Annotated in this window: 58 protein-coding genes (2 of these 58 only partly in view); 14 read left to right on the forward strand and 44 right to left on the reverse strand. The window is 63.7% G+C overall.

Annotated elements, in window-relative coordinates:
- The 5 genes from FRC96_RS11775 to speD form a co-directional block, all read right to left on the reverse strand.
- Positions 1-80 carry the 5' portion of a tetratricopeptide repeat protein gene (locus FRC96_RS11775; protein ID WP_146974693.1) on the reverse strand. 3,667 nt of this gene lie to the left of the window's left edge, so 80 of the gene's 3,747 nt are visible here — the first part of the coding sequence; it begins with the start codon at positions 78-80; the stop codon falls past the left edge of the window.
- 29 nt (positions 81-109) lie between these two features.
- The gene (locus FRC96_RS11780; RefSeq protein ID WP_230470177.1) at positions 110-2,419 is read right to left on the reverse strand and encodes a tetratricopeptide repeat protein; all 2,310 of its coding nucleotides are present in this window, start codon (positions 2,417-2,419) and stop codon (positions 110-112) included.
- A gap of 92 nt (positions 2,420-2,511) precedes the next feature.
- Entirely contained in the window at positions 2,512-3,471 is a 960-nt protein-coding gene (locus FRC96_RS11785) for a hypothetical protein (RefSeq protein ID WP_146974695.1), read from the reverse strand.
- A 295-nt stretch (positions 3,472-3,766) separates the two neighbouring features.
- Positions 3,767-4,612: a polyamine aminopropyltransferase gene (gene speE, locus FRC96_RS11790; protein WP_230470178.1), complete on the reverse strand. Its 846-nt coding sequence runs from the start codon at positions 4,610-4,612 to the stop codon at positions 3,767-3,769.
- Positions 4,613-4,770: 158 nt separating this feature from the next.
- Positions 4,771-5,178 (reverse strand): adenosylmethionine decarboxylase, encoded by a 408-nt coding sequence (gene speD / locus FRC96_RS11795; protein ID WP_146974697.1) that lies wholly within the window; start codon positions 5,176-5,178, stop codon positions 4,771-4,773.
- Between the two features lie 487 nt (positions 5,179-5,665).
- Here speD and polX point away from each other — a divergent pair, with 487 nt between their 5' ends.
- The 13 genes from polX (at position 5,666) to FRC96_RS11860 (ending at position 23,972) form a co-directional block, all read left to right on the forward strand.
- The gene (polX, locus tag FRC96_RS11800) at positions 5,666-7,390 is read left to right on the forward strand and encodes a DNA polymerase/3'-5' exonuclease PolX (RefSeq protein WP_146974698.1); all 1,725 of its coding nucleotides are present in this window, start codon (positions 5,666-5,668) and stop codon (positions 7,388-7,390) included.
- 116 nt (positions 7,391-7,506) lie between these two features.
- Positions 7,507-8,013: a thiol peroxidase gene (tpx, locus tag FRC96_RS11805; protein WP_230470179.1), complete on the forward strand. Its 507-nt coding sequence runs from the start codon at positions 7,507-7,509 to the stop codon at positions 8,011-8,013.
- A 95-nt stretch (positions 8,014-8,108) separates the two neighbouring features.
- Positions 8,109-8,951, forward strand: a complete 843-nt coding sequence (locus FRC96_RS11810; RefSeq protein WP_146974700.1) for a hypothetical protein — start codon at positions 8,109-8,111, stop codon at positions 8,949-8,951.
- Positions 8,952-8,959: 8 nt separating this feature from the next.
- A complete protein-coding gene (locus FRC96_RS11815) occupies positions 8,960-9,751 on the forward strand; it encodes a hypothetical protein (protein WP_146974701.1) in 792 nt (263 codons plus the stop codon).
- 128 nt (positions 9,752-9,879) lie between these two features.
- Positions 9,880-10,983: a hypothetical protein gene (locus tag FRC96_RS11820; RefSeq protein ID WP_146974702.1), complete on the forward strand. Its 1,104-nt coding sequence runs from the start codon at positions 9,880-9,882 to the stop codon at positions 10,981-10,983.
- 257 nt (positions 10,984-11,240) lie between these two features.
- Positions 11,241-12,281, forward strand: coding sequence for a TadE/TadG family type IV pilus assembly protein (locus FRC96_RS11825; protein WP_146974703.1), 1,041 nt, complete (start codon positions 11,241-11,243; stop codon positions 12,279-12,281).
- A 42-nt stretch (positions 12,282-12,323) separates the two neighbouring features.
- Positions 12,324-14,228 carry a Tad domain-containing protein gene (locus FRC96_RS11830; protein ID WP_146974704.1) on the forward strand — a complete coding sequence of 635 codons (1,905 nt, stop codon included), beginning with the start codon at positions 12,324-12,326 and terminating at the stop codon, positions 14,226-14,228.
- Positions 14,225-15,199, forward strand: coding sequence for a TadE/TadG family type IV pilus assembly protein (locus FRC96_RS11835; RefSeq protein WP_146974705.1), 975 nt, complete (start codon positions 14,225-14,227; stop codon positions 15,197-15,199). The genes FRC96_RS11830 and FRC96_RS11835 overlap by 4 nt, the downstream gene beginning before the upstream one ends.
- A 30-nt stretch (positions 15,200-15,229) precedes the next feature.
- Complete coding sequence (locus FRC96_RS11840; protein WP_146974706.1) at positions 15,230-16,237, forward strand: hypothetical protein; 1,008 nt, start codon at positions 15,230-15,232, stop codon at positions 16,235-16,237.
- 154 nt (positions 16,238-16,391) lie between these two features.
- On the forward strand, positions 16,392-19,181 hold the full coding sequence (locus FRC96_RS11845) for a hypothetical protein (protein ID WP_146974707.1): 2,790 nt from the start codon (positions 16,392-16,394) through the stop codon (positions 19,179-19,181).
- 104 nt (positions 19,182-19,285) lie between these two features.
- On the forward strand, positions 19,286-22,705 hold the full coding sequence (locus FRC96_RS11850; RefSeq protein ID WP_146974708.1) for a hypothetical protein: 3,420 nt from the start codon (positions 19,286-19,288) through the stop codon (positions 22,703-22,705).
- Positions 22,706-22,796: 91 nt separating this feature from the next.
- A complete protein-coding gene (locus FRC96_RS11855) occupies positions 22,797-23,576 on the forward strand; it encodes a hypothetical protein (protein WP_146974709.1) in 780 nt (259 codons plus the stop codon).
- 213 nt (positions 23,577-23,789) lie between these two features.
- On the forward strand, positions 23,790-23,972 hold the full coding sequence (locus tag FRC96_RS11860; RefSeq protein ID WP_146974710.1) for a DUF1328 domain-containing protein: 183 nt from the start codon (positions 23,790-23,792) through the stop codon (positions 23,970-23,972).
- Between the two features lie 127 nt (positions 23,973-24,099).
- Here FRC96_RS11860 and FRC96_RS11865 read toward each other — a convergent pair whose 3' ends face one another.
- The 39 genes from FRC96_RS11865 to FRC96_RS12055 all read right to left on the reverse strand — a co-directional run bounded on the left by FRC96_RS11865 (position 24,100) and on the right by FRC96_RS12055 (position 53,058).
- Complete coding sequence (locus FRC96_RS11865) at positions 24,100-26,766, reverse strand: alkaline phosphatase (protein ID WP_230470180.1); 2,667 nt, start codon at positions 26,764-26,766, stop codon at positions 24,100-24,102.
- Positions 26,767-26,898: 132 nt separating this feature from the next.
- Positions 26,899-28,503: a hypothetical protein gene (locus FRC96_RS11870; RefSeq protein WP_146974712.1), complete on the reverse strand. Its 1,605-nt coding sequence runs from the start codon at positions 28,501-28,503 to the stop codon at positions 26,899-26,901.
- Between the two features lie 212 nt (positions 28,504-28,715).
- On the reverse strand, positions 28,716-29,162 hold the full coding sequence (rplQ, locus tag FRC96_RS11875; RefSeq protein ID WP_230470181.1) for a 50S ribosomal protein L17: 447 nt from the start codon (positions 29,160-29,162) through the stop codon (positions 28,716-28,718).
- A gap of 52 nt (positions 29,163-29,214) precedes the next feature.
- Positions 29,215-30,219, reverse strand: coding sequence for a DNA-directed RNA polymerase subunit alpha (locus tag FRC96_RS11880; RefSeq protein WP_146974744.1), 1,005 nt, complete (start codon positions 30,217-30,219; stop codon positions 29,215-29,217).
- Positions 30,220-30,313: 94 nt separating this feature from the next.
- Entirely contained in the window at positions 30,314-30,703 is a 390-nt protein-coding gene (gene rpsK, locus FRC96_RS11885) for a 30S ribosomal protein S11 (RefSeq protein ID WP_115604691.1), read from the reverse strand.
- A 123-nt stretch (positions 30,704-30,826) separates the two neighbouring features.
- Positions 30,827-31,195 (reverse strand): 30S ribosomal protein S13, encoded by a 369-nt coding sequence (rpsM, locus tag FRC96_RS11890; protein WP_146974713.1) that lies wholly within the window; start codon positions 31,193-31,195, stop codon positions 30,827-30,829.
- 84 nt (positions 31,196-31,279) lie between these two features.
- Positions 31,280-31,393: a 50S ribosomal protein L36 gene (rpmJ, locus tag FRC96_RS11895; RefSeq protein ID WP_111728196.1), complete on the reverse strand. Its 114-nt coding sequence runs from the start codon at positions 31,391-31,393 to the stop codon at positions 31,280-31,282.
- Between the two features lie 83 nt (positions 31,394-31,476).
- Positions 31,477-31,695, reverse strand: coding sequence for a translation initiation factor IF-1 (infA, locus tag FRC96_RS11900; protein ID WP_111728197.1), 219 nt, complete (start codon positions 31,693-31,695; stop codon positions 31,477-31,479).
- Positions 31,696-31,910: 215 nt separating this feature from the next.
- On the reverse strand, positions 31,911-32,552 hold the full coding sequence (locus FRC96_RS11905; protein ID WP_146974714.1) for an adenylate kinase: 642 nt from the start codon (positions 32,550-32,552) through the stop codon (positions 31,911-31,913).
- A gap of 105 nt (positions 32,553-32,657) precedes the next feature.
- Positions 32,658-34,013, reverse strand: a complete 1,356-nt coding sequence (gene secY, locus FRC96_RS11910) for a preprotein translocase subunit SecY (RefSeq protein ID WP_146974715.1) — start codon at positions 34,011-34,013, stop codon at positions 32,658-32,660.
- Position 34,014: 1 nt separating this feature from the next.
- On the reverse strand, positions 34,015-34,461 hold the full coding sequence (rplO, locus tag FRC96_RS11915) for a 50S ribosomal protein L15 (protein WP_146974716.1): 447 nt from the start codon (positions 34,459-34,461) through the stop codon (positions 34,015-34,017).
- Between the two features lie 2 nt (positions 34,462-34,463).
- Positions 34,464-34,649 carry a 50S ribosomal protein L30 gene (gene rpmD / locus FRC96_RS11920; protein ID WP_115604701.1) on the reverse strand — a complete coding sequence of 62 codons (186 nt, stop codon included), beginning with the start codon at positions 34,647-34,649 and terminating at the stop codon, positions 34,464-34,466.
- A gap of 125 nt (positions 34,650-34,774) precedes the next feature.
- Positions 34,775-35,287, reverse strand: coding sequence for a 30S ribosomal protein S5 (rpsE, locus tag FRC96_RS11925; protein ID WP_146974717.1), 513 nt, complete (start codon positions 35,285-35,287; stop codon positions 34,775-34,777).
- Positions 35,288-35,299: 12 nt separating this feature from the next.
- Positions 35,300-35,668, reverse strand: a complete 369-nt coding sequence (rplR, locus tag FRC96_RS11930) for a 50S ribosomal protein L18 (protein ID WP_146974718.1) — start codon at positions 35,666-35,668, stop codon at positions 35,300-35,302.
- A gap of 48 nt (positions 35,669-35,716) precedes the next feature.
- Positions 35,717-36,253 carry a 50S ribosomal protein L6 gene (gene rplF, locus FRC96_RS11935; protein ID WP_146974719.1) on the reverse strand — a complete coding sequence of 179 codons (537 nt, stop codon included), beginning with the start codon at positions 36,251-36,253 and terminating at the stop codon, positions 35,717-35,719.
- Positions 36,254-36,276: 23 nt separating this feature from the next.
- Positions 36,277-36,678, reverse strand: a complete 402-nt coding sequence (gene rpsH / locus FRC96_RS11940; RefSeq protein WP_230467698.1) for a 30S ribosomal protein S8 — start codon at positions 36,676-36,678, stop codon at positions 36,277-36,279.
- 157 nt (positions 36,679-36,835) lie between these two features.
- Positions 36,836-37,021: a type Z 30S ribosomal protein S14 gene (locus FRC96_RS11945; protein ID WP_111728205.1), complete on the reverse strand. Its 186-nt coding sequence runs from the start codon at positions 37,019-37,021 to the stop codon at positions 36,836-36,838.
- A 75-nt stretch (positions 37,022-37,096) separates the two neighbouring features.
- On the reverse strand, positions 37,097-37,636 hold the full coding sequence (gene rplE / locus FRC96_RS11950) for a 50S ribosomal protein L5 (protein ID WP_146974720.1): 540 nt from the start codon (positions 37,634-37,636) through the stop codon (positions 37,097-37,099).
- A 236-nt stretch (positions 37,637-37,872) separates the two neighbouring features.
- Entirely contained in the window at positions 37,873-38,253 is a 381-nt protein-coding gene (rplX, locus tag FRC96_RS11955; RefSeq protein WP_146974721.1) for a 50S ribosomal protein L24, read from the reverse strand.
- Positions 38,254-38,297: 44 nt separating this feature from the next.
- Complete coding sequence (gene rplN / locus FRC96_RS11960) at positions 38,298-38,666, reverse strand: 50S ribosomal protein L14 (RefSeq protein WP_115604713.1); 369 nt, start codon at positions 38,664-38,666, stop codon at positions 38,298-38,300.
- Between the two features lie 90 nt (positions 38,667-38,756).
- Positions 38,757-39,038: a 30S ribosomal protein S17 gene (gene rpsQ / locus FRC96_RS11965; protein WP_146974722.1), complete on the reverse strand. Its 282-nt coding sequence runs from the start codon at positions 39,036-39,038 to the stop codon at positions 38,757-38,759.
- 37 nt (positions 39,039-39,075) lie between these two features.
- Positions 39,076-39,264, reverse strand: a complete 189-nt coding sequence (gene rpmC, locus FRC96_RS11970) for a 50S ribosomal protein L29 (protein ID WP_115604717.1) — start codon at positions 39,262-39,264, stop codon at positions 39,076-39,078.
- Positions 39,261-39,677, reverse strand: a complete 417-nt coding sequence (gene rplP / locus FRC96_RS11975) for a 50S ribosomal protein L16 (protein ID WP_146974723.1) — start codon at positions 39,675-39,677, stop codon at positions 39,261-39,263. Before rplP ends, rpmC begins: the two co-directional genes overlap by 4 nt.
- A 69-nt stretch (positions 39,678-39,746) precedes the next feature.
- Complete coding sequence (gene rpsC, locus FRC96_RS11980) at positions 39,747-40,376, reverse strand: 30S ribosomal protein S3 (RefSeq protein ID WP_146974724.1); 630 nt, start codon at positions 40,374-40,376, stop codon at positions 39,747-39,749.
- Between the two features lie 40 nt (positions 40,377-40,416).
- Complete coding sequence (gene rplV / locus FRC96_RS11985) at positions 40,417-40,785, reverse strand: 50S ribosomal protein L22 (protein WP_146974725.1); 369 nt, start codon at positions 40,783-40,785, stop codon at positions 40,417-40,419.
- A gap of 138 nt (positions 40,786-40,923) precedes the next feature.
- Positions 40,924-41,205 (reverse strand): 30S ribosomal protein S19, encoded by a 282-nt coding sequence (gene rpsS / locus FRC96_RS11990; RefSeq protein ID WP_115604725.1) that lies wholly within the window; start codon positions 41,203-41,205, stop codon positions 40,924-40,926.
- Between the two features lie 69 nt (positions 41,206-41,274).
- Positions 41,275-42,108 carry a 50S ribosomal protein L2 gene (rplB, locus tag FRC96_RS11995; protein ID WP_146974726.1) on the reverse strand — a complete coding sequence of 278 codons (834 nt, stop codon included), beginning with the start codon at positions 42,106-42,108 and terminating at the stop codon, positions 41,275-41,277.
- A gap of 73 nt (positions 42,109-42,181) precedes the next feature.
- Entirely contained in the window at positions 42,182-42,493 is a 312-nt protein-coding gene (gene rplW, locus FRC96_RS12000; RefSeq protein WP_127781020.1) for a 50S ribosomal protein L23, read from the reverse strand.
- Positions 42,490-43,140 (reverse strand): 50S ribosomal protein L4, encoded by a 651-nt coding sequence (gene rplD / locus FRC96_RS12005; protein WP_146974727.1) that lies wholly within the window; start codon positions 43,138-43,140, stop codon positions 42,490-42,492. The genes rplW and rplD overlap by 4 nt, the downstream gene beginning before the upstream one ends.
- 164 nt (positions 43,141-43,304) lie before the next feature.
- On the reverse strand, positions 43,305-43,613 hold the full coding sequence (rpsJ, locus tag FRC96_RS12010) for a 30S ribosomal protein S10 (RefSeq protein ID WP_115604733.1): 309 nt from the start codon (positions 43,611-43,613) through the stop codon (positions 43,305-43,307).
- Positions 43,614-43,906: 293 nt separating this feature from the next.
- Positions 43,907-46,048: an elongation factor G gene (gene fusA / locus FRC96_RS12015; protein ID WP_146974728.1), complete on the reverse strand. Its 2,142-nt coding sequence runs from the start codon at positions 46,046-46,048 to the stop codon at positions 43,907-43,909.
- A gap of 244 nt (positions 46,049-46,292) precedes the next feature.
- Positions 46,293-46,766 carry a 30S ribosomal protein S7 gene (gene rpsG, locus FRC96_RS12020; RefSeq protein WP_115604735.1) on the reverse strand — a complete coding sequence of 158 codons (474 nt, stop codon included), beginning with the start codon at positions 46,764-46,766 and terminating at the stop codon, positions 46,293-46,295.
- A 91-nt stretch (positions 46,767-46,857) separates the two neighbouring features.
- Positions 46,858-47,229: a 30S ribosomal protein S12 gene (gene rpsL, locus FRC96_RS12025; protein ID WP_115604737.1), complete on the reverse strand. Its 372-nt coding sequence runs from the start codon at positions 47,227-47,229 to the stop codon at positions 46,858-46,860.
- 265 nt (positions 47,230-47,494) lie between these two features.
- Positions 47,495-47,974 carry a lasso peptide biosynthesis B2 protein gene (locus FRC96_RS12030; protein ID WP_146974729.1) on the reverse strand — a complete coding sequence of 160 codons (480 nt, stop codon included), beginning with the start codon at positions 47,972-47,974 and terminating at the stop codon, positions 47,495-47,497.
- Positions 47,971-48,921 carry a hypothetical protein gene (locus tag FRC96_RS12035; protein WP_146974730.1) on the reverse strand — a complete coding sequence of 317 codons (951 nt, stop codon included), beginning with the start codon at positions 48,919-48,921 and terminating at the stop codon, positions 47,971-47,973. The genes FRC96_RS12030 and FRC96_RS12035 overlap by 4 nt, the downstream gene beginning before the upstream one ends.
- Complete coding sequence (locus FRC96_RS12040) at positions 48,918-49,211, reverse strand: PqqD family protein (protein ID WP_146974731.1); 294 nt, start codon at positions 49,209-49,211, stop codon at positions 48,918-48,920. The genes FRC96_RS12035 and FRC96_RS12040 overlap by 4 nt, the downstream gene beginning before the upstream one ends.
- A gap of 29 nt (positions 49,212-49,240) precedes the next feature.
- The gene (locus FRC96_RS12045; RefSeq protein WP_146974732.1) at positions 49,241-50,932 is read right to left on the reverse strand and encodes an ABC transporter ATP-binding protein; all 1,692 of its coding nucleotides are present in this window, start codon (positions 50,930-50,932) and stop codon (positions 49,241-49,243) included.
- 55 nt (positions 50,933-50,987) lie between these two features.
- A complete protein-coding gene (locus tag FRC96_RS12050) occupies positions 50,988-51,176 on the reverse strand; it encodes a hypothetical protein (RefSeq protein WP_146974733.1) in 189 nt (62 codons plus the stop codon).
- Positions 51,177-51,324: 148 nt separating this feature from the next.
- Positions 51,325-53,058 (reverse strand): asparagine synthetase B family protein, encoded by a 1,734-nt coding sequence (locus tag FRC96_RS12055; RefSeq protein WP_146974734.1) that lies wholly within the window; start codon positions 53,056-53,058, stop codon positions 51,325-51,327.
- A gap of 257 nt (positions 53,059-53,315) precedes the next feature.
- On the opposite strand from FRC96_RS12055, the gene FRC96_RS12060 reads away from it, so the two are divergent.
- Positions 53,316-56,587, forward strand: the 5' portion of a protein-coding gene (locus FRC96_RS12060) for a PKD domain-containing protein (RefSeq protein ID WP_146974735.1). The gene runs 808 nt beyond the window's last position; 3,272 of the gene's 4,080 nt are visible here — the first part of the coding sequence; it begins with the start codon at positions 53,316-53,318; its stop codon lies beyond the right edge, outside the window.

Below are 56,587 nucleotides of genomic sequence, written 5' to 3' on the forward strand. Positions count from 1 at the left end.
GTAGAGATCAGCGCAACGCAAAGCAGCGCCAACACGCTTGAGGTGCGCCCCCGACGTCGCTGGTGTGACGATTCAGCCATCTTTTGCCTCACTGCTCTCAGGCCCATGGTCACCGGACCTCGCGAAATGCTTCGCGCAACACATTGATCTCGGTGGAGCGATCTTCGAAGAGCTGGTTGATGTCACGCGTGGCATCTTCCTTCCGCTGCCAGCCCACATCGAGCAGTCCCACGTGACCTCGCCGAATCAGCGCGTCAAACTCATCATCGACTTGGGTGAAGTTCCACAGCGCGATCGAAGAGACGGCGCGCTCGGTCTCCGAGCGCCAGGCGTCAAGCTCCTGCTGATAGGAGGCCAGCTCCTGACGCTCCACTTCGACGGTGGCGCGAATATCGACCACGCGCTCCTCAATGACCTGATCAATGCCCTGAAAGTACGTATTGAGTTGATCTTTGAGTTCGGGAAGCCGCCGACGTTGCTCGGCAAGCGCTAAAGCCTCGCCACGACTGGAGCTGCCGAGTCGGGCGCGCTGCTCATCGATAAGCTCTCCCAGCGCCATCAGACGGCGGTGGTAGGCCTCGCGCGCCTCGCGTTGTTGCACCAGCGTGGCGTCGCGTGCGCCGAACTGACGCTGGACCGCCACGATCTCCTGGCTGAGCCGGGCGTGCTCCTCTTGCAGGCGACGAACTTCGTCGCGCAGGTCCTGACGAATCTGGCGCACCTTCTGACGATCTTCGGCGCTGAATCCTTCGACCGGGTTCTGGCGAAGGTACGTATCGATCCCGTCGAGGTTGATCTCCAGGCTCTCAATATCGAAGGCTACACGCTCGAGTTCACTGTTGAGCCGACCGAAGTCTTCGCGGATCGCGCTGTTGCGGCTCTGCAACTCATCAAGTGTCTGAGGACCGTTCTGGTGCTGGGAACGCAACGTGTCGACTTCGGCTTCCAGGGTTGCCAGACGCTGGCGCTCCGAGGGGCCCAGAACCTCTCGGGTCCCCTGAAGCTCCGCGTCGATCAGACGCGCTTCCAGCGAGATCAGCTCAGCCTCCAGCGCAATCCCCCGCTTCCAGCCCTCCGAGAGCACCGGGAACGCCTCGATATTCGACCCGTACGAGAGCATCTGCTCCACCTCGGCCAGGGCCGCCTGGGCCTCGTCGATGTCGGCCTGCGTCAGCGAGCCGTCGGAGACCAGCTGGCGAGCGTCGGCCATCAGGGGCTCTCCCTCGACCCAGTCCGAGACCATCGCCGGCATATAGTCAGGGCGAAGCCCCTCAAGATCCTGACGAACCAGCTCCACAAAGAAGCTCTGAAGGTCAGGCTGCGACTCAATAAAACTCACAAGCTCGGTGCGCACCGGTGTGAACGTGGCGATGATGTCGTTAAACCACAGCCGGGCCTGATCGTACTGGCGAAGCCTCATGGAGAGATCAGCCATCAGCAGCTTCGCCTCGGGAACAAAGCGCGGATCGGGATCGGAGATCAGCAGGATGTCCAGGTTACGAAGCGCTGCCTGATAGCTCTCCTTGGAGACCAGCGACCAGGTCAGCTCGTAGAGTGAACGCTCAAAGTACGGGCTTGTTCGGGGTAGCTGCAGGTAGTGGTCAATCGCAAGATCGAACTGCCGCTCTTCATAGGCCAGACGCCCCAGCGCAAGATGTCCCAGGTCGACCACGCGGCTATCTTCCGGGGTCGAGGGGCTCTGCGCGACCAGCGTCGTGAAGACCTCTCGGGCTTCTGCGATGTCGCCGTCAGCGGCCAGGGTGACCCCCTCAAAATAGCGCGCGACCAGCGCATACTCCGCATCACGTGCCGCACGCTGGAACCAGGGCCGGGCCGCGCGGTAGCGCCCTTCCTGATAGAGCGTCTTACCACGGGTGTAGTGCAGCGCCGGGGTGACTTCCTCGAGGTTATCGAGCCGCGCGTAGAGGGCGTCGACGCCGCTGTAGTCACCGATCTCTCCGGCGATCTCCAGGAGGCGCACGATCGCCGGCTGGTAGAATCCGCCCGGCCCAAGCTCCACCACCTGGCGAAAGAAGGTCCGCGCGGCGCGAAAGCTGCGCAGCTGGTAGAGGCTATCTCCGAGCAGGTAAAGCGCCTCGCCATAGCTGTCGAACTGACGAACCTGCCGGTTATCCACCACGGCCACAAAGAGCACGCTGGCGCGGGGGTAGTCGCCCAGCAGGTAGGCGACCTTGGCGTCATTGAAGCGAGACTCCAGCCGAAAACGGCTCTCGACGACCGCCGGCACCAGGTAGCGCTCTTCGAGCTCATCGATCTGCGCGGCGATCTGGTCGACGCGCTGGCGGGCCGTCGAGGCGCCGATCTCCTCCTGAGCCGCCGCCTCCGGGACGCCCAGCAAGAGCCCGCTCAGGAGCATCAACGCTACCGCCCCCCGGGCTGTGATGAGAGGATAAACCATCGCTTGCCAACACCTTAATCGCATCGCGCGACCTCGAATCGAGCACCACTGCACTGGCGCGCGAGCTGCGCTCGCGCTCCTACGTCTCCGGCTTATTCGCCGGCTGCCTCGGCCTGATCGTCTTCCAGGTCTTCGAGGTTCAGCTCAACCATCGTGACCTGACAGACCCCGTCGGGACGATCCTCGTGAGCTGTAAAGGCGTTGCCCCCCTTATAGGCCCGCACGGTGACGACGGTGGTGCGGCCCTCCTCGGCGGTGAAGTTGCAGGAGAAGCGAAGATCAAACTCGTAGCCGCGCGCATACGAGAATACCCCGTAGCCGCTTCCCTGCAGCTCAAGATTGACCGAGACGGTGCGCGTGCCCGGGTTGACCGGCCCGCTGAAGACCTCCAACTCGTTGGCCCGGCTGAGGTTGCCGTCGCGATCCAGCTCGTTGAAGACGCGCGAGCCGTCGACGCTAAAGAGCGCGCGGCGGATGTTGTAGGCTGAGCCCAGGTCGTTCTCAAAACGAATCACCGCGCGGCTGCCGGCGAGGTTTCCGCTGAGGATGGTCTCTTTTAACAGGACGATGCGGCTCTTTGAGCGAAAGACACGCTCTTTGAGGTCGTCGATCTTCGTCTCCAGGTCACGCACGCGCAGGTCGTAGACCTCTTCGGGGCTCTCCCCGTCAGGGATCTCGATGCCTTCGATGCGGTCGGTGTCCATGCGCGCCTGCAGCGACTCTTCGGTGCCGGGATAATCGGTGCGCAGCTCGCGCCCGCCCGGTCCAATGACCGGCTCCGCCGCCTCCTCGCTCTCAGCGGCAGCCTGCTCCTCGGACGCGCCAGCTGCGGCCTGCTCCTCGGTCTGCCCTTCTGCGGGCTCCCCATCGGTCGGCGCGTCAGGCGCATCGCCTGCGGCCTCACCCTCGGCTGCCTCTTGCGGTGTCGACTCCGCTGACTGCGTCTCCTCCACCGGCGCCTGCTCACTCTCCTGCTGCGCCACCGCGTTGAGCGGTGCGATGCACCACAGCAACACTAAAAGGATCACGCCAGGCCACATTCGTCGTTGCATAAACGGCTTCCTCACGTCGAATTTATCTCGGTCACGCATGCACGTCCCCGCCACGCGTTCCACGCAAGCGTGGTTTCTCACCATCAAATCGGCTGCAGACTACTTGACCTACCGGGCGATCTCAAGAGCCCCGCCCCCGGCTTTGACGCCCCCATCGCGGGCGGCATTCACATCAATCTTCGGGCCCCAATCCATCCCGAGCCTGTGTCGAAGCTCCGCCCGCGTCAAGAAAAGGGCCGGCCCGGAGCGCTGCGCACTCCGGGCCGGACAACCTACGCCCTAATGCCCCCCGGCTTCAACCGCGAAGCTGATCGCGCAGATACTTCGGCAACGCAAACGCCGCCCGGTGCAGATCTTCGTGGTAGTACGAGAGCTGCGCATCCAGCACCGCGACCCGCTCGGAGTCCAGCCCCTCCACCGGATGCGGCCCCTTCGAGGCGAAGGCAAATGCCCACAGCGAACCGGGGTACGTCGGCACAATCGAGGTGTAGAAATCGACGCGCTCAAACTGCTCGCGCAACATCTTGCCAACGCCGGCCACCCGCGTCGGCTGATAGACGATCGAGTCGCTCTGCGGCACCAGAATACCGTCGGCGCGAAGCACGCGATGGCACGCCGCATAGAACTCCGGCGTAAACAGAACCACGCCCGCGTCGACCGGGTCGGTGGAGTCGACCAGGATCACATCGAACGAGGCGTCGGGCGCATCGTTCACGTACGCCAGGCCGTCGCCAATAATGAGCTCCGCTTTGGGATGGTCAAACGCGCTGGCCACCTTCGGCAGGTGAATTTTGCACTGCTCGACGACGACCTCATCGATCTCCACCATCACCGCTTCTTCCACCTGCGGATGTTTGACCACCTCGCGAAGCGTCCCGCCGTCACCGCCGCCGATAATAAGCACACGCCGGGGGTTGGGGTGGGCAAAGAGCGGCACGTGCGCGAGCATCTCGTGATAACCGATCTCATCGCGTTCCGAGACGTTGATCACGCCCCCGAGCGCCAGCACCGTGCCGAACTCCGGGGTGCGGAACACGTCGACCTGCTGGTAAGGCGTCTCCTGGCTGAAGAGCCACTCGCTGACCGTGTGCTCGGTGACCGTGTTGCGGTTAAGGGGATCGCGAAAGACGATCTTGGCCATGATCTTCTCCTTGTCGGACCGGAGCTGAGCACAAACTCGCCCACACCCCGGGCGTACCCGGGGCATCAGCGCTTGCACTGCCCGAACCTCAAGCGCGCGGCGAGTCGCTCCCTTTGTTCGGAATGCGACGCCGCCGATACGCGGCTAATTGTGATGACTTATCTGTCGAGATCTTCGTGAGTCACGCCGTAGGCCGAGGGCAACGTGCCCGGCGCTACATCGAAGCAACCGCGACGAAACTCCACGGTGCTCTCACGGGTCGCCCCGAAACGCTCTTTGAGAAAGGCGTGCGCTTCCCACGGATCGATCACGGTGCCGCAGGTAAACACGTCGACCGCCGCATAGCCGTACTCCGGCCAGGTGTGAATGGTCAGGTGACTTTCGCTGATCACAACCGCCCCGCTGACACCGTGGGGGTTGAACTGGTGAAAGTTCACACAGACGATATGGGCACCCATGCTTTCGGCTGCAGCCACCATGACCTCCTCCACAAAGGAGGCGTCATTGAGTCGTTCTGCAGGGCACCCGTAATACTCGAGGATCAGTTGACGTCCGAGAGCTTCCAATTCGTTTTACCTCGTGGATGGTCGCTCCGAATCCACGCTCCGCGTTGGTCCCTTCTCGGCATCTCTCGAGCCGATGAGCTAGTCATCGGACTCGCCTCGAAGCGACCTCGCCAACGGAGCCTGGTCCAGAGCGAAGTTCGCTACCATCGTGCGCATAAATCACCGTGGTGTGAGTTCACTCGCGTCTCCAACCGCAGCCTGGCGAGGGCATGCCCTGAAGACTGGCTTCGCCCCCTGTCTGGCTTGTCTTACGTCTCCCGACGTCGAGCTTCTGCCACGCCCGCTTGGGTAGGGCGTGTGGCTCCGGGACCGGCCAACAGGGTTTGGGTGTCGCTACCGAAAAATTCACCGCCCGAAAGCGGGCCGCAATTACTAACATCTTCGCTTGGAAAATCAAGCCCGAAGCATCTATCTTGCCCGAAATTTTGCTCGCACGGCGGCCGAACCTCACGCCCCGACGCGTTCTGCGACTGTATGGAGTCCCCCTATGAACAACCGTGATTACGCCCGCGTCCTTCAGGAGATCGCCCAGCTGATGGAGATCGGCGGCGAAAACCGCTTTAAAATCCGCGCCTTCGAGAACGCCACACGCACCGTCGAGACGTTGCCCGAGGAGCTCGATCAGATCATGGAGCGCGGTGAGCTCGAAGACCTCAAAGGCATCGGCTCCAGCATCGCCAACGATCTTCGTCAGATCCGCGAGCGAGGCACCTGCGACATCCATCAAGCGCTGCTGGAGCGCCTGGATCCCGGACTTCTCGACATGCTCAAAGTCCAGGGGTTGGGGCCCAAACGCATCAAGCTCGTCTACAAGGAGCTGGGCGTCTCCAACCTCGACGCGCTCAAAGAGGCCGCCGAAGCCGGCCGCCTCCGAGAGCTTAAGGGCCTGGGCGCAAAAACCGAGGAAAAAGTGCTCGCCGAGATCGAGCGCCTGGCCCAGGGAGGCGATCGCGCGCCGCTGCCTCAGGCCCGCCGCGTGGCCGAATCGCTGCGCGATCACCTCGACGCCCTGCCCCAGACCATCCGCGTGGCGATCGCCGGCTCGCTGCGTCGCGGCCGAGAGACCATCGGGGACATCGACCTGCTCGTCTCCACCGACGATCCGGCGCCGATTCACCAGGCCTTTGTCGCGTTGGCCGAAGTCAAAGAGACCCTGGCCAGTGGCGAGACCAAAACCTCGGTGCGACTTCATAACGGCATCCAGGTCGATCTTCGTACGGTCAACGACGAGGTCTTCGGAAGCGCCCTGCACTACTTCACCGGCAGCAAAGAACACCATATCGAGCTGCGTACCCGGGCCAAACGTCAGGGGCTCCGGGTCAGCGAGTACGGCGTCTTCAAGGAGGGCGAAGACACACCTATCGCCTCGCGCACCGAAGAAGACCTCTACAAAGCGCTCGGACTTCCTTATATCGACCCCGAGCTCCGAGAGGGCCGCGGCGAGATCTCTGCGGCCGAGAAGAGCGACCTGCCCATGCTGCTCAACGACGAGCAGATCCGTGGCGATGTGCACATGCACACCACCGAGACCGACGGCCGCCACTCCATCGAAGAGATGGCCGAGGCCGCGAAAGCGCTCGGCTACGACTACATCGTCATCACCGACCACTCCCAGGCGGTGCGCGTGGCCAATGGCATGACCCCGGAGCGCTTCCGCGACCATATTGCGCGTATCCGCGAGGCCGACGCGGGCATTGAAGGGATCCGCGTCCTGGCCGGCATTGAGGTCGACATCCTCAAAGACGGCAGCCTGGATATGGATCACGATCTTCTGGCGGACGCCGACTGGGTGGTAGGAAGCGTCCACAGCCACTTTAACCTCGATCCCGACACGATGACCGAGCGCCTGCTCACGGGCATGCGCACCGGCCTGCTCTCGTGTCTGGGCCACCCCACCGGACGCATTCTGGGCGGACGCGACGGTTACCGCTACGACTTCGACGCGATCGTGGAGGCCTGCGTGGAGCTCGGTGTGGCCCTGGAGCTCAATGGCAGCAGCGGGCGCCTCGACCTCAACGCCGAACTCGCCGAGAAGGCTCATCGTCAGGGGGCGATGCTCGTGCTGGGCTCGGATGCCCACTCCACCACGGGGCTTGAAGATCTTCGGTTCGCCGTTCAGCAGGCGCGCCGCGCCTGGCTGGGCCCCGACGCCGTATTGAACACGCTGCCGGTCGATGCGCTGCTCCAGGCCACTCGCCCCACGCTTCGCTGAGCTCTGCGGAGGTTGTGCTCGGGTTGCCTGAGGTTGCTTCGTGCACATGTTGGCCGCGTATGTCGCAACTCCGCCGGACGATGTCCTCATCCCTGTATGACAGAATGGAGTGTCAGATGACGAAAATCACCTTCAAAGGAAACCCGGTCACCCTCAGCGGCACCCCGCCCTCGGTGGGCGAGAGCGCTCCTGAGTTTCATGTTCATAAGAATCCCGGCGAGGCCATCGCGCTGAGCAACGCCGCGGGCAAGCGCGTGCTGCTGACCACCGCCCCCTCGGTGGACACCGGCATCTGCGCCGCCCAGCTCCGCACCTTTGAAGCGCGCCTGGCCGAGGCCGGCGACGACGCCGACTTCGAGCTGTGGTTCGTCACCCGCGATCTTCCCTTCGCGCTGGATCGCTTCGCCGAGCAGGCGGGCATCAGCCACGTCAAAACCCTCTCCGACTACAAAGATCGTACCCTCGGCGAGGCTTTCGGACTGGTCATCGACGAGCTCGGATTGCTCGCCCGAACCGTCTTTGTCATCGATAAAGATGGCACGGTGCTCTACCGCGAGCTCGTCCCCGAGATCGCCACGGAGCCCGACTACGACGACGCCTGGGCGATCGTTACCGGCGACTGAGCGTTTTCGCCACATTGACACCCCCGAAAGGCCGCGCTAGCACCAGCGCGGCCTTTCGGCGTCAACGCCCTCCCGAGTCTGTGCAGGACCTCCCTATGCCTCATCGCCACGCCGGCCCCGTGATCGCCCTCCTCGCGTTTGCCGCGCTCCTGTCGTCCACAGGTTGTGACGGCGCGCCCTCTACGGGCGCTGACGATACCATTCGCGAGCTCGAAGCCCGCGCCCGTCAACGCGCGCCGCAGGTCGAAGTCTCGATGGGCTACCTGCACCATCACGGCGACGACTGGCCCCAGGGTGACGTACGCATTGAGGGGCCCGAAGGTCAGGAGGCCACGCTCACACGCCTGCTGGTGGTGACATCTGCGGTGGAGCTGCACCTCTGCGCTCCGACCAACACGCTGGGGGCAGCCCTCTACGATCTTTTTCTACCCACCGCCCACGCCCACGTCCCCAGCTCCGCGACGCGTCAGGGCACCCCCTACGTCGAAGATCTGCTGGGCCCGGCCCGCGCCACCCGTATGGTCGGCGGCATCGCCCCGCCACCGGGTGACTACTGCGAGATGCACGTCCTGCTGACCCCGGCCGATGACGACATCATCAACCTCACCGGCGTGCCGACCTCCGAGCTCGAAGGCTACACCGCGCTGGTCGACGGCCGCTGGCGCCCGAGCGAAGACGCCCCCTGGCAAGACTTCCGCTGGACGCACCGTGATGTGCATCTGGCGCGCACACCGCTCCTCAACCCCAAAGATGGCAGCGCTCCGCTCGCGCTCAACGCGCCCGATGCATCCGCGCTTCTACTTCTCGACAAGTCCCTCTCCCTGGCCGACCTCCAGCACACCCGGTGGAGCGCCGACGGACCGGACTTCACCCCCGTACTACGTGACCTCCCCGACCGGATCGAACTCTATCGCTTCGATCGCCCCCCTTCCCCCTGAAGATACCTATGAGTTCACAAGCCCACCGCGCCGACGCCGCCGATATGCACTCCCTTGTCGCCCTTCTCCCGGTCCCCTGGGGTGAGGACGGCCTGGAGCTCTTGCGAGAAGTTCATCAGGAGACCTGGGTCGAAGACCTCGATGTAGCCTGGGAGGTTCCTGGCGAGCGTGGCACGATCACCCTGCGCAGCGGTCACAGCGTCACGCTGATGGTCGACGAACCGATCCCGGAGCTGGTCGACCTGGCGCCGACCTCCAAACACCCCTTCGCCGCCGCGGAGATCCACCAGATCGAAAACCAACAGGCCATCTGGCGGCTGGTGCTCGAAGGCGTCGACAGGGATCCGCGCCGCCTGGCCGCCTCCTTCGCTCGCCTCCTCACCACGGCAGTTGAAGCCGGCGCACCGGCGGTCTTCTTGCCGGCCTGCGTGCAGCTTCACCCCCCGGCGCTCCTTCGCCACCTCTCGATGGACTTCAACCAGCCCGATGCGGTCATCAACCTCTTTGTCAGCGCCTGGAACGACGACGAATGGATGATCACCCGCGGGCTCACCCTCTTCGGCCTCCCCGAGCTGGAGACGCGGCATAACAACGGCCTCAACGCCGCCTACTTCCGCCTGATGGACATCGCCTCCACGATGTTCCTTCAGCAGTCGCCCTTTCCCGACGGTGCCCAGCTCCAGGTCGGCCCGCAACTTTTTGAAGCGCGCACCGGCCCCTCCGGCCCCTCCGATCCTCAGGTGCCCTTCTGCGGCCACCACGGCACGCTGACCATCGGAACGGTGAGCTTCGACACCTGAGCTTCGCACTGCCGGATTGACACCGCCAGAGCCCACGGGGTACGCTCCCGGCTCATCGGGTTTGTATGCGGCAGTTAGAGCAACACGTTGCCACTCTTGGGATGACTTGCATGCTTTTGAGGGCTGTAATGACGCCAGTGTCTCGCGTAACCAGACGCCTCGCCACGTTGATGTTGACGATCTTCGCTCTGCAGTTTGGCTGCGGCGATGGCGAAGTGGGCGACGAAGTCGTCTATTTCCACATCTACAACGGCTACGCCGGAAGCGCTCAGATGAGCCTCTACGGCCCCACCGGCGCGCTGGTCAACTCGCTGCCTTTTGGTCAGTCGACCCTCGATGTCGGCAATGGCGAGCCGGTGGCCTTTGATCGCAGCATCCCGGGCAACTTCACCCTGCTGCTCGATGGCTCTCCCACCCCGATTGAGCTTCCGGCCGAGGCCTGGTCACTCTACCCCCATGAGACCGCCACGCTCTTTCTGATCCGCCGCCAGGGGCAGGGCGCGCTGTTGCAGATGTACCGCCACGTGCGCTCCATCTCCGAGGGCTGCCGCATCGTCTTCGGCAACGCCCTCTCCACCCCTTCGGCGAACCTGGGTCAATACAACTTCATGTCGGGCTTCCGCTTCGACGACGTCGCAATCGGGGGCTACCTCGCCAGCGATCCTCGCGGCGGCGCCTTCCTGACCGAAGTTCGCGACAACCCCTACTTCTTTCTTGTTCGCTCCGAAGAAGAAGAGTCCGAAGGCGTGCTCATCCCTGTCTGGGTGGGCCGTGAAGGTACGGTGGACTTCCCCCGCGTCGACTTCCAGTCGGGCACCATTACCACAGACCCGCCCACCCTCGAGGTGATCACCTGCATCGCCGACGCCGGCGGCGACCCGGAAGCCGAGGCCGAGTGCCTGCTTCCCAAGTCCTACCAGGGCATCGTTTTCACCCCGGAAGTGGAAAGCACCTTTATCCACTACTACCCCGAGAACTTTGGGAACTCCGCCGGTGACTGCGCCGCCTCGTTCCGCATCTTCTCCGACTTTGGCAACATCTTCACCGGGGAGCACGCCAACGGCAGCTTCATCGACGGTGAAGTCAACGGCAGCGCCGGCGACCACCTCTTCTGGGTCCTCTACGGCTTCCCGGCCGGCGAGCCGGGCCCGCGAATCGCGCAGTGGTCGACCAGCGACGATGTCACCGCCGGCGGCTTCCAGCCCCTGCCTGACTACCCCTCGGCCCCCTGATCGCCACAAACGTTCGACCGATGCCCCCTGACCTTGCGGTCAGGGGGCTTTTTTGATTATATCTGCCTATCACCGCTTTTCGAGCGACACACACCTCCTAGACAGGACCCGGGAGTTGAGGGGTAGACGCCTCACCTGTGTCACTCTGGCACACTCTCTCCGGTGAATACGGCGGCTCCTGACCGACCAGTCTAACTGGCATATCGATTGCAACTTGTGGTACCGTAAAGAATCTTCAACCGTTTCGGGAACAGGCCATGTCCTACACTCCAACACCTGCGGCTTCAGGCCAGGCGCGTCTGCTACTCAACGGCGCGCGTTTGTTGGTTCATCTTGGCGGTGTGGTTGGGGTGGCGCTGCTGATGGCGCTTCCCTTTGTCAGCCAACGCACCCTCTCGCTGGCTGCTCAGGCCAACGCCTCGGGTCTGCATGAGGCCATCTTCAACTTTGAGGCGCTCATCCATCTGGGCCTTGCCGCCTGTTTCTGGACGATGCTCGCGCTGACCTTTGCCTGGCTTCGCGAGACGCTGCGCCAACGCGCCGAGCAGCGGCCTGCCCTGACCCGAAACATCGTGCGCGCCCGCGGCAACGTGATCCTCGAGACCCTGGTCGTCTTCCCGGTCTTCTTGCTGCTTGTCTTTGGTCTGGCGCAGTTCGCGGTGCTCAACATCGCCAGCATGCTCACGACCGTTGCCGCATTCCAGGCCACGCGCACCGTCTGGGTGTGGGAGCGCGAGCCCATTGGTCCCGATGATGTGGAGCGCAAGGCCGTGATTCAGGCCGCCACCGTCGTCGCTCCGGTCGTCCCGGGCGAATACGCCGCGCAGCCGTCGACCTCCTCGACCGAATACAGCCAGAACAGGGGCATCTTTGTGGCCTCGCAGTTTCCCTGGCCCGTGGCCGACTCCGGCTACCAGGGGCGCGACATCGGCGATCGACTCGCCGATGAGATGGCCGGGCTCAACCCGCCGATCGACTTTGTCTCGGCCATTGATACCGCCGCCTACTCCCACCGCACGGTTCGCAAGCTGACCAGCGCCTACGGGGCGATCGACGTGAGCTTTCAGCAGGATACGTCCACTGGCAACAAGATCACGGTGACGACCACCTACCATCACCTCAACGCCTTTCCGCTGGTCGCCGGCCTCTTTGGTGAGAGCTACGAGCGCTCCGGCCGCACGGGGTACCACGTGCCCATCAAACGCGTGCTCTCGCTGGAGCGCCAGCGCCCCTCACCCAACCGCTCGCAGTTTCCCCGGGTGACCAACAGTAACCTCGCTGCGCCTTACCTCTTCTAGCCCCGGATAAGTCGCCCGCACGCATCATTCGCGAACCTCTCCGTGCTTCGTCTCTATGAGCTGACCATGATCAACCTCCCTCAAAAGCCATCCCCCCTGCTCCCGGGCGCACGCCGCCTGCACGAGCAAGAAGGGGGAGCTATCGCCATTCTCGCAATGGCAGGAGCCCTGATCCTTCTTTTGGCCAGTTGGACGGTTTACGACGCCGGCGCCTCGGCACAAAAGAAGATGGACGCCCAGATCGCCGCTGACACAGCGGCCCTGAGCCAGGCCACGATCAAAGCGCGATCCATGAACCTGATGGCCTACGCCAACGTCACCAAGCGCTCGGTCTGGGGCATTCACAGCCTCTACCCGGCTTACATGTACGCGGTGCCGCAGTGGATCCACGGCGACTACAACTTAGCCGGGCTCTCCCTGCAGGGCTTTCTGGGCATGGACAGCGTCTGCTCAACCTGCTTTCAGCTCTCGGGCGAAGACGGCAGCGACAACGCGCTGTGTAACCTGTGCAACTTCATGAACACCAACCGCTCGCTCTGGAAGAGCGTGGCCTGCCGCTACGACGACTACGAGACGGCGTGCAGCGGGACCAACCCGGACTCCTGGGGCGACTTCTACCGCTTCTCGGGTCACGACCATAACACCGGGCCCCATGAGATGATGGAGCTCGACCCGGGCTACGATTACCCCAAACTCGCCAACGACGATCTTCAGCAGAAGATGCTCGCCGGCGACAACATCTCCGACGGCCCGCCCTACACCTTCCGGGTTGGCGATGGCGATAGCTGGTCGACCTCGTTCTTTGGCAAAGACCTGATCGCCATCGACAACTACCAGCGCTACATCTTCGCCATCTCGCCATGGTGGGGCTGGACCGAGCAGTCGATGCGCGCTGTGCGCAACGGCGCCACCCTCTCCGGGAGCTTCCCGGCGCCGGCGGGCGTCCTGCCGGACAACGTCGAGAACATCACCCAGTCGATCATCTCCCACTACTCCAGCGCCACACCGATCGCCGGCGATGGCACCTTCCACAACTACAGCAACTACGTCGACTCCCTGCCGGTACGTCCCGGCAAGATGGGCACGATGAGCTCGCACCTGAGATCTTCGGTCAACGCGGGCAACATCCTCAACATCGTCAAGTCCTGCCTCGACGGCGGCAACTGCCAGACGGAGAACCCCTTCCTCTTTGAGCACCTGCTCAACATGGCGCGCTTCATCCTCTCCTCCGAAGGTACGGTGGTGGGCTTTAGCGGCCAGGGCATCCTGGAGCACGTCTCCAGCGTGGTGGTGAACCTCTTGGCCGGCACCCACGCCTTCCGCGACCGGGGCGTGGGCTTTACCTCCAACGCCATGGTTCGCGCGATGGGAGAGAACCGCATCGCCGCCGAGCCCTGGGAGCTTCGCCCCTTCCGAAACGCCGGCGAATGGCAGGTTCAGACCTCCAGCCTCGTGATGGCGATGGTCGCCGACTTCACCTCTTTTAATCTCCTGCAGGCCCGTCAGAAGTACGACATCGTCGGCGAAGACTACACCGGCATGGACGCCAAATCGGTGCGCTACCGTGAGCACTTCTATGGGGAGAGTTTCGGCGACCGCCCCGCCCCGATCGATCCGACCTCCATCCTGGAGAAGAACACCTACCGGGCCTCATCCACCTGGGCGATGTCCCGCGCCGAGATCTTTCATACCGGCGCTGCCGGCCCCGATCTCTGGACGCCCTCCTGGAGCTCACGGATGCGTCCGATCGTGCTTGGCAGCGAGTGGGCCGACGCCCAGTACAACATGAACCAGGTCTATCACGACTCGCTCCCCTACATGGTGCTCTCGCGCAGCATCGGCGCCACCGGCGCCTGGCCGCTGACGCAGGTCGGCGTCGACCTGCTGCGCATGGAAGCCATCAGCAACGCGATGGGCCCCTCAACGATTGGAGGACTCGCCAAATGAACCGACGACTCCTTCAACGTATCAAGGGTCTGGGACGCGACGAACATGGCGTCGCCATGACCGAGTTCGTGATGTTTTTGCCGGTCTTCGTCCTGATTTTCATCGGCATCTTCGAGCTGGGGCGAGTCTACGACGGCTCGCTGCGGGCACGCGGCATGGCCTTTGTGCACACCGTCGAGAAGTTCCGCAGCGTTCAGGACACCTCGTTTAAAGACGCGATCACCTCCAACGGACCGGCGCGCTGGGCGGCCACGCCGGTGGGCGCATCGATCGACAGCACCTCCCAGCTCTTTCGCACCCCGCCCAATCAGCGCGCAGGCATCCGTGAGGTGGTTGCGCGCCGCGAAGCGCAGGCCTTCTCGCAGACCGAGGGTCTGGGACAGCACGGCAGCCTCGGTGAGGCGCTCGGGCGCGTACGCCTTGTGCAGGCCGCCGGTGTGGAGCTGCTCGGCGTCGATCACATCATCAACGATGACCTGACCACCTTCTTCGGCGACTCCCCCCTGGCGCTGGAGCTCTTTGATGACCGGCCCCAGAACGCGGTCTCCTCCTCGATGGAGACCTCCGGGATCATGGGCCAGCTGGGCGCGCGCGCCAACCAGATGATCAACTCCGCCGGTGCCCGAAGCGCCATCGGCGCCAACGTGCGCTACGGAACCCTCACCGGCCGCTTCGACAGCACTGTGCCCATCAATAGCCTGGGCGATGTCGAGGTCAGCGCCTGGTACAGCGTGCTCGCGCCGACCTACACCCACGAAGACGACCGCAAAAACGGTCAGATGTCCGCGATCGCCAGCCGCATCACCTTTGAGGGCCAGAACTTCAAGCCCTACCAGGCGATCATGCGCTACAACACCACCCCTGAGCTTCCCATCCTGCCCTCGGAGTACGAGGTCCCCAACCCGGTTGAAGAGGAACCCGACGACTTCTTCAGCGAGCCTCTCAACTACGGCGACGACTTCTACCCCTGATCGGCGTTCGCGCGCCAAGGCTTTGGACTTATGAACACCGCCAACATCACAAAGGCATGTACCAACCTCGCGAAGACGGCCGTTGCCGGCGCGTTGATCGCCTCGGTGGCGTGGGCCGTAGGGGTCTTTGAGGTCGACGGCAGCGTCCAGGAGAGCCACGCCGATCTCTTCGATCTTCGCTCGCTCAACACCCAGGATCCGGTGGAGACCTTCGCCCGCGAGCTTGAAGCCCTGGGCCACCCCGAGCCGCGCACCTACGAGATCAACGGCAACATCACCTACTTCTCCGTGCGCACCACCGATGAGAGCCCCACCCGCGTACTTGAGACCTATCAAAAGCGCTTTAAGCAGGCGCGCCTCAACGATCGCGTCTACACCGAGCTTCGCGATGAGGAGAATGAGGCCCGCCTGGTCACCGCCCTGACCGGCGGCCTGGTCCCCCACGCCATCGAGCCCACTCACGTCACGATGGGCGGCATGATCACCCGCGGAAAAGCCCGAAACGCCGAGGAGGTCCGTCGCGACTTCTTCGCCGCCCAGGATCCCAACCTCTTCTTCCGCGGCCACCGTTGGATCGAGGCCTTCCGGGAGCCGGATGATGAGAAGACCACGGTCATCGCCAGCTGGAGCGACGACGCCTTCCTCTATGGCCGTATGCACCCCACCGAGCTTCGGGTCGGCTACGGTGCCGGCGCCGACGACAAAGTCCCGGCCTGCCCCGGTTGCGTTCGCATCAATCGGATGCGCGACTTAACCCATGGCGAGCGCTTTCTCTACGAGAGCAACGTCTACGTCACCAACCACAGCCCGGCGCAGATCGTCGACTTCTACAAGCGCTCGATGCGCTCGCGCGGCTGGAGTGAGCACCCCAACAACGACATCTTCTTCGAGGTCCAGTCGGTCGTGGACTTCGAGGGGCGCGACGCCGACGTGATCGCGTTTAAGCGTCAGGATCGCATCGTCAAACTTGTGATCTACCAGAAAGAAGCGAGCACCTACGTGCACGCTGCCATGACCCCGGACACCGACCCGGAGTAGCGTCACCGACCTCGCACGATGAGCCCGCTAACTACGATGGAATGTGCACCACCAGATGGATACACGGAGAGGAGACCCCATGAATCGGCTGCCTGATCAAAAGCAACGTAGCTGGAACCCAACAGCGTGGATAACGCTGGTTGGCCTCAGTCTAATGCTGAGTTTCGCAAGCGCGTGTGGCGAGGCCGCCGCCCCCCTGGAGGTCACCGACGATCCCGAAGCGATCCATCAGGGCTTTGAAGCGCTCAACCACGGCCCGCGCTACTTTGAGGCACCCGACGGCCCCTTCTTCAACGATCCGGGGCTGATCGTGGTCAACCCCGACCCGCTGGAGCGCGAGCCGCTGATCCTCTCGGCTGAAGCGTACTGGCTGGCCGACTCCGATGTGGCCGCCTCGACCGTCGATGAAGACACCATCCGCTTCCCGCGTGACGGCTACGAGCACATGCGCGGCTACCGCCCCGGTCATGTGGTGCTCTCGCGTACCGCGGTGTTCCGTCGCTTCATCGAGCACGTCGAGCTGACCGAGCGCGAGATCATCTGGCACACCCGCGACGCCGACCTCGAGGAGGTCGTGATTCACGGGGAGTTCCACATGGATCTGCTCCCGGGCACCACGCTCCCCGAAGACTTCGACATCGTCGACACCTACCTCTACCCGGATTTTGAGGCTCAGAAACACGACCTCTACGAGCGCCGCCTGGTGATGTACGACATCAACAAGCGCGTGCAGATGCAGCAATCCGGCGAGCGCGAGAACTGCGAGCTGAGCACCTGCGACATCCCCTGCAACGACTGGCAGAGCGAAGCCGCCGCCGATGAGACCTTCGACGCGGCCTCGGCCTGCATGGACTGGGTCCGCGACAACCGCTCGGTCTATGCCGACGACGAGTCCGGCCCGCTGCTCTGCCCCGAGAGCCTCTCCGATGAACAATGCGCAGGCGTGGTCTGCTCTGACATGTGCGAGCTCGACGACGGTGGCGACGAAGACGACGAAGTCTCCGCTCCCGATCCCTCCAACGATCCGGGCAACGTGGGCGAAGGCCCCGGCGGCGAGCCGGTCAAGCGTGGTGTGGGCTTTACCTTCTGCCTCAACCCCTACGAAGCCGGCGAAGTCGAAGGCGCTCCCGATATCGACCCCGACGAGCTCTGCGACCTGACCATCGAGCTCACCGATCCCTTCACCTTCGGTGGCGAGCAGAGCGGTGAGTTCGGAAACGGCAACGGCACCTGGACGGCCAGCTGGCAGTTCACCCTCATCCCGCGCCTGCAGGTCAGCGTCGGTGTGAAAGCCGGCATCAAGCTCAAGATCTGGAAGCCCGGCCTCAAAGCCTACGCAGGCATCTACGCCGGCTTTGGCTTCGGTGCCACCGTGACGCTCGAGGCGCAGCTGGCCCTTCAGTACAACTGGAGCAAGCACTTCGAGGTGCCGATCATCAAGAACTTCGTGGTCGTCTTCGTGCCGCTTAGCGTCTACGCCTACGCTCGCCTCAACGTGAACTTCCGACTGAGCCTGGAGGGGATGCTGCGCTACGACTACTACCGCACCAGCGTCAACTACCTCTGCGTCAACATCTGCGTGGGCGGCTGCCCCCTCTTCCGAATCTACGCCTCGCGCTACGCCAACGGGGAGTGGAAAGGCAGCTCCGACGGGATGAGCAAATGCAGCCTCCCCAGCCCTAATGACCTGGGGTTGAGCAACAACATCGACGGCCAGTTCACCGCCGAGATCGATGCTGAGGCCACACTAAGTGCGGGTCTGGATATCGGTATCGGTGCGCGCATCGGGCCGGATCTCAACATCGGCAACTTCAACGTCGGCCTGACCCCGCCGGGTAAATACAACATCTATGTCCAACCCCTGGAGCTCTCGCTGCAGGCCGGTATCCGCATCTCCCCGCCCCTTTGTAACTACTTTGTGGGCCTGTACCTGGGCGGCTCGGCCGGCGCAGGCATCAAGATCCCGATCGTCGGTTGGAAGGAGTTCCGCGTGCGTATCTACGGTCCGATCAAGCTCTTCGGCGTCGATGGCACGCTCGACGGTGGCGTCTTCGACATGATCGGTTGCGGCTACTTCGAGCCTTCGGAGCCCTACGAAGTCGTGCGCAGCGGCTGCTCCAACGATGAGCAGTGCATGGACGATGCCCCGGCCGGCGAGAGCTCCCGCTGCTTCCAGCGCGAGTGCGTCAAGCATGACAATGTGCGCGTGAGCCTGGGCTGGCTGGCCGAGGTCGACCTCGACCTCTACATCACCAAGCCCGATGACTCGCTGGTGCAAAACCGCATGACGCAACCCAACCTCTTTGACCGCCGCGACTGCGGGGATACCTGCACCAGCGAGGCTCAGGGCGCTCCCTACATCGAGAACTTCACCTTCCCCAACGACGTGGAAGGCGAATGGATCGCCTGGGTCGTGCTCAATGAGGCGGCTGAGAACGCCGACATCAACGACATCCTCTACACCCTGGAGGTGGAGTTCGGTGAGGGCGTGATGCGTCAGACGGTCGAGGGCAGCATCATCCGCGACCAGGCCGACCAGTCGGTCTTCCGCTTCGCGATCTGCAGCCCCAACGCCACCACCCCGCGCTGCCAGGCGCAGGGCGGCGGTATCTCGGATCTGCCCGTCGGCAGCGACGATGACGTGGTCTTCCCCATCGAAGACCCCGCTCTTCCCGGCGTCGAGCCGGGCTGCGAGCCCGACACCCAGGAGTCGTTGTGCGCCGAGTATCACACCGGTCCGGACTGCAACTTCTACCAGCTCACCGATAGCTGCGGTGGCCAGCGCAGTATCGCCTGCGGCTGTGAGCTTCGTGCACAAAACTGCCGCTCCGACAGCCAGTGCGATGAGGGCCAGGTCTGCTGCCAGAACAGCGGCATCTGCCTCACTCCGCCGGCCAACGGTGAAGGTGCCGTGCGCCTCTGCATGCAGCTCGAAGCCTACTGAGTCGGCCTCATTTCGCGCCGGAGCCCCGGCGCGGAGTCATCCACGCTCGGCCCGCCCTGTTACGCCACTCCGCCTGCTTCGGAGTTTTGACGATGGATATTCAGATGAAGATCCCGACACACCCACCGGCACCTCGCCGCAGCATGCGCCACGGCGCCACCGCGCTGCTCGCTGCGCTCGCCACCTGCGGGCTCATGGCCTGCGGCACCGATGGCGAGACCGACAGCCCCGCCGACGCCTCCGGGCGCACGGTGATGGCCGTCTCGCCCAATGGCTCCTACCTGGTCTTCCGCGACCATGTGCGTCTTATGGCAGATGACCTGGCGCGCGCGGCGACCTTTGAGGACGATCGCGTGATGATCCCCGTGAAGCATCGCGAGCACCTCAAAGGTCTGGAGACCGGAGATATTCTCCTGGCGCAGATCGACAACGGTCACTGGCGCCACATCGAGGCGATCGAGGTTCAGGGGAGCAACCTCGTGTTGCGCACCCGGGATGCCGCGCTCTTCGAGATGGTCGAAGACGGCGATATTCTTGTGGAGATCGGCGAGCAGGAGGCCATCGGCCAGCACCGCTCCGCGCTTCGCTATCAGGAAGAGCGAATCTATGAGGGCGGCAGCGGTGGCGTCGTCTTTCCCCGGCCCCGACCGGTGCGACCGATCGTCGACGATCCGATCATCATCGAGCTCGACGAGCTCTCGGCCTCGGCCGGGCCGCGCTATTCCTTTGAGATCGCGGAGACGGCGGCCGGCGAAGTCGATACGCCCGAGTACACCGTGGAGACGGTCCAGGGCCAGATCGAGGCCAACGTCACCTTCATCTCCCGCATGAAGATTCTGGCCGGACGTATCGTCGAGGAGCGTACCTCGGCGCTGGCTCATGTCGACACGGATCCTCAATGGGTCATTGAATCGACCGGCGATCGCGCCGACCGCCACACCTTCCGACTTCACGGGTCGCACGCCACCCGACCGATGTTTGAGATCTTGCAACGGCGCTTCTACTTCACCGCCGATCTCAACCTTGCTTACGACGTGCGCACCTCGGGCACAGCGACGATGACGGCGGGCTTTGTCGGCAGCGGCTACGCCTTTGCCGGCGTGCTCTGCACCAACGGGCTCGGCGGCCAGCAGGACTGCATGGCGCTCCCGCGTGAAGGTCGCTACGAGGCCTTCCACGCCGAGGAGCGAGCCACGCAGACCCAGGGTGAAAACGGCGCCATCAGCTTCAAAGCCACCATGGGCATCAACGCCGCCCTGGTCGACACGCCCAGCTCGGTCACCGCCAACCTGCTCACTCGCCTGGAGCCTTTCCGCGCAAACTTCGACGCGGAGATGACCCTTCGTCCGCCCTTCTGCCCGCGCAGCGGCACGCTCACGGTCGCCGGACACGCCCGCAAAGCGACCTTCAATGGCACCACCGGCTACACCAGCGAGTCCCGCACGGTCTTTGAGAACCTGGACATGGTGCAGGACAACCCGGCCTGTGGCATCTCGGAGCCCGACGGGCCGCTCTACTGCGAGCGCCCGGGCGACTGCGGCGACGATCCGGAGTTGACCTGCTTCCGCGGCATCTGCGATGTGCGCACGCCGATGCGCGTGGTCCTGGACTGGGCCTCCGCCGCCGACCTGGATCTCTACGTGGAGCTGCCCGATGGCGAGCTCATCTCGGTAGCCAACCGCAACGCCAACAGCGCCACGATGACGATGGTCTCCAACGGCGGTGGCGAGTGTGAGAACTGCGGGGTATGCACCGGCAGCATGATCACCGACTGCGCTGCCGCAGATCCGGTTGATGGCCAGTGTCCGGCGGGCTGCTCGGTCTCGCTCGACGGCAACCGCTGCACCGGCGGTGTCGCGCGCTGCGGGGTCTTCGACGCCCAGAGCTGCGGCAGCGTCGAAGGCTGCAGCTGGAGCACCATGGGCGGCAGCCTGCCCCCTTACCTGGAGGCCGTGGCCATCGATCGCCCCGAGGTCGACGAGCTCTACCGCATCTGGATCGTCAACAAGAGTGGCCAGTACAACGGCCGCCCCGACCCGATCCGCTACGAACTTCAGATCCACGGCCTTGAAGAGCAGTCCGCCTCCATCAGCGGCTACATCGAAGCCGACGCGGGCGCTCGCTCCATCACCTCGATTTACCGCTACGGCGTGATCGAAGACAGCGACGAGTGCATCCCGGTCTACGACAGCCAGCTCTGCGAAGACGCTGGCAACGTCTGCGGCCAGTTCTCGGCGACGGATAACTGCGGTGTGCTCCGCGAGGTCATCGACTGCGGCTCCTGCGATGCCGGTGTGCCCTGCGAGAACAACCAGTGCGTGTGCACCCAGCAGTCCGACGCCGAGATCTGCGCCTCCCGCGGATACGCCTGCGGCAGCCGCGAGATCATCGACAGCTGCGGCGAGACACGCACCATCGAGTGCGGCTCCTGCGAGGCGGGTGTGGAGTGCTCGGCCAACAACACCTGCTGCGGCGTCAACGTCGAGGAAGAGATCTGCAACGAGCCTCCCGGCTTCACCCGCACCGGCTGCACCTCCAACGAGTGCGAAGAGCCGCCGGCCGATCTTGGGTGCAACCGCATTCGCCGCACCGACAGCTGTGGCATCCAGCGCGACGTGGAATGCGGTGGGTGCAATATGTTCGACGGGTGGTACTTCGTTGGCGAATCCGAGGCTGACGTCATTCAGGTCTGTGGCAGCCGCGCGGTCTGCGACTACCACCTCTACGAATGGCGAGACTACGATTGCGCCGGTGAGAAGTGCACCTACGAGGTCACCGATCACGAAGCGCGCCAGGTCAACTGTGAGTCCTGCCCCGATCCCTTCATCGGTCCCTGGTCACCCTGCAATGAGTTCGACGGCAGCTGCGATCAGAGCGGCACGCGCGAGCGTACCCACTATGACTTCCGCTGCGATCAGGAGTCGGATCTCAACACCTACCTGACCTCGCTGACCAACCACGCCCTCGACTCCGTGGCGCATCCGAACATCGCTGCGGCCCCCTACGCGGTCTGTGTTGGGTTTGAGGATCATGTGGAAGAAGGTGCGTGCACCCGCAACACCAACGGCGCAAGCTGCGGAGCGGGCGCCAGCGGCCGCTGCGCGCTGGGTGAGTGTCTGCAGAACGACTGCACCGAGATTCAGGGCAACTGCGGCACCGTCGCCGAGCCCCAACTCTGCGCGACGGTCCTCACGCCGACCAACCCCCGTAATGTGTGTCTTCCCGAAGACGACTGCTACGTCGATGACGACTGCAACCAGTTCCTGGCGGTGGGCGATCCGGAGCGCGTCTGCGGTGTGACCGGCGGCAATAGCCCGTCCACCTCGTGCATCGAGCCCAACGCCAACGGTGACGGCGTCGGTGAGAGCTGCAACTCCAACAGTGACTGCTACCATGGTCATTGCTCGGGCGGGGTCTGCACCATTGCCTGCACCAGTCAGTTCGACTGCACCAGCTACGGCATGAACTGCGGCGTGAAGCTCTACGGTGGCAACGCGTTCAACGTGTGTGTGCCGAACAACTGAAGTCGCAACATCACCGGCGCCCCGGGCGTCGGATGACGCTTCGGGCGGCGTCTCCAGACGCCGCCCGAAGCTCCACCACGGATAAGGACGTATGAAGATTCAGCGCTCTCGCTTCGCTCGACTCAACCCCACTCTGTCCGGCCTGTGTCTCGCGTGGCTTGTCGGCCTCAGCGTCGCCTGCGGTGGCTCCACCATTGAGGTGGATAACACCCCGGATCGCGACGCCGGCGAGGAGATCACCGAGATCGATCCGCAACTTCGCCAGCTCTCCACCGAGCTGCGTAACGCGGAGTGTCAGGTGCTCTTTGGCTGCTGCAGCACGGAAGAGCGCCTCAACGGCTTCGGCATCGAATACAGTGAGGAAGACTGCCTCAACGCCAGCGAGTCCATCCCGGTCGATATTGGGCTGGGGCTGCTCAACCAGGCCATTGAAGAGGGGCGCATTGAAGTCGACTGGGACGCGGCCGATATGTGCGTCTCAAGCTACAGCAACCAGAGCTGCTCGGAGTTCACCGAGCGCGATCCGATCCGCACCACCTTCCCGGGCTGCGCCCAGATGTTGATCCCGCAGCTTCAGGAGGGCGAGGAGTGCGTGCTCGATCAGGAGTGCATCACCGGCTACTGCTTCAGCAACGTGCTCGCTGACGATGAGCCCGATCGCTGCGCGGAGCGTCCCGAAGAGGGTCAAGACTGCTCCTCGAGCATGTGCCCCACCGGCATGTTCTGTGACACGATCGACTATGTGTGTCGTCGGCCGCTGCGCGCGGGCTCGAGCTGCTTCCAGGCCGAAGAGTGCGCCTCACAGCGCTGCCTGGAGAACGAGAATGGCGAGCTTCGCTGCGCCGAACGCGTCGCCTTCTGCGAGGAGTAAGAGGCCTTCCGCGTCTCGGCGCCTTCTCTCTATGACGAACGCCCCCGGCGCGCTGCGCGCGCCGGGGGCGTTTTCGCTCTGGCGCCCCTTTGAATTGACCGCTTTCTCCGTCGCCTTACGTTCTAGGCGTAAGAAGTCAACTTCGCCGCGGGCCGGGCAGCGCAATGCGAGCTGCCGGCCCCTGTATCTGCCCCACTAAGCCCGGAGGTACGCATGTTGTGGTGGGCACTCGCGTTCTTTGTCGTCGCCATCATCGCCGCCGTTCTCGGATTCGGCGCGCTGGCATCAGCCGCCGCCACCGTCGCACAGATCGTCTTCTATGTGGCGCTGGCGATGCTGGTCATCTCCCTCTTCGTCTATCTTTTTCGCGGCGCGCAGGGAAACGCCCTCACGTAGCGTCGCGCTGCACGCTGACCCGAGACACGATTCACAAAAAAGCGACGCCCCGGGGGGCGTCGCTTTTTCATGACCTCAATAACTAACGTAAGGCCGCTGTCACGCCCCGTCCTCGCCGGCATCTCGCTCAGCCGCCGGACGCCCAGCGCGTCAGCCACTGACCGAGCTGGGGTTGATCGCGAACCCGTCCCAGCTCGGAAGCCCGGGGGCCGCTGGCAAAGAGCGGCACCATATTGGCCGAATGCGGCCCTCCCATCTGTACACGTCGAGCGACCTCCTGCACGATCCAGTCGTACTGCAGGGTCATCGTCGGCGTCCCGAAGTCCCCCTGAAGCTCACTCGCCGCAAAGCCCTGAGCGTTGACCAGGCCCTCGGTGGCCAACGGCAAGGCGATGCCCTCAAACGTGCCACCGCAGGCCTTCATCACGCTGCAATGGCCGCTGTGGAACCCATAGTGGTTATCCAACACCGAGAGGGTGTGATCGTGATCGGAGGTCGCGATCACAAGCGTGTCGCCCGATTCGCCGGCGAAGGCCAGCGCGCGAGCCACCGCCGCGTCGAAGTCAGCGATCTCAGCGAGCAGCCCCTCCCCGCGGTCGAGGCCATGCAGCGCCCAGTCGATCTGCCCCCCTTCCACCACGAGAAAGAAGCCACGCTCGTCGTCCTGGAGATACTCCAGCGCGCGATCGGTCATCGCCGCAAGCGTAGGCGCCACGGGATCATCGGCGGCACGCTTCGCCGCCGGGGGAAGTCCTTCGTCGGCCAAAAGGACCAGATGAGGCTGCCCTGAAGACAGCGCCTCGGGAAGTTCGGTGCTGACGGCGTATTCCTGCGCGCGGAGCGCGTCGAGATGCGAGGTTCGGAAGTAGCGGGCCCCGCCACCGATGGCCACATCGACGCCGTGACTGCGCCCCAGGCGCTGACCCAGGGTGAGGAAGTCGCCGGCGATCGCCGCCTCCTGGGAACGCGAAGCCCGGTGCGCGTAAAAAGCCGCCGGGGTCGCGTGCGTCAGAGAGGTCGTGGTGACGATCCCGGTACGCTTTCCTTTGAGCGCGGCCTCGGCCAGAGCGGAGCGCACCGGCAAAAGGTCACCGCCGACCATCGCCGGCGCCATGCCCACCACGCCCACGCGACTCCGGCGGCCACTGGCGATCGCCGTCGCGCTCCCGGCCGAATCATTGACCAGACGATCAAGCGCATGGGTCGCCACCAGCGCGCGTGTGTCCATCGAGAGCGTCGCCAGGTCACCACGGCTATAAAGCCCGGCGGTCAGAGACGCCAGCCCCAGTCCATCGCCCACAAGTAGGATAACGTTCTTCGGGCGCGGCTCCGGCCCCGCGCTTCCCGGCCGACGCGCCTCCGCGTCATCGGGAGCCGAGGCCAGGCGCTTCAACGTCGCTCCGAGCTTCGCGTTGTCGCGCGCATCAACCACATCAGCCGCCGCTGGCCCCTCGGCAAAGATGGGGACCATCACCGCTGTATGCGAGGCCGAATAGCGCCGGGAGCCATCCCAAAATGCGCGACTTCCCACCGACATAAATCCAAACGAGGTGGTCATACGCTGGTCTTCGGACTCTACCGGACCAAAACGTCCGACCTTCGGCAACGCATGATGCACGACCGAAGGTGGCAGGGGATCGTCGTGCGCGGCGACATCGTAGCCCTCAGGCAGGGTCATGCGATAGGCCCGTTCTTCCCCGCCTAAGAGCATCATGTAGCGCGAGGCATAAGGCGGGTCGAGCACGCTCATCCCGCCGGTCTCATGGTCGGCGGTGACCACCACCAGGGTATCGGTGCGTTCACGTGCGTAACCAAGCGCATGCGCCACGGCCCGATCCATATCCTGCGTCTCAGCGACCACTCCGGGGCCGTCGAGATCGTGCCCGGCCCAGTCGATCTGAGAGCCTTCCACCATCAGCACATAGCCCTGAGGAGACTCGCGATCGAGCACGTCGATCGCGACCTCCACCATCTCTTCGAGCGACATCGCCCGCTCCCCGGAGCTCGCCGAGGGCATATCAGAGCGGTGCATCAACCCGAGCAGCGGCCCCTGCCCTTCGGTGGCCGCCCGCACTTCTTCGGCGGTGCGAGCAACGGTATACCCCTCGGCCTCAAACTCGGCGAAGAGATCGCGCTTATCGGCGCGCTCTTCAAAGAAACGCGCACCGGCACCGAGCATCACCGCCGGCTTGTAGCGCAGGTAATCCAGCGCAATATCGTCATACTGGCCGCGGTTGCTGCGGTGAGCCGCAAAGGCCGCAGGCGTGGCATGCGTGATACGGCTTGTTGCGATCAAGCCGGTCGCCCGCCCCGCTGACGCCGCCGCGCCGAAGAGGGTTGAGAGCTGATACTCCGGTTCGCTCTCGTGCTCACGTGTCGTCCCGGGACGCACCGAGACGCCTTCAAAGTGGGTCTTATGCCCGGTGGCGATCGCGGTGGCTCCGGCGGCCGAATCTGTCGTGAGAAACTCATGCTCATGCGTGGTCATAAACCCCACGTGCGGCATGCTGAGCATCGCCAGTGGCTCGCTCTGCGCATACGACGCGGCGGTCACGGCTGCGTGCCCCATGCCGTCCCCGATGAACACGATAATCCGGGCGGGGCGCGCCTGATAATCCACGCGATCGGAGACCGGAAAGTCCACCGGACTGATCGGCGCCGGACCCGCCCCCATGACCTGTTCCGAGACGCGATCGCCTGCGGTCGACGCCGGATCCGCCGAGCCGTTCGGCGAAGACTGACACGCCACCAGCGCCGCAGACATGCACACGAGCACTCTGATATCGAACTTCATCGCTGACCTCATCGACCGCGTTCTGTGCCGGCGACGCCGAGAGTCGACGCGCCAAACATCACCGAGGGACTTCCTAGGCGAAATCTCCCTCGGGCACAATTGAGCACAGGTGACGAGATCGTGACAGCGCTTTTAGCGCACGCTCACCCTGGGCCCGGGCGAGGCCACAAGACGGGTCAACACCCCCTCCGGCGCGGGGACCCCGCTGAGCGTGGCAAGCTCACGGGCCAACCCGGCGTCGACACGCTGGGGAGAGAGCAGGATGTAGGTCGCCAGCGCCTCAACGCGTTCCACCGCCGATCCTTGATGTTCCGCCCACCGGCGACGGTACTGGTCGAATCCGGCGAGCACTTCAGATCCAGACGCTTCGGCAAGGGACGCCTCAAAGCGTTCCGCGAGCACCGCCGCGCGTGGCTCGGGATCCCGACGTGCTCGCAGCTCGAGCTCCGGCTGGGCATGGTGGCGAAAGCTGACGTCGCGCTCAGCCACGTTCACACTTCCCACGTGCTCAAACGCCACCGCCGGCACATCAAGCACCACATCGTAGCTCGCCGCGAGCTCGGCCCACTGCGCGATCACCTCGTAGCTGTGCATCGAATAGACCGGTTCGAGCAGGGTCGGCGGGATACGTTGCAGGTCGAGATACTCCTGCTCCACGCGGTAGCGCGCATCGATCATATCTTCCCGAAGATCACTGAGGCGGTCCTCCTCCCTCTCGATCTTCGACAGTGTCAAGGAGGTCGGCATCCCCTCGCGCTTTTCCTCGCGGTGTTCGCGGCGATGTTCATGCAGTTCATGTTGGGACTTCGCGATATCCCGCTCAAGGCGCACCACGCGCTCCTCTGCGCGTAGAAGATCGTCACGCTGATTGAGATACGCGGGGTTGGCCACCTCACGGGTACCCGACTGATACTCCTCGCTCCGCTGCTCGGCTTCTTCCCAACGCTCCACCCGTGGCTCGCTCCCATCGAGGTACAGCACAGCCTCATACTGATACGCGCTGGCATCCACCCCGAACCCGATGGCCGCAAAAGGCTCGCGAGCACGCATCGCACGCTCCAGACCGGCCACCCTGGACGACGCCACATTCCGGGCGACAACCGACCAACCGTGCTGCTGACGGATCTCACGGGCGAACCTCTCCGGCTCGCCAACCGCCAGAGGCGCGGCACCGAGCGACTGGGCCATCGCGCCGTAAAGCGCGGCGCTGGCCGGCCTCCCCCCTTCAATCGCCGCTCGAGCCCGCTCGATGAGCTCCGCGGACCAGAGCTGCTCGAGTTCGTCCACGCGGTGCGAGAACACCCGATACCCCTCACCGAAAGCCGCGGGGTGGGCATCGACGACCATCTGCGCCTGGTCGAGCACGGAGAGCGACCGGGCGATCTGTCCCTCGACACGCGCACGTTCCGCGAGCGTCAGCACCGCCGATCCAAAGCGCGTAGTCAGCCTCTGGCGAAGATCCTTCGAGAGGACCAGTTCAAGCACCTCATCGCTACGTCGCAGCGCAACCTCCACACGGTGCTGGCCGTGAACCGCACCGTCCAGCGCCGCGATCGCATCATCGACCAGCAGCCGCTCGGCCCGACGCGCTCGCGCCAGCGCCTCCTGCGAGCCGGGGCGAGCGATCTGCGCGTCGCGATAAGAGCGCAAAGCAGCCTCGTAGTTCCCATCCTCCAGATGCTCGTCACCGTACTTCAGGGAGCGTCCGTGCGCGCACCCCATCGTGATGACCAGCATGGATAGTATCGAGATTCGAATGAGAAACCGCAGCCACTCCATATCGCCCTCATTGCGTTTCACCAGGCCCAGCGCGCGCCGCGCTCCTGACTCCATCCTCTGAGACGTGACATCGAACAATTTCTTCAAATATATCCTGTGAAACACCCAAGAAAAAAGCCGACCCCCGAAAAGGGGGCCGGCTCTAAACCGTACGCAGGTGCGCACCAGAATCAGGCTTCGAGCTCTTCGCCTTCATCGGTCACGAACTGGTCGCGGATATGCGCCGGGTAACGCAGCGCTTCGGTGTTCTCAAGGGTGGCACCCACCCAGGAGATCCGCGAAATCGGCGCGTTGTCGCCCTGACGGTTCCCGATCTTGACGATGCGGGTGTAGCCGCCCTGGCGGCCCGAGATATCGTCCCGCTTGGCCAGGTCGTCGATGAGCTTGGAGACGAGCTCCTTATCACCGAGACGCGCCAGGAGCTGACGACGAGCGTGCAGGTCGCCGCGCTTACCCAGGGTGATCATCCGGTCGGCCACACGACGAAGCTCTTTGGCCTTCGTGTCGGTCGTCTGGATCATCTCGTAGCGGATGAGGCTCTTGGCCAGGTTGTTGAAGAGCGCTTTACGGTGGGAGGTCTCCCGGCCGAAGCGCCGTGCATTCACTTTATGTCGCATCTTATTCCTCTCGCGCTTGCGGCATCTCGCCGCGCTTCGCCCGATTCAGCTCTCAGCTGCCTTCGGCCGTCTTCTTATCCAACTCTTTCGGAGGCCAGTTTTCGAGCTTGGTACCAAGCTCCAGGCTCATCCGCTCGAGGATCTCTTTGATCTCTTTGAGCGACTTACGCCCAAAGTTCTTCGTCTTCAGCAGCTCAGCCTCGGTCTTCTGGACCAGGTCGCCGACGAACTTGATACCGGCGGTCTGAAGGCAGTTAAAGCTGCGAACCGAGAGCTCCAGATCTTCGATGGGCTTGAGGAGGTTCTCGTTGAACTCGGGAGTCTCCTCTTCGACCACCTCCGGCGGCTCGACGGTCTCATCGAAGTTGATGAAGATCGCCACCTGCTCTTTGAGGATCTTGGAGGCGTAAGCCACCGCGTCTTCGGGCAGCACGCTGCCGTCGGTCCAGACCTCAAGGGTGAGCTTGTCGTAGTCGGTACGCTGACCGACACGCGCGTTGGTGATCTGGTAGTTCACCTTGCGGATCGGGCTGAACAGGGCGTCGATCGCGATGTCGCCCAGGCTGTCCTCGTCCGACTTGTTCTCATCGGCGGGCACATAACCGCGGCCCGAGCCGACGGTCAGCTCCATACGAAGCTTGCCGTTCTCGCCCACCGTGGCGATGTGGTGATCCGGGTTAAGGACCTCCACGTTGTGCCCGGTCTGGATGTCGGCCCCGGTCACTTTGGCCGGTCCTTCCACATCGATCGTCACCACCTGGGTGTCATCGCCGTGCAACTTCAGGCGAAGCTCCTTGAGGTTGAGGACGATGTCGGTGACATCCTCCTTGACCTCGGGCAGGCTGGTAAACTCGTGCAACGCTCCATCGATCTTGATCTTGGTCACCGCCGCGCCAACGATGCTGCTCAGGAGAATCCTCCGCAGCGCGTTGCCGATGGTGATGCCGTAGCCACGCTCAAAAGGCTCGCACACGAACTTGGCGTACGTGTCGGTCTTCGAGCGCTGATCGATCTCAACTTCGCGAGGTTTAATCAGGTCGCGCCAGTTTCGATACATTTCCATTGCCTCCGCACCACAGAATCATCAACCAACGGGCCCCAACGCGCGGGGCGTGGGGCCCGAGTGCATCCACCTTGCTACGCCTCGTCGATCAGACGCGGCGACGCTTGGGCGGACGGCACCCGTTATGCGGCAAGGGGGTCACGTCACGGATCACGGTGACCTTCAGGCCGGCCGACTGCAGCGAGCGCAGCGCGGACTCACGACCCGGGCCCGGGCCCTTGAGGTAGACGGCGACCGACTTCAGGCCGTGCTCCTGGGCTTTGCGCGCGGCGTCTTCCGCGGCGATGCCGGCGGCGTAGGGCGTCGACTTACGCGAGCCTTTGAAGCTACGCGAGCCGGCACTCGACCACGACAGGGCGTTGCCCGAGGTGTCGGTCAGGGTCACGATGGTGTTGTTGAAGGTCGCGTGAATGTGCGCGATGCCGTTCTGGACATTCTTGCGTACGCGACGCTTGGTTCGTTGTTTCGGCTTTGCCATGATCTCATTCTCCTTCGCCCGCCGGTCCGCTCAACGCCGCAAAGGGCCGCTCGCGCGGCCGCCTTTACGACGCGACGCTCACCTGAATCGGTGCGATCGTCGTTTCTTTTATCGCTCTAAAGTTTAGCGCTTCTTGCGAACCATCGCGCGGCGCGGGCCACGGCGAGTACGGGCGTTGGTGCGAGTACGCTGACCGCGCACCGGAAGGCCGCGGCGGTGACGCAGACCGCGGTAGCAGCCCAGATCCTTGAGACGCTTGATGTTCATCTGGACTTCACGACGCAGGTCACCTTCGACCTGGTAGCCACGCTCGATCACTTCGCGAATACGCCGCACTTCCAGCTCATCGAGCACATCGGTGCTCGTGGAGGGATCGACCTCGGCTTTCTCCAGGATCTCTTTGGCCAGCGTGTGGCCAATCCCGTAGATGTAGGTCAGGGCGATATCGACGCGCTTTCGGCGCGGCAGGTCAACACCAGCAATACGTGCCACGTTTTTCTCCTATCGAACTCTTTTAAATCCGCCGCCTCAAAAGCACCTCATATCAACTCGAGGGCCCGGCGTCGCGATTGTTGATTAGCCTTGCCGTTGCTTGTGGCGGGGGTTCTCGCAGATCACGCGAACCACGCCCTTGCGGCGGATGATTTTGCACTTGTCACACATGGGTTTGACCGAGGGACGTACCTTCATCGTCGACTCCTTTCAGGGCCTGCTGTGGGCCTTCAATCCCAGCGACGCGCACTGCCCTGGATGGGAGATGCGCGGCTGCGTAATTATTTCTCGCGGTAAACGATCCGGCCGCGGGTAAGATCGTAGGGAGAGAGCTCCACGGTCACCGTGTCGCCGGGCAGAATCTTGATAAAGTGCATCCGCATTTTACCGGAGATGTGTGCCAGAACCTGGTGGCCGTTCTCCAGCTCAACACGAAACATCGCGTTGGGGAGTGGCTCGATGACTTTACCCTGTACCTCAATGGCTTCTTCTTTCGCCATAGAATCGTTTCCTCGATGATGAACTTATGATCTCAACATGCCCGCAACGGGCGCACTTCACCCTCGCAACCGGGGCATGGCAAGGGGGCGTTTCATACACAGTGCCCTGTGGGAAGTCAAGCCCCACACAGAGCAGGATCATCACCCGAAGCTCCCGCGATCCTCGCGGCCTTCTGCAGCGACACAAAAGCGCAGAAGCAAAGGGTCGATGATCTTTATCCGATCACCTCGGCGATCGCGTCGTGAACCTCTTCGGGAGATTGCTCTCCGTCGATCGCCACCAGCGCCCCGATCTCCTGATAAAACGCGATCAAAGGAGCGGTCTGGGCATGGTAGCCCTCCAGACGCTTCTTGATGGCGGCCGGCTGATCATCGTCACGCTTGATCAGCCCCTGATTGCCGCAGGCGTCGCAGACATCCGGCGTCGCCGGAGGGTTGAACATCTCGTGATACACCGCACCGCACGAGGGGCAGCTGATTCGACCGCCGAGACGACCGATCACGGCCTCATCGCTGACGACGATATTGAGCACCGCGTCCAGCTCAATGCCCATCTGCTGCAGAGCCTCGGCCTGTGCACGGGTGCGGGGGAAGCCGTCGAGGATAAATCCCTGGCTGGCGTCATCCTCGTCGAGGCGATCGCGGACAATGCCAATCACCACCTCATCGGGCACAAGCTGGCCGGCGTCCATGTAGCGCGCCGCCTCCCTGCCCATCTCCGTTCCCTTGCGCCGCGCTTCTCGCAGCATATCGCCGGTGGAGATATGCGGGATGCTCTTCACGGTGGCGATCCGCTTGGCCTGGGTGCCTTTGCCGGCCCCGGGGGGGCCCAGCATCATAAGTCGTCTCTTGGACATGCGTTCCTCGTAGGGCTCAATATGAGCGCGCTTCAACGGGGCGCAAGCGAACAAACCCACCGCATGCGGTGGGTTTGTTCGTTTAGCGCGACGCCTGCAGGGCGCTCAGATGTTTTCGGGCTCATCCAGGGTGCGTCCCTTGATGCGGGAGCTTCCCTCGGCCGAACCGGGCCGCGCGCCGAAACCTTCATAGTGGCGCGTGATGAGGTGGTTCTCAATCTGTCCGACCGTATCCAGACCAACGACCACCAGAATGAGCAAGCTGGTTCCACCGAAGTAGAAGTTCACGCCGAGCTCATCGATGAGGAAGTAGGGCAGGACACAGACCGCCGCCACATAGATGGCACCGGCGGTGGTCAGTCGCGTCAGCAGCTGATCGATATACTCCGCGGTCTTCTTGCCGGGGCGAATGCCGGGCACGAAGGCGTTGGACTTCTTCAGGTTATCGGCGATGTCCATCGGGTTCACCTGGACGGCCGTGTAGAAGTAACAGAAGAAGATGATCAGCACGACGTAGATCAGGTTGTAACGCCAGTCGCCGGGCACCAGAACGGTCTGAATGAATTGACCGATCGGGTGATCCTGGAAGTAGCTGGCGATCGTCGTCGGGAAGATCAGAAGCGACATGGCGAAGATCGGCGGGATCACGCCGGCCATATTCACCTTGAGCGGCAGGTGGTGGGCCTGCCCGCCGTAGATCTTACGCCCGACCATACGCTTGGCGTACTGCAGAGGGATGCGACGCTGAGCCGTCTCCATCAACACGATGAAGGCCGTCACACCGATCGCGACCACCAGCAGGATGCCCACCGTAAAGGTGCTCATCGCGCCGGTCGTGTACTGGGTGTAGGTCTGAAAGAGCGCGGTGGGGAACGAAGCGATGATCGCGCCGGTGATGATAAGCGAGATCCCGTTGCCGATCCCTCGCTCGGTGATCTGCTCACCGAGCCACATCACAAACACCGTCCCGGCCGTCAGCGTCAATACAGTCAGCAGACGGAAGGGCCAGCCCGGAGAGACCAGAAGGCCCAGCTCCGGGTTGGAGTTGTGCATGTTCTCCAGGTAGAGCGAGATGCCGAAACCCTGGATGATCCCGAGTACAACGGTGCCGTAGCGCGTGTACTGCGTGATCTTCTTACGCCCCGACTCCCCTTCTTTCTTGAGACGCTCGATGGCCGGAACGACCACCTGCATCAGCTGAAAGATAATGGAAGACGAGATGTAGGGCATGATCCCCAGCGCGAAGATGCTCATCATCTCCAGCGCACCGCCGGTAAAGAGGTTTACAAGGCCCAGAAGCCCACCACCGTCGCCCGACATCATCTCGGACATCGACCCTCGGTCGACACCGGGGACGGTGATGAACACGCCGATCCGATAGATCGCCAGGAGCCCCGCCGTAAAGAGCAGTCGCCGACGCAGCTCAGGGATCTTCGGTATATCTCGAAACTTACCTGCCACGTCAGATAACCTCTACGCTGCCCCCGACGCCTTCGATCGCCGCTTTCGCGGACTTGCTGAACTTGGTGGCTTTGACCGAAAGCTTCTTGGTCAGCTCACCGTTGCCCAGGATCTTCACGCCGTCGAGGTTTCGCTTGACCAGGCCCTTGGAACGCAACGACTCGAGATCGACGGTGTCGCCGTCCTCAAAGACGCGCTCAAGGTCCTGAAGATTGATGATGGTGTAGTGCTTCTCAAAGGGGTTGGAGAAACCGACCTTCGGCAGGCGCCGATGGAGCGGAGTCTGACCACCCTCGAAGCGGGCGTGCACCGAGCCGCCGCTACGGGCCTTCTGGCCCTTCTGGCCCTTACCGGCGGTTTTGCCGAGGGTGGAGCCATGACCGCGACCGACGCGCTTGCGCTTTCGGTTCGCCCCTTTGGGGGCTTTCAGGTTGGTAAGATCAGTCATGATTATTCCTCAATCGTTTCCACGGTCACCAGGTGCTGGACCTTGGCGATCTGGCCACGGGTGGTGGGATGATCGGTAACGACCACGCTGTCGCGGATCTTGCGCAGTCCCAGGCTATGTACGTTGGCGCGCTGACGCTCGGTTTTACCGGCGAGACCACGCACCAGGGTGACTTTAAGCTGAGCCATGGTGTGCTCCTATATCGAACGCACAGTGCAGATCAAGCGCACCGGCGATCGGCTCATGGGTTGGGGTGAGACAGGGCGTGTGAACCGATGAGCGTCATCGATCCGCACGCCCTGCTCGACCCGAATCAGGCGCTGGCTTCTTCGCTGACGTCCTGACCAAGGCGGCGGCGGTATTCATCCGGATCGCTGAGCTGCTTGAGGGCGTCCATGGTGGCCCGCACGACGTTGTGCGGGTTGTTGGAGCCCAGGCTCTTGGAGAGGATGTTGCCCACGCCGGCCAGTTCCAGGATGTAACGCACCGCCCCACCGGCGATGATACCGGTACCGGCGCTGGCCGGACGAAGGAGCACGCGACCGGAGTTAAAACGGCCCAGCGCTTCGTGGGGAATGGTGCCATCGAGAAGCGGCACGGTGATCATGGATTTGCGGGCCTGCTCGTTCGCCTTGCGGATCGCCTCGGGGACCTCATTGGCCTTACCGTGTCCGACCCCAACGCGTCCGTCGCCGTCGCCGACGACCACGATCGCGCCAAAGCTGAATCGACGGCCGCCTTTGACGACTTTCGAGACTCGGCTGATGGCGACGACCTGATCACGGAGATCCGAGTCGGCGCTTCTTCTACGTCGTCCTTGTGCCACAGTGCCTCCCTATCAGAACTGGAGGCCCGCTTCGCGGGCCCCCTCGGCCACAGCCGCGATGCGACCGTGGTAGATGAATCCGTTGCGATCGAAGACCACCTGATCGATGCCCTTCTCCAGGGCACGCGCGGCGAGAAGTTTACCCACTTCTTTGGCCTGGGCGGTCTTGTCGAGCTCGGCCAACTCCGAGCGCTTCTCTTTATCGTTGCTGCCAGCTGCGGCCAGGGTGCGCCCGTCGATATCATCGACAAGCTGCGCGTAGATGCCGGAGTTGGAGCGGAACACCGTCAAGCGAGGACGCTCGGCGGTACCCGTAATTTTCTTGCGAATGCGACGCTTGCGGCGAAGCCGGTTGCTCGCTTTATCGCTCTTACTAAGCATGATGAGACCTCTTCAGTGAACCCGTCGCCCGGGGGCGAGGGGGTGCGATTAGGCGCCGGACTTGCCAGCCTTACGACGGATGACTTCGTCGCTGTACTTGATGCCTTTGCCCTTGTAGGGCTCCGGCTTACGCAGGCCGCGGATCTTGGCGGCAACCTGACCGAGCAGTTCTTTGTCCACGCTCTCGAGGGTCAATTGCGTCTGACGCTCGATGGTGGCGCTGACCGAAGCGGGCAGCTCAAACATGATCGGGTGGCTGTAGCCCAGATCGAAGCGAAGGAACTGACCGCGCTGTTCGGCACGGTAACCAACGCCGTTGATCTCCAGCGAGCGCTTGTAGCCCTCGGAGACACCTTCGACCATGTTGGCCACCAGGCTGCGCACCAGGCCCTGGAAACTGCGGGCGGTGCGGCCGTCATCGCGACGCGAGATGATGATCTCATTGCCCTCAATCGCCACTTCAACTTCCTGGCTGAGCTCACGGCTCAACTCGCCCTTGGGGCCTTTGACCAGGATGGTGTGACCGTCGAGTTTGACGTCGACTTTCTCCGGGATGGTTACCGGCTGTTTACCAATTCGACTCATTTTATTCTCCCGAGGTCAAAGGCTCAGTAAACGGTGCAGAGCAGCTCACCGCCGACCTTGGCTGCGCGGGCGTCGGCATCGGAGAGCACGCCACGCGAGGTGGAGAGCACCGCCAGGCCGAGGCCATTGAGCACGCTGGGGATTTCACCGACACCGACGTAGACGCGGCGAGAGGGCTTGCTCACTCGCTTAAGCGAGCGAATCATGCCGACTTCATCCTTGTCATAACGAAGCGTGACGACGAGCTTGCCCTGAGGGCCCTCATCGAGACGCTCCACGCCGCCGACGTAGCCGCGATCGGCCAGGATCTGGATGACCGCGTACTTCAGGTTGCTGGCGGGCATCTCCACCGTGGCGTGACCGGCCTGCTGGCCGTTACGAATACGGGTGAGCATATCCGCTACCGGATCTTGCACCACTCCCATGATCACTCCTTGTTCGGTCCGGTTCCTCTCGCTCACAGGGTTGCAGGCTTAGTGGAAGCCCGCAGACGCGGTGAGGATGAGAGGCCTTTACCGAAGTGTGCGGCGAGGCTGGACCGACCACCTTTGGCCGAACCGCTCGTCGCGTGTTCTGGTTAACTTACCAACTGGCCTTCGTCACACCCGGGAGCTCGCCGCGCAGGGCAAGTTCACGGAAGCAAATCCGGCACATGTCGAACTTACGAAGGTACGCCCGTGAGCGACCGCAGCGGGGGCAGCGGTTGTACTCGCGAACGGCGAACTTCGCCTTCTTCTTCGATTTTTCTACAAGAGCTTTGCGTGCCACACGTATCTCCGCGTGTCGGGCCGAACCAAACGATTGGGAGCGCGCGGCCTCGGCCGGCCAACGCGCTCACAGTGCTTACTTGCGGAAGGGCATGCCCAGCTTGCGCAGCAGAGCCAGGCCCACTTCGTCGTTCTCCGCGCTGGTGACGATCGTGATGTTCATCCCGCGGATCTTGTCGACCTTATCGTAGTCGATCTCCGGGAAGATGATCTGCTCACGCACACCGAGCGAGTAGTTACCGTGGCCGTCGAAGGACTTCGGGCTGATACCCTTGAAGTCACGAACACGGGGAAGCGCAACGTAGATCAGGCGCTCAAGAAATTCCCACATACGCTCGCCACGCAGGGTGACTTTGACGCCGATCGGCATCCCTTCGCGAAGTTTGAAGGTTGCGATCGAGCGGCGGGCGCGGGCGACGACGGGCTTCTGGCCGGTGATGATGGCCATCTCGGCGGCGGCGCCTTCGATGATCTTGGAGTTCTGGACGGCTTCGCCCAGGCCCATGTTCACCGAGACTTTCTTGATGCGCGGAACCCTCATCGGGTTGGAGAAGGTGTGCTCCTCCATCAGCGCGGGGACGATCTCGTTACGGTACTTCTGTTCCAAAAACGCCATTTTGGGTTCTCCATCGCTGGCAGGTTTCTGTACCACCAGCCTAAATCGGTTTTCTCACCCGGGGAAAAAGCGCACAGGCGCTCTCAAACGCCCCCGGAGGTTGGCGCCTCACACAAAAAAGACGATGAAGACGATCTTCATCGCCGTACAGAGGGCGCCCTACTTAACGAACGCGCCCGGATGTGTCAAGCGCAACGAGCGCCCCCGGATCCCGGGGACGCTCGCTGTGAAAGATCTTACTCGAAGACTTCTTCGGTCTTGGTGCTGTAGCGCACCTTCTTGACCTGGGCGCCTTCGTCACCGCCGAAGCTGGCGACAGCGTCGCGCTTGGTGGTGAAGAGCTCACCGTCCTTGCCGCGCCAGCGAGCGCTGGTGCGAATCGCACCGCCCTTCTTCTCGCTGTAGAGCGCGACGTTGGAGGCGTCGATCCAGTTTTCGATGTCAATCCGCGCGCCGGCTTCCCCGGTGATGGGGTTGGGCTTGCGGTGTTTGACCATCATGTTGCGGCGAGCCACCTTCACCTTGCCGTTCTTACGATCGACAGCGATCACTTCGCCGGTCAGCGAGCGATCTTTTCCGGTAAGGATGATCACCTTATCATTTTTCTTTACCTGCATCTCAATCTCCCTCTTCCCGCGCCGGGACGCCGGCTGGCAACCCTTCAGAGGACTTCGGGCGCCAGGCTGACGATGCGCATGTATTCGCGGGCGCGCAGCTCGCGGGCCACCGGCCCAAAGATACGAGTGCCCACCGGCTGATTCTGGTTATCGATGATCACCGCCGCGTTATCGTCGAAGCGGATGTAAGTGCCGTCGGGGCGTGCGATCTCTTTCTTGGTACGCACGACGACAGCGCGCTTGACGTCGCCCTTCTTCACTTTGGAGTTGGGCAGCGCTTCTTTGACCGACACGATGATGGTGTCGCCGATCGAAGCGTAGCGGCGCTTGGAGCCGCCCAGCACTTTGATGCACTGGACTTCACGCGCGCCGGAATTGTCCGCGACGCCGAGTCGGGTTTGCATTTGAATCATGACCTACCTCGTCCGTCGAGGCCGCGCCTGGCTCTCACACAGCGTGTGAGAGCCGGGTTGGCGGCGCTCAAAAGAGTACTCCCTGGGGGATTAAACCGCCGGGGCGCGCTCGATGATTTGCTTAACTCGCCAGCGCTTGTGGCGCGACATGGGACGAGTCTCTTCAATGAGGACCTTGTCGCCGATGCCACAGTCATTGGTCTCATCATGCACTTTGTACTTGAGACGCTCTTTGACGTACTTCTTGTACTTGGGGTGCATGTAGCGACGAATGACGGCGACGACGACCGTCTTATCCATCTGGTTGCTTACGACGTGACCGACGCGCGTTTTGCGCTGGCCGCGTTCGGTTGCCTGCTGTTCCGCTTCCATTTCTTGCTCCTAAACTTGGTACGCGTCGGCGACGCGATCAGCCCTGACGCTCACGAAGGAGAGTCTCAACCCGGGCGATGTCGCGACGCGTCTGGCGCAGCTGGCTGGTCTGCTGGAGCTGACCGGTGTAGTGCTTCAGACGCATACGGAAGAGGTCATCGCGAAGCTGACCGGCCAATTCACGCAGTTCCTGTTCGTTCTTTTCACGCAGTTCTGCGGATTTCATAGCACTTCTCCTCGCACGACGAACTTGGTCTTGATCGGGAGCTTGTGACCGGCCAGGCGGAACGCCTCTTTGGCCATGTCAGCAGGCACACCGTCCATTTCGTAGAGGACTCGGCCCGGCTTAACGAGCGAGACCCACATCTCAGGCGAGCCTTTACCTTTACCCATTCGGGTCTCGGCGGGCTTGCGGGTGATGGAGCGGTCGGGGAAGACGCGGATCCAGATTTTCCCACCACGGCGAATGTGACGGGTCATGGCGATACGCGCCGCCTCGATCTGACGGGCGGTCAGGCGGCCGGGCTCCAGGGCGATCATGCCGTACTCGCCGAACGAGACGGTGCTGCCGCGGTAGGCCTTGCCTTTGGTACGCCCTTTGTGTGGCTTACGCCACCGGACGCGCTTGGGACTAAGCATTGTAGGACTCCTTGATATCCATCTATGGCGTCGGACCGCCCGCATTTGAGAGGGCGATCCTGTGACGCATCAGCGTTCGAGAACTTCGCCTTTATAGATCCACACTTTGATACCGATGATACCGTAGGTGGTCTTGGCTTCGGCGGTGCCGTAATCGATATCGGCGCGCAGGGTGTGAAGCGGGACCTGACCTTCGAGGTACCACTCGCGGCGACCCATCTCCGCGCCGCCCAGGCGACCGGCGGCGTTGACGCGGATGCCCTTGGCACCGAACTTCATCGTCGTCTGCACGGCCTTCTTCATCGCGCGGCGGAAGCTGACACGACGCTCCAGCTGCTGGGCGATGGACTCGGCGACGAGCTTGGAATCGAGCTCGGCCTTACGAACTTCCTGAATGTTGACGAAGACTTCGCCTTCGGTCTTTTTCTGAAGTTCGTTTTTGAGGCCTTCGATACCGGCGCCACGCTTACCGATAAGGATACCGGGTTTGGCGGAGTGGATGGTCACCTTGACCTTGTTGGCCAGGCGCTCAATGTCCACCGAGCTGATGCCGGTCGAGCCGAGGTTTTTGTTGATGTAGTTTTTGATCGCGAGATCTTCGTGGAGCCACTTGGCGTAGTTCTTCTCCTCGTACCACTTGGAGCTCCAGGGGCGGATAATCCCCAACCGAAATCCCGTAGGATGTACTTTTTGACCCAAAATCGACCTCCTGAGACCGTGTGGGACCTGGTGCGACGCGTTAGACGCGAGGCTGCAGGACCACGGTGATTTGACTGGTTCGCTTGTTGATCCGGGTCGCTCGACCCTGAGCGCGCGGCATGAAGCGGCGCAGCGTGGGGCCTTCATTGACGTAGGCCTGAGCGACGTACAGATCGTCGGTGTCCCAGTCGAGCTGTTCGCTGTTCATCACATTGTGAATCGCCGACTCAATGAGGTTGGCGACCAGCGGGGCGGCCTTCTTGGGCGTGAATTGCAAGATCTGCAGCGCCTCTTCGACCGGCCGGTTACGGACCAGGTCGACGACGATGCGCGCCTTGCGTGGCGCGATGCGAATGTTCTGTGCGGACGCCTGGTTCGCACGATGCGTCTTTTGTTTTGGTTTGCTCATGGCAAAAACTCAACTCGATGAGCCGCCGCCCTTGCCCTGAAAAAGGGGCAGCGGTCGACGGGAAACTTTGATCTCGTGACGGGGAAGCGCGTCTTAGAGAGCGGCCGGGGCGGAACGCGTCCGCCCGGGCGGCTCGACTTAGCGACGACCCTTGGCTTTGCGATCGGCGGCGTGCCCGTAGAACGTACGGGTAGGCGCGAACTCACCGAGCTTATGCCCGACCATATTCTCGGTCACGAACACGGGGACAAACTCTTTGCCGTTGTGGACGGCAAAAGTCAAGCCGATGAACTCAGGCACGATCATGGAGCGGCGGCTCCAGGTTTTGATCGCACGGCGGTCGCTGGTTTCACGAGCGCGGGTGACTTTACGCTGAAGGCCGCTATCAACGAAGGGCCCTTTTTTGACTGAACGTGGCACGATCTATCTCCTTGGCGCAGTGTATGCCCGACCGGCCGGCGAGAGGCTCGCCGGCGTGGGGCGAGCGGTTTACTTGCGCGACTTACGACGCTTGACGATGAACTTGTCGGTGCGCTTGTTGCTGCGCGTCTTCTTGCCCTTGGTCTTCTGGCCCCAGGGGGTCACCGGATGGCGACCACCGGAGGTGCGACCTTCACCACCACCGTGGGGGTGGTCGACCGGGTTCATGGCGACACCACGAACCGAGGGGCGGTTGCCCTTCCAGCGGGCGCGACCGGCTTTACCGAGCGAGGTGTTCTCGTGCTCGCGGTTGGAGACCGCGCCCACGGTGGCCCGGCAGGTCATCAGGACCTGGCGGATCTCGCCAGAGGGAAGACGCAGAAGCGCGTACTTGCCTTCTTTGGCCATCAGCTGGGCCCAGGTGCCCGCGGAGCGAGCCATCTGGCCACCCTTACCCGGGCGAAGCTCCACATTGTGGATGACCGTACCGGTGGGGATGTAGCGCAGACGCAGGGAGTTGCCGGGCTTGATGTCGGCATGCGCGCTGGAGACGACCGTGTCACCGACCGCAAGTTTCTGCGGGGCGATGATGTAGGCCTTCTCACCGTCAGCGTAGTGGAGCAGCGCCAGGTAGGCGGTGCGGTTGGGATCGTACTCGATCGCGGCGACCTTTGCGGGCACGCCGGTCTTGGTGCGCTTAAAGTCAACCTGACGGTAGCGGCGCTTGTGGCCGCCGCCGCGGTGGCGGACCGTCATATGACCGGACTGATTACGACCGCCGGAGCGGGTAATCTTCTCGGTGAGCGCCTTCTCAGGCTTGCTCTTGGTGATCACTTCTTTGGAATCCGGAAGACGCAGGAAGCGCCGTCCCGGAGACGTGGGGTTAAACTCTTTCATGGCCATCGTTATACCTGCCTTCTAAAACGCGATTGCGATATCCTGGCAATTGGACTCAAAGCGAGGGGTCGGGGGTCGATTAGACCTCGCCACCGGCTTCGGTCCCCTCGAGCGCGTACAGGTCGATGGTCTGACCGTCGGCTACCGTCACGATCGCCTTCTTGAAGGCGGCGCGGCGTCCGAGGCTTCGTCCCACACGCTTGGGCTTGCTGGGCATCACCAGAGTGTTGACCTTGACAACGTCGACGCCGAAGATCTTCTCGACGGCCTGGCGAATCTGGTACTTGTTCGCTTTGCGGTCGACGCGGAACACGTACTGGTTGTGTTCAGCCAGCTGGGTGGTCTTCTCGGTGAGCGCCGGGCGAATGATGATGTCGTAGAGGTTGGTCATGACTGCAATGCCTCCTGGAGTTGCTCGACGGCGCTGCGCGAGAGAATCACGTAGTCATAACGCAGGATATCCTCAACGTTGAGGCCCTCAACAGCCAGGTACTTGGCTTCTTTGAGGTTGCGCACCGACAGGCGAAGATTTTCGTTGTGGGTGACCGAGTTGTCGCCTTCGTTGCGCGAGGTCACATCGACAACCAGGGCGCGGGGCGCTTCCAGGTTGCTCAACGTCTCGATGGCGAGCTTGGTCTTGATCTGGGGAAGTTCCCAGTTGTCCACGACTTTGAGCTGACCGTTACCCAGCTTCATGCTGAGCGCGGAGCAGAGGGCGGCGCGACGCTTCTTCTTGGGCATCGCGTAGCCGTAGTCACGGGGCTGGGGGCCGAAGACGGTGCCACCGCCGACCCAGTGGGGGGCGCGGATGGTACCCTGGCGGGCGCGACCGGTGCCTTTCTGGCGCCAGGGCTTGCGACCACCGCCGCGGACCTGGCCGCGGGTCTTGGTCTGGTGGGTGCCGGCACGGCGCTTGGCGCGCTGCCAGTTGACCACTTCCCAGAACAAATGCTCACGAACCGGAACACCGAACACGCTCTCAGCGAGCTCGATCTCTCCGGTCGCCTTGTTCTTCAAATCGACGACTTCAATTTTCATAACGTCTCCTGCGCCGCCCTGACTAAGGCTCGGACGGGCGAAAGAGTGGGTCCATGGCCGCCCGCCCTTCCCCGCTCACACTGAGCGAGAGAAACGTGCAGGAGACCGGCTTTAGTACAAGATCGCGTTAAGACAGGCCTGCCGAGGCCCATCCAAAGGCGCGATCAGGTCTTGATTTCGACGTCCACACCCGCGGCGAGATCCAGGCGCATCAGAGCGTCGAGCGTCTGCTGCGTCGGATCGAGGATGTCGAGAAGGCGCTTATGCGTGCGCATCTCGAACTGCTCGCGGGACTTTTTGTCGATGAAGGGGCTACGCAGGACCGTCCAGCGGTTGATGCGCGTGGGAAGGGGGATGGGCCCCGCAACGCGCGCACCGGTACGCTTAGCCGTCTCTACGATGTCGGCAGCCGACGCGTCGAGCAGCTTGTGGTCGTACGCTTTCAGCTTGATTCGAATCTTCTCATTCGCCATGTCACAAACCTCGTCGACTGACCTGAGATCTTCAGGTCAGAAAGTGCGAAACCCAGCGGTTAGCGCAAAATTCAAGGCTCCCTCACCGGCAGCATGTGCCGTGGGTCAAGCGGGCTTGACCTGAGGGAACCAAAAATCCCGTAACACCGCGTCATTGGCGGCGTTTCGGGCCGTCGTAAGCGGTAGTAATCCCCGGCGCCCAGGCTCAGGGAGTGCGGACCATACAGTAGGGGTGTCAACAGATCAAGGTGGAAATCGCCTTTTGTCCGCACCCCTTGCGGCCCATCGAAGGGTCAGTCCGGGTAGATGCCCATCATGCGGTTGATCAAGGCTTCGCTGATCGCTTTGGGCACGATCTCGTAATGCGAGAAGTGCATCGAGTAGCTGGCGCGGCCCTGGCTGCGGCTGCGCAGGTCGGTGGAGTAGCCAAACATCGCCGAGAGCGGCACCTGGGCGCTGATCACCTGCGATCCGGCGCGCGGCTCCATGCCGCCGACCGATCCGCGGCGCGCGTTGATGTCGCCGATCACATCGCCCATGAACTCTTCGGGCGTGACGATCTCGACGCTCATCATCGGTTCAAGGAGCTGCGGGTCGGCGTCGCGGATGGCGGATTTGACGGCCATGAGTGCGCAGATCTTAAAGGCCATCTCGTTGGAGTCGACCTCGTGGAAGGCTCCATCGACCAGCTCTACGTGGATGTCGACGACCGGGTATCCGGCGATGGCGCCGGCCTCGGTGGCTTCGCGCACGCCGCGCTCGATCGCGCCGAAGAACTCTTTGGGGATCGCCCCGCCCTTGATGGACTCTTCAAAGGTGATGCCCTGGCCGCGCTCGTTGGGTGAGAGTTTGATCTCGACCTCGGCGAACATGCCTTTGCCGCCGGACTGCTTCTCGAGCTTTTCGCGGTGCGTGATGGAGGCACCCACCGTCTCGCGGTAGGCGACCTGGGGTTTACCGACGTTGGCGCCGACTTTGAACTCGCGAAGCAGGCGGTCGACGATGATCTCCAGGTGCAGTTCGCCCTGGCCGGCGATGATCGTCTGACCGGTCTCTTCGTCGACCTTGACCTGGAAGCTGGGATCTTCGACGGCGAGTTTCTGGAGGCTGTCGGAGAGCTTGCCCTGGTCGGCGACGGTCTGCGGCTCGATGGCGATCTCGATGACCGGCTCAGGGAAGTCGATCGCCTCGAGGACCACCGGGTGATGCTCGTCACTTAAGGTGTCGCCGGTGGTGGTGTTGCGCATGCCGACTACTGCGGCGATGTCGCCGGCGCGAACCTCGTCGATCTCCTCGCGACGGTTGGCGTGCATCAAGAGGATGCGGCCGATGCGCTCACGCTTACCCTTGGTCGCGTTGTAGGTGTAGCTGCCGCTGGAGAGCACACCGGAGTAGACGCGGAAGTAGGTGAGGTGGCCGACGTAGGGATCGCTCATGATCTTGAAGGCCAGCGCGCTGAAGGGCTCATCATCAGAGGCCGCACGGCGCACCATATCGTCCTCGCCAGGCTCGCCGAGGCCCTCGGTGAGGCGCTTGTAGGCGTCGGGGGTCACGCCATCGATGGCGGGGACATCGACCGGAGCCGGGAGGTAGCGGATCACGGCGTCGAGCAGGGGCTGGACGCCCTTGTTCTTGTAGGCTGAGCCGCAGAAGACCGGGACGATCTCCAGGGCGAGTGTGCCCTTTCGCACCGCGCGGCGGATCTCGTCTTCGGTGAGGGTCTCGCCTTCGAGGTACTTGTCCATGAGCTCGTCGTCGAGCTCGGCGCAGATCTCGAGGAGCTCTTCGCGGGCGAGTTGGGCGTCGTCTTTGAGCTCTTCGGGGATCTCGCGGATGTCGTATTCGGCGCCGAGGGACTCGTCGTGCCAGACGATGGCGCTCATGGTGACGAGATCGATGACGCCGCGGAAGCCGTCTTCGGCGCCGATGGCGATCTGCATGCGCACGGGCCGGGCTTTGAGGCGATCGACCATCATCTGCACGACGCGATCGAGGTCGGCGCCGATGCGGTCGAGTTTGTTCACAAAGGCGATGCGCGGGACCTTGTAGCGGTTGGCCTGGCGCCAGACCGTCTCCGACTGGGGCTCGACGCCACCGACGCCGCAGAAGACGGCGATGGCACCGTCGAGCACGCGCAGCGATCGTTCGACTTCCATGGTGAAGTCGACGTGGCCGGGGGTGTCGATGATGTTGATGCGGTGTTTGACGTCGTTGGTCGACCAGTAACAGGTGGTGGCGGCGCTGGTGATGGTGATGCCGCGCTCGCGTTCCTGCTCCATCCAGTCCATCTCGGCGGCGCCGTCGTGGACCTCACCGATCTTATGCGACTTCCCTGTGTAGAAGAGGATGCGCTCGGTGGTCGTGGTCTTACCGGCGTCGATATGCGCCATGATGCCGATGTTGCGGGTCTTTTCGAGAGATAGACTTCGTGCCACGGTCGCCCTGCCTGTGTGAAGGTCGCAGTTGGGATCGCGTCGTCCCCGGGGTCGGAGAGCGCGGGAGCAGATGGAGCGGAACTGGAAGATGGATCATTCCGTCCCGAAGGGAAGCGAAACGCGAAGACCCGGTCAGGCCTTATCGGCTCGGAAGGGAGCGACAAGGACCTCACCGGGTCTTCGGAGGGCACCGTCCGATGCGCCTGATGGAGCATGTGCGCGTCGGGGGAGCCCGGCGCGGGTGTTACCAGCGGTAGTGCGCGAACGCGCGGTTGGCCTCAGCCATACGGTGCACGTTTTCTTTGTTACGCACGGCGGTGCCGCGGTTGTTCGAAGCGTCGAGGATCTCGTTGGTGAGCTTGTCGACCATCGTCTTTTCGTTGCGGGCACGCGCGGCCTGGATCAGCCAGCGGATGGCCAGGGCGGTGCGGCGCTCGGGGCGCACTTCGACGGGCACCTGGTAGGTGGAGCCACCGACGCGACGCGAGCGAACTTCGACCATCGGGCGCAGGTTGTCGATGCTGCGCTTGAAGACGCGCAGGGGATCTTCGCCGCCGGTCTTCGACTCGATGACGTCGAGGGTGTCGTACATGATGCGTTCGGCGGTGGACTTCTTGCCGTCGCGCATCATGACGTTGACAAACTGGGTGATGAGTTTGTCGTTGAACTTGGGATCCGGGAGGATCGGGCGCTTCTGGACCACTCTTCTTCTTGGCATGACTTAAGCTCTCAATTCGTAGGTGCGAAGGCCCGACACAGGTCGCCAAAGCGAGCCACCGGGCGAAATCTCGCGAGAAATCCGGGGCGTTTTAGCGCGGCTTCTTGGTGCCGTACTTGCTGCGGCCCTGACGGCGGGACTGGACGCCGACGGCGTCGAGGGTGCCGCGAACGATGTGGTAGCGCACACCGGGCAAGTCTTTGACACGACCGCCACGGATGAGCACGACGCTGTGCTCCTGGAGGTTGTGTCCCTCACCGGGGATGTAGCTGGTGACTTCCATACCGTTGGTCAGACGAACACGAGCGACCTTACGAAGCGCGGAGTTCGGCTTCTTCGGAGTCGTGGTGTAGACGCGGGTGCAGACACCACGCTTCTGCGGGCAGCTCTTAAGAGCCGGCGCCGTCGTCTTGGAGACAATCTTTTTGCGACCTTTGCGAACCAGTTGGTTAATCGTGGGCATACATGTACCTGTTTGTCGCACCTACGAGAGGCGCGTTGCACCATATCGGAGACATCACCGTCTGTGGGGCTGCTTACCCCATCGGATGGTGACGGGCAACTTAGAGCGGCGAAATTCGTTTGCGGAAGCCACCGAGGAGCGTGTGGTCGGGCATGACAAAGGCCAGACCGGGGGGCTTCGGACGGCGGATTATAGAAAGGGGAGTTGCGATGTCAAGCGTGGATCGTTGAGATGCGCCGATCAAGGATCGTCATCGGCCGAGTCGTCAGGCAGAAGTTGGCGTGGGGATTGGCGATCGCGGCGATGAGGCGACCGTCGGGCTGAGGGCGTCGAGGGGGGTGTAGGCCGAAGGATCGCGAGCAAAGAGGCGCAGCGGGTGGGCCGGGGAACCCAGCTCCAGCCAGGCGTGGCCTTCGGGGTGAGGCTTAAGGCGCAGCCCGACGACGAGGCGCGAGACGATGCCGCGCCTGGCGAGCATGTGGCGGGCGGCCAGCGCGCGGGGGGCGCAGCGGGCACCGGGGATCAGACGGCTTGCGCGCAGGACGCTGCGCTCAATAGCCCCGGCAACCCGTTGAGGATCGCAGGTGGGAGCGATCGGGGGCGTGTGCTGCGGGAGGAGGCGATCGCTGAAGCGTCGGGCGCGATCCCAGCCGGCACCCTCGATCAGAACATGCGCAGCAGCGATCAGCACAAAGGCCTCGCCATGGCGCGCCCCGAGTTCAATGACGCGTCGAAGCGACATCATGGTGCCTCGGCGTGGGTGGTCAGCGCGTGTTGGATGGCGTCAGTCTGAGCCAGGGAGCTGCCGCCGCGTCGAAACTCCACGCGGGTCAGCGGGGTGGTGCGCAGCAGGCGCATCGCGCGGCGAAAGCGCGCCTCACCGTCCGCGGGCGAGCTTTGCGAGAAGGCGAAGCACTGGGAGAGCAGGAGAGCGGCGGCGCGGCCACCGCGGGCCTGAGTCAGCTCGAAGTCGTGATCGGAGGCGGGCTGGCCGCCCAGGCTGAAGAGGTGCGTCAGGGGCTGGGCGCTGCCGGTGAAGGGGGCGTCGGGGAGCACGAAGATGCGTTTGGCGTCGGGAGAGGGTGTGGGGCGGCTTATGCTGGCCTCGGGGATGGCGTCATCGGGGAGGTTCAGTCGGAGTGAGGGGGCGCCGGCCAAAAGGAGGCGTCGCTCCACGTCGACGAGCACCAGATCGTCTGCCAGCAGTGTGGCGCCGCGGCGCACCAGACCGAGCGCGGTGGTGCTTTTGCCGGCGCCGGAGTCGCCGATGATGGCGATGGTGTCGTTGCCGGAGCATCGAAGCGCGCTGCCGTGGAGTGCGACCAGGGGGCGGTCGGTGGTGAGTAAGGCGATGGGGATGACGATGCGCTCAAGCAGGGTGTCGAGCGCCCAGGCAGAGTGAGGGGGGGCCTGGTAGCCCATATGACCCTCGGCGAGGTCAAAGGAGAAGCGCCATCCGGCGTAGGTGAGCTCGCCGCGCCCTGCCCCACTTTTGAGGACCTGGAGGCGATCGCCGCCGGGGTGATCTTCGAGATCGTGGATGCGATCGCCCCGCAATGGCGCGCTGAGGCGCTGGTCGATCGTCCAGATGCCCCCCTCTTCGGCGGCCTCCGGGGGGAGGGGGGCGAAGTTTAAGGGGCGATCGCAGGCGATGGGTTGATCGTAGATGCGGTAGAGGTTGAAGGGGCTCATGGGGTCGGATGCTGTTCCAGCAGGAGGCCGGCATTCTGGAGGGCGCTCAAGAAGGCGAGGAGGTCGGCGCGGGCTCGTTCGGCGTCGATGGCGTAGGTTTTTTCGAGCAGCTCAATGAGCTCGGCGACCGAGGGGGCGTCCTCGCGGATGCGTTGCCACAGGAGCACCCCCTGGGCGTTGAGGCCGAAGCAACGATCGCCGTGCAGATCGAGGATCACGATCTGGTCGTCGATGGCCTCCACGACGAGATCGTCGCGGGCGGTGAAACGCTGGGAGTCGGAGAAGGTCATAGGCGCGAGGCTCCGCGGAGCTTGGGGTTTTAAGGTTGATGGAGATCGGGGGGGCCGGGGTGAAGGCAGCCACCTTCCATCCAGAAGACGTGTTCGGGGTTGAGGCCGGCAGGCACGCGGTGGCCCAGGTAGATCAACGTGAGCTTTTTCTGGCGCAGCGCACTGAAGATGCGCGCATTGAGCGACTCCTCAAGGTCGGTGGCCATCTGATCGATGATGACGAGGTCGGGGTCGCGCAGGAGCGCGCGGGCCAGCGCCACCCTCTTCTTCTGGCCGCCGGAGAGGCGTGCGCCGCGCTCCCCCATCGGGGCATCAAGCCCCTCGGGGTGGGTCTGCACGAAGTCCGGAAGTCCGGCGAGCTTGAGGATGGCGTGGAGTTGTGGCTCGGCCTGCCGGCGCTCCTCGGGGCTCATGGCGATAAAGAGGTTATCGCGCAGCGAGCCATCGAACAAAAAGATCTCCTGCCCGACATAACCCACCCGACGGCGGAGCTCGGCCAGCGGCCACTCCCGGACGTCGAGGCCCTGGAGGATGACGCGACCCTCGTCGGGATCAAAGAGGTTGAGGAGAAGTCGGCCGGTGGTGCTCTTGCCGGCGCCGGAGGGGCCGAGGATCGCGACCGCCTCGGAGGGGGCGATCTCCAGGGAGAGGTCGTCGATGACGCCGGGGGAACGACATGGCGAGGCGGTGCTCGAGGCGGGGTAGGCGAAGGCGAGCGACTCGACGCGCACACGAAGCGGTCCCGCCGGCGGGCGATGTTGCGAGGGCGTGTGGGGCTGGCGAGGTTGCATGGCCAGGAGGGTATCGATGCGTTCGGCGGCAGCGCGCGCGCCGTGCCAGCCGTAGAGAATCCCGGGCACCCCGCGAAGAGGCCCCAGGCAGCGGCCCACATAGAAGTAGAAGACCACCAGGGTGCCCACGCTGAGGCTACCTTCAATGACGTATTGGCCACCAATGACCAGTGTGGCGAGGAGGACCAGCGAGAGGGCCAGGTCAACCGCGGGTCCCAGGCGCGCGCGGTGGCTGGCCAGCGCGAGCTCGGCATCTTTCAGGGCGCGGCCGGCGTCCTGGACGCGGCGCGCAAAGATCTCGCGGGCTCCCAGGGCCTGAATGTCGGCGATGCCTGCCAGCCCTTCGTGAAGCGAGCTGTGAAGCGCGGCCATCGTCTCCAGACGCGCCCGGCTCATGGGGCGAACGCGGCGGCGGAAGATGTGCAACATAAGCCAGCCGACCGGAAGCGGGATGGCGGCCATCAGCGCCAGACGGGGGTCGAGCCAGATGAGGATCGCGGCGGTGCCGCCCACGCCTACCAGAAGTGAGGTGATCGCCGGGAGCACCGAGGTGGCGAGCTGCTTGATATGAAAGGTGTCGCTGTAGATGCGGCTGACGAGCTCGCCGGTGCGCTGCGTGGCGAGCGTGGCCAGAGAGAGGGTCTGGACGTGCTGGAAGACCTCATCGCGGGCGCCCTCCCAGAAGTCTTCGCCGGCAAGGGTGGCGTACCACTGGCCGCCAAAGCGGGTGATTGCCCCCAGGGTGTAGAGGATGAGACCGGCGGCGCCCAGGGTCCAGAGCAGGTCGGCGTCGGCGCGGGAGATGCCCTCATCGATCGCCAGCTTGATCAGGTAGGGGGTGGCCAGGCCGACAAGTTGCGAGAGGATCAGCGAGGCGGTCGCCAGGATGAGCCAGCGGGGCCGAACATGTCGGAGCAGTGCTGAGGGCAATGCACCCTCCGGTGCGGGGCGACGAGGCTGGATGCGCCCGGGTGGTGCTCAGAGGTTATTCAAAGGCCAGCTGAGCAAAGTCCACGCCTTCTCCGGTGACCCCGCGGATCAACGCGCGAAGTTGTCCGAAATCTTCGAGGCGCGGCGGCTCGTAGGCCGTGGCCGAGAGCGCGTCGGATGCTTCGTTGGTACGGCTGGCGTCAGGGCTCTTCGTCTGAAGACGGTCGTGCTCAACAGCTTTCATACAGCGTTCCTCCGGGCATGCGGCGTAAGGAGTGCCCATGATGGATTAAGGGATTAATCACCCCTGAGGCAGCGACCAGTCTGGCGCGCACAGCATCGGGCCGAGGGTGAGTGACCATCGTGGATAGTCACGGAAGTGGGGGGCGATGTCAAACCCGGGCGTCGTGTCGTGACCAGTGCAGCCACATGGCGATGGAGGTGAGGTAGCGCGCGGTGGTCGCCGGGGCGGTCGGCCGCCAGGGGGCGCCGTCGCGGAGCCACTGGAGGGTCTGGCGTTGGGCCTCGCCATGAAGAAGGGGGCCAGGGAGGTTGGCGCTGAGGAGCACGTCGCCCCAGGGCCCTTCGGGGCCGAAGAGTCGCAGGAGTCCCTCGGCGGTCAGCTCATTGAAGATGCTGTGGTGTCCCTGTTGCGGGAGATCAGCGGGGATGCGCTCCTGCAGTGCGCGGCGTAGCGGACCTTTGGCCTGACCCTGCCAGCGGCGTTGGCGGTGGGAGAGGGTGAGGCCCAGCTCCCAGAGATCGTCGTCGAGGAAGGGAAAGCTAAAGCGCAGGCCGCTGTGGCGGCGGAAGCGCTCGAGCGCGCGCATCGAGAGATCCCACTTCCAACCCTCGAAAAGGAGGGGGCGACGGTCAACGAGCCCGCCTCGCCAGCGCCTGATCGCAGGCGAGAGGCGCGCCTTTGCGGCGAGCAGGCGGAGGCGGTCGCGCGACGACGACGCCTGCGTCATGAGCGTCGTAAGTTGCGAGAGGTTGGCCACCCGGGCGCGCTCTTCAAGATGCAAGACCGGCAGGCTCAGCAGGAGTTGATCGGCGCCGATGCCGAAGATGGCGGAGTGGGCGTCGGTGCGCAGCGCACTTAGAAAATGGCGTGTGTAAGGGGCGTCCCAGAGAAGTTGGGGGCCGAGGTCGGGCCAGCCCGGGTCAGCCTGCTCGGGGGTCCAGAGCGTGGGGGAGCCAATATCGACAAAGCGGTGCTCGGTGTGAAAGTGGGCAACGAGCGCGTCGATGCGCGCGCGCTCGTCGAAGGCCGGGTGACGCGACGAGACCATCGAGGCGGTGCGCACACCGCGCTCGCGTTCGGACCGCAACGCGACCAGGGTCGTGGAGTCGATGCCGCCACTCATCGCAAAGACCGGATCGGGCTCGGCCAGATGTCGCTGGAGCACACCAACCAGACGCTGGAGGAGGTGCTCGGCCTGGTCGGGCTCTTCAGTGCGGGTATGGCGCAGGCTGGCGGACGCCTTGGCCCGTTCATCCCAGGGGCGGAAGACGCTCTGCCAGCGCCCTGCCCTCCAGCGGCGTTCTTCGCCCGGAAAGACACGTTCGACCCCCGGCCAGAAGTCGGCGCGCGCCCTGCTGTCGCGCCCCTGAAGGAAATCCTGCCAGAGTGGGGGAGGTGTGTCGGAGGCGCGCCACGCGGTGATCAACGCGGGTCGGGTGCTTACAGAAGTCGAGGCGGTCGACGCCCTGCCCTCCTCACGATGCACCAGCGGAACGCGACCGAAATGGTCTCGCCGCACACTCAGCTCACCCCGGCGCGCGTCCCAACGCAGGGCGACGCAGACCCTATCGACGAGCTTGAGGCCGGAAAGTCCGCGCTGCGGGCTGAGCTCACTGGCAAGGCGCGCGATGCGACGGCGTCGCTCAGATGTGGGGCGTGTCGGGTCAAGCGCGGGCTCCCGCGCCGTGGGCGGTCCCACAAGACAAAACCAGCTCCCGTCGGGCTCCGACATCGCCGCGAGCTGATAGAAGTCTCCCTTGCTCTTTTGAAGCTCGCCACTACCCTCCCCCACGCACACCGCCACGTCGCCGCACGCTGTTGCGATCGGGCCGGTGTTCGTGGGAAGTAGCGCGTCGGTGCGCATATGCGATCGCCCTGGCATCGGAGTTCTCCGGGTCTTGCGCGGATCGTTAAGTTTGCGCCGTGATGCGATTCGCTCTAACCTTCGAGAAGCAATCGGGGCCAATCGTATCTTTTTGTACCCGCCGCATTTAACGCGATGATTTTAGAGCGCCCGTGCCAGAGAGTTCGCATGGATGGCAATCGAGAGCGTTCAGACAACGGACGACCGCAATGACCAAATTAGGGAGTATGTGCCACTCTGCCGGCCCCGGGGCCAGGCTTTGGAGAGGCCTCGTCGTGGCAACACTGGCCGTGAGCTTGAGCGCCTGTAGCGGCGATGAGGATGCGACGCTGGCGCCGTCAACCGATAGCGAGCAAGGCGCCCAACGCGCCGAGCTTAAGCCGGAGGCAAGCGCCACGTCGAGCCTGTTTAAGGCGAGCGCGTCTGAGGCGGAGTTTGCCGCCGCGTGGCCGCATGGATTTGACCGTCACGCAGACTACCTGGAAGCGACGGTGTTGAGGCTGGGTAATGTGCGTATCTCGGCCGAGGGTCCGGTCACGATTGAGGCGACGCCGGCCCTGCTGGCCAGCGGCAAGCCGCTCACCTCTGAGTGGGACTACACCTTTGAGCTGGCCGAGGTTGGGCGTCGCGCAGGTGCGCAGAAGCCTGGCGAGGTTCAGGGCCGAGTGGTGGAGCCGGGGCGTGCGCACCTGGACTACGCCGAGGGCGTAAGGGTGACGCTGGAGCATCAGCCCGGCGGCTTGAAGCTCTATACGGTGCTCTCCGAGCGGCCGACCGGCGAGGGTCCGCTGCGGGTTGGCTTTGAGCAGCGCGGCTCGATGAACGCGGCGATGAACGCCACCGGTGATCTGGAAGTGACCCACAAGGATGCGGTGGTCTTCCAGTGGAGCGGTGTGGTGGCGTATGACGCCAGGGGGCACGAGGTCCCGGTTAAACTTCAGGCCGACGCGTCGCGCTTCTGGTTTGAGGTCGATGACGCGAAAGCGAGCTACCCGCTGACGATCGATCCTCTGGCGAGCAACCCGAGCTGGGAGCACGCCTCGACCCAGCCCAACTCGGCGTTTGGTGCGAGCCTGAGTCAGCCCCACGATGTCAATGGCGACGGGGTTGTGGATGTGGCCGTCGGTCAGCCGAACTACTCGATCACCGACCAGCTTCAGGGTCGGGTGCTGGTGTTTCTGGGCAACAGCAACGGCTTTGGAAACACCGCCGGCTTCAGCGTGGTCGGTGACGCGCAGTTCGAGCAGCTGGGCGTGGGCATGACGCTCAACGGCGACAGCAACGGTGACGGATGCCACGAGCTTCTGCTCGGCTCGCCGGGCCATGATCAGGGCTTTGGGCGTGTGTTGATGTACGCCCCCTACGTATGCGCGACCCAGCAGCTGAACCCCTCGCCGCTTGTGTGGTCGAAGGTTGCCGATGTGCGCGCGGGGCTCGGAGCTTCGCTGGATGTGGGCGACTTTAACTGCGACGGCGATGAAGATCTGCTCGTCGGTGCGCCCTCCTCGACGGCCGACGACGGCAACGGCGGGACGGCCCTGGGCGCGGGCGCGGTGGAGGTCTACCTGGCCAACCCCGCTGGCGAGGGTTTCCTGGCAAACGCCGAGTATCGCTATCAGGTTCCGGAGTTCGGGCTGCAGCTGGGCTCGGGCGTTGTGACGATTCCGAACGCGAAAGGCACGACCTTCTCCACGCCGGAGCGCTGCGATGGCTTTGCAGCGAGCAGCCCCTTTGCCGACGGCAACCGGGGACGGGTCTATATCTTCGATGTGTCGGCCCAGGGCGACATCACCACCAGCCCGGTGCGTCTGGACGGCACCCAGGGCAACGCCCTCTTCGGGGTGGCCATGGAGGTGATGCCCAGCCCGGAGAACACGCAGATCGGCGGTCAGCGCGTTGATGCGTTGGTGATCGGCGCGGGTGGCCGCGGCACCCCGGGGCCGGCCGGCTCGGTGTTTGTCTATGAGTGGGATGCCGGCGCTGCGGCGTACAGCCAGGTCTGGACGGCGACGGGCCCGCACGCCGGGTCGCGCTTTGGCTACCGGGTGGCGGGCAACGGCGACTACAACAACGATGGCCATCTCGATCTGGCGGTGGGTGCCTACCAGCTTCGCAACGAGCAGGGTGTGGCCGAAGGCGGGGCGATCGTCTACCTGGGGTCTCCCGACGGGCTGCGTAACACCCCGGATTGGACGCTCCTCTCGGGCCAGGCGGGCTCGGAGTTTGGAATCGCGGTGCGAGGCATCGACGACCTGACCGGCGATGGCAACGACGAGCTGCTGGTGGGCGCGCGCGCCTACGATGGGCTGATCGCCAATGGTGGTCAGATCTTTATGTATCCGGGGCGCGACAACTGCTTTATCGGCGGGGAGTTCTATTCGGAGGGCGATGCCAACCCGGATAACGGGTGTGAGCTCTGCGATCCGGCGCAGTCGACCAGCGGGTGGTCGAACGCTGCCGACGGGCTTGCCTGTGGTGATGAGGGTGACTCCTGCACGGTGGCGACCTGCCAGGCCGGTCAGTGCACCGGCACCCAGATCGATTGCAACGATGGCAACCCCTGCACCCAGGATAGCTGCGATCCGATCGAGGGTTGTGTCTATGAGACTGCGCCGCAGGATGGCGAGGTCTGTGAAGACGACGGGCTGAGCTGCACCGGTGATGTCTGCCAGGACGGCGCGTGCACCCACCCGGTGAGCAGCGGATGCTTGATCTCCGAGACCTGCTACCCGGCCGGCACGACCAACCCCTCGGCGGAGTGCTTTGTGTGCGATCCGCAGCAGTCGACGACCAGCTGGAGCCCGAAAGAAGCGGGCGCGGCGTGTGATAACGGGCTCTTCTGCACGATCAACGACACCTGCAACGCCGTGGGTCAGTGTGAGGCCGGTGAGGCACGCGTCTGCGACACGGTTCAGTGCTTCGGCGGGGTGGTGTGCTCCAACGCGGCGCGGGCCTGCGTGCCCACGCAGCCCCAGACCGGGACGGCCTGCGACGACAGCAGCCTCTGCACCACCGGCGACACCTGCCAGGCCGGCAGCTGTGAGGCCGGCGAGGTCGTGGATTGCAGCGCCGAAGGCGGCGCCTGCGCCGTGGGTGTGTGCAACCCGGAGACGGGCGCCTGTGAGAGTGAGCCGCTGGCCGACGGCAGCAGCTGTGAGACCGGCGACGTCTGCACCAGCGGCGTCTGCGAGAACGGTGCCTGTCAGGCGGGCGCACCCGTCACCTGCGACGATAGCAACCCCTGCACGGTCGGGAGCTGCGACTCGGTCGAGGGCTGTGTCTACGAGAACGTCCCCGACGGGCTGAGCTGCCAGGCGCCCTTCTGCCAGAGTGAAACTGAGCTCGTGGCGGCGGGCGAGTGTGTGAGCGGCGCGTGCGCGGCCGGTGCGGTCATCGACTGCGCGCCCTTCCGCTGTGATACCGGCGCCTGCCTGACCACCTGTGAGAGCGATGAAGCTTGCGCCGACGACGCCTACTGCAACGAAGTCGGGGAGTGCTCCACGGAGAACCGCGCGCCGGAAGCCGACGCCGGAAGCAACCAGTCGGT

It is taken from the genome of Lujinxingia vulgaris (assembly GCF_007997005.1).
Taxonomy (GTDB): Bacteria; Myxococcota_A; Bradymonadia; order Bradymonadales; family Bradymonadaceae; genus Lujinxingia.

What these genes read in the sequence shown, in the direction of transcription:
- FRC96_RS11825 (WP_146974703.1), top strand. Translation starts at nt 11,241, where the DNA reads ATGTCCTACACTCCAACACCTGCGGCTTCAGGCCAGGCGCGTCTGCTA.
- FRC96_RS11835 (WP_146974705.1), top strand. Translation starts at nt 14,225, where the DNA reads ATGAACCGACGACTCCTTCAACGTATCAAGGGTCTGGGACGCGACGAA.
- rplD (WP_146974727.1), bottom strand. Translation starts at nt 43,140, where the DNA reads ATGAAAATTGAAGTCGTCGATTTGAAGAACAAGGCGACCGGAGAGATC.
- rplP (WP_146974723.1), bottom strand. Translation starts at nt 39,677, where the DNA reads ATGCTTAGTCCCAAGCGCGTCCGGTGGCGTAAGCCACACAAAGGGCGT.
- rplE (WP_146974720.1), bottom strand. Translation starts at nt 37,636, where the DNA reads ATGGCGTTTTTGGAACAGAAGTACCGTAACGAGATCGTCCCCGCGCTG.
- FRC96_RS12030 (WP_146974729.1), bottom strand. Translation starts at nt 47,974, where the DNA reads ATGATGTCGCTTCGACGCGTCATTGAACTCGGGGCGCGCCATGGCGAG.
- FRC96_RS11860 (WP_146974710.1), top strand. Translation starts at nt 23,790, where the DNA reads ATGTTGTGGTGGGCACTCGCGTTCTTTGTCGTCGCCATCATCGCCGCC.
- rplV (WP_146974725.1), bottom strand. Translation starts at nt 40,785, where the DNA reads ATGAGCAAACCAAAACAAAAGACGCATCGTGCGAACCAGGCGTCCGCA.
- rpmC (WP_115604717.1), bottom strand. Translation starts at nt 39,264, where the DNA reads ATGAAATCCGCAGAACTGCGTGAAAAGAACGAACAGGAACTGCGTGAA.
- FRC96_RS12055 (WP_146974734.1), bottom strand. Translation starts at nt 53,058, where the DNA reads ATGCCAGGGCGATCGCATATGCGCACCGACGCGCTACTTCCCACGAAC.
- FRC96_RS11850 (WP_146974708.1), top strand. Translation starts at nt 19,286, where the DNA reads ATGAAGATCCCGACACACCCACCGGCACCTCGCCGCAGCATGCGCCAC.
- rplQ (WP_230470181.1), bottom strand. Translation starts at nt 29,162, where the DNA reads ATGCGACATAAAGTGAATGCACGGCGCTTCGGCCGGGAGACCTCCCAC.
- rplX (WP_146974721.1), bottom strand. Translation starts at nt 38,253, where the DNA reads ATGCAGGTAAAGAAAAATGATAAGGTGATCATCCTTACCGGAAAAGAT.
- FRC96_RS11905 (WP_146974714.1), bottom strand. Translation starts at nt 32,552, where the DNA reads ATGTCCAAGAGACGACTTATGATGCTGGGCCCCCCCGGGGCCGGCAAA.
- FRC96_RS12035 (WP_146974730.1), bottom strand. Translation starts at nt 48,921, where the DNA reads ATGAGCCCCTTCAACCTCTACCGCATCTACGATCAACCCATCGCCTGC.
- FRC96_RS11810 (WP_146974700.1), top strand. Translation starts at nt 8,109, where the DNA reads ATGCCTCATCGCCACGCCGGCCCCGTGATCGCCCTCCTCGCGTTTGCC.
- rpsG (WP_115604735.1), bottom strand. Translation starts at nt 46,766, where the DNA reads ATGCCAAGAAGAAGAGTGGTCCAGAAGCGCCCGATCCTCCCGGATCCC.
- rpsH (WP_230467698.1), bottom strand. Translation starts at nt 36,678, where the DNA reads ATGGGAGTGGTGCAAGATCCGGTAGCGGATATGCTCACCCGTATTCGT.
- polX (WP_146974698.1), top strand. Translation starts at nt 5,666, where the DNA reads ATGAACAACCGTGATTACGCCCGCGTCCTTCAGGAGATCGCCCAGCTG.
- FRC96_RS11855 (WP_146974709.1), top strand. Translation starts at nt 22,797, where the DNA reads ATGAAGATTCAGCGCTCTCGCTTCGCTCGACTCAACCCCACTCTGTCC.
- FRC96_RS11815 (WP_146974701.1), top strand. Translation starts at nt 8,960, where the DNA reads ATGAGTTCACAAGCCCACCGCGCCGACGCCGCCGATATGCACTCCCTT.
- rplF (WP_146974719.1), bottom strand. Translation starts at nt 36,253, where the DNA reads ATGAGTCGAATTGGTAAACAGCCGGTAACCATCCCGGAGAAAGTCGAC.
- FRC96_RS11820 (WP_146974702.1), top strand. Translation starts at nt 9,880, where the DNA reads ATGACGCCAGTGTCTCGCGTAACCAGACGCCTCGCCACGTTGATGTTG.
- FRC96_RS12050 (WP_146974733.1), bottom strand. Translation starts at nt 51,176, where the DNA reads ATGAAAGCTGTTGAGCACGACCGTCTTCAGACGAAGAGCCCTGACGCC.
- rpsJ (WP_115604733.1), bottom strand. Translation starts at nt 43,613, where the DNA reads ATGGCGAATGAGAAGATTCGAATCAAGCTGAAAGCGTACGACCACAAG.
- rplW (WP_127781020.1), bottom strand. Translation starts at nt 42,493, where the DNA reads ATGACCAACCTCTACGACATCATCATTCGCCCGGCGCTCACCGAGAAG.
- FRC96_RS11865 (WP_230470180.1), bottom strand. Translation starts at nt 26,766, where the DNA reads ATGAAGTTCGATATCAGAGTGCTCGTGTGCATGTCTGCGGCGCTGGTG.
- infA (WP_111728197.1), bottom strand. Translation starts at nt 31,695, where the DNA reads ATGGCGAAAGAAGAAGCCATTGAGGTACAGGGTAAAGTCATCGAGCCA.
- tpx (WP_230470179.1), top strand. Translation starts at nt 7,507, where the DNA reads ATGACGAAAATCACCTTCAAAGGAAACCCGGTCACCCTCAGCGGCACC.
- FRC96_RS11840 (WP_146974706.1), top strand. Translation starts at nt 15,230, where the DNA reads ATGAACACCGCCAACATCACAAAGGCATGTACCAACCTCGCGAAGACG.
- rpsL (WP_115604737.1), bottom strand. Translation starts at nt 47,229, where the DNA reads ATGCCCACGATTAACCAACTGGTTCGCAAAGGTCGCAAAAAGATTGTC.
- rplB (WP_146974726.1), bottom strand. Translation starts at nt 42,108, where the DNA reads ATGGCCATGAAAGAGTTTAACCCCACGTCTCCGGGACGGCGCTTCCTG.
- FRC96_RS11780 (WP_230470177.1), bottom strand. Translation starts at nt 2,419, where the DNA reads ATGGTTTATCCTCTCATCACAGCCCGGGGGGCGGTAGCGTTGATGCTC.
- FRC96_RS11870 (WP_146974712.1), bottom strand. Translation starts at nt 28,503, where the DNA reads ATGCTGGTCATCACGATGGGGTGCGCGCACGGACGCTCCCTGAAGTAC.
- rplR (WP_146974718.1), bottom strand. Translation starts at nt 35,668, where the DNA reads ATGCTTAGTAAGAGCGATAAAGCGAGCAACCGGCTTCGCCGCAAGCGT.
- rpmJ (WP_111728196.1), bottom strand. Translation starts at nt 31,393, where the DNA reads ATGAAGGTACGTCCCTCGGTCAAACCCATGTGTGACAAGTGCAAAATC.
- rplN (WP_115604713.1), bottom strand. Translation starts at nt 38,666, where the DNA reads ATGATTCAAATGCAAACCCGACTCGGCGTCGCGGACAATTCCGGCGCG.
- rpsQ (WP_146974722.1), bottom strand. Translation starts at nt 39,038, where the DNA reads ATGGAAGCGGAACAGCAGGCAACCGAACGCGGCCAGCGCAAAACGCGC.
- FRC96_RS12040 (WP_146974731.1), bottom strand. Translation starts at nt 49,211, where the DNA reads ATGACCTTCTCCGACTCCCAGCGTTTCACCGCCCGCGACGATCTCGTC.
- speE (WP_230470178.1), bottom strand. Translation starts at nt 4,612, where the DNA reads ATGGCCAAGATCGTCTTTCGCGATCCCCTTAACCGCAACACGGTCACC.
- FRC96_RS11845 (WP_146974707.1), top strand. Translation starts at nt 16,392, where the DNA reads ATGCTGAGTTTCGCAAGCGCGTGTGGCGAGGCCGCCGCCCCCCTGGAG.
- FRC96_RS11785 (WP_146974695.1), bottom strand. Translation starts at nt 3,471, where the DNA reads ATGCAACGACGAATGTGGCCTGGCGTGATCCTTTTAGTGTTGCTGTGG.
- rpsK (WP_115604691.1), bottom strand. Translation starts at nt 30,703, where the DNA reads ATGGCAAAGCCGAAACAACGAACCAAGCGTCGCGTACGCAAGAATGTC.
- rpmD (WP_115604701.1), bottom strand. Translation starts at nt 34,649, where the DNA reads ATGGCTCAGCTTAAAGTCACCCTGGTGCGTGGTCTCGCCGGTAAAACC.
- rplO (WP_146974716.1), bottom strand. Translation starts at nt 34,461, where the DNA reads ATGACTGATCTTACCAACCTGAAAGCCCCCAAAGGGGCGAACCGAAAG.
- FRC96_RS11880 (WP_146974744.1), bottom strand. Translation starts at nt 30,219, where the DNA reads ATGTATCGAAACTGGCGCGACCTGATTAAACCTCGCGAAGTTGAGATC.